This window comes from Kitasatospora sp. NPDC057015 (assembly GCF_042673745.1).
Lineage (GTDB): Bacteria > Actinomycetota > Actinomycetes > Streptomycetales > Streptomycetaceae > Kitasatospora.
On the sequence record NZ_JBHUSG010000014.1, the window covers coordinates 115,343 to 172,025 of the forward strand.

Annotated in this window: 52 protein-coding genes (2 of these 52 cut by a window edge); 21 read left to right on the forward strand and 31 right to left on the reverse strand. The window is 71.9% G+C overall.

What is annotated here, in order from left to right; all coding sequences use genetic code 11:
* Window positions 1–903, forward strand: partial view of a magnesium and cobalt transport protein CorA gene (locus ACFTWP_RS16515; RefSeq protein WP_380265239.1) — the 3' portion only. It extends 228 nt beyond the left edge of the window; the window shows 903 of its 1,131 coding nt (coding positions 229–1,131); its start codon lies beyond the left edge, outside the window; the stop codon is at window positions 901–903.
* A gap of 177 nt (window positions 904–1,080) precedes the next feature.
* Here the strand turns inward: ACFTWP_RS16515 and ACFTWP_RS16520 are convergent, their stop codons facing one another.
* Window positions 1,081–2,016 (reverse strand): DMT family transporter, encoded by a 936-nt coding sequence (locus ACFTWP_RS16520; RefSeq protein ID WP_380265240.1) that lies wholly within the window; start codon window positions 2,014–2,016, stop codon window positions 1,081–1,083.
* A 200-nt stretch (window positions 2,017–2,216) separates the two neighbouring features.
* On the opposite strand from ACFTWP_RS16520, the gene ACFTWP_RS16525 reads away from it, so the two are divergent.
* The 4 genes from ACFTWP_RS16525 to ACFTWP_RS16540 all read left to right on the forward strand — a co-directional run bounded on the left by ACFTWP_RS16525 (window position 2,217) and on the right by ACFTWP_RS16540 (window position 6,170).
* Window positions 2,217–2,777: a hypothetical protein gene (locus tag ACFTWP_RS16525; protein ID WP_380265241.1), complete on the forward strand. Its 561-nt coding sequence runs from the start codon at window positions 2,217–2,219 to the stop codon at window positions 2,775–2,777.
* Between the two features lie 249 nt (window positions 2,778–3,026).
* Window positions 3,027–4,334 (forward strand): magnesium transporter MgtE N-terminal domain-containing protein, encoded by a 1,308-nt coding sequence (locus tag ACFTWP_RS16530; protein WP_380265242.1) that lies wholly within the window; start codon window positions 3,027–3,029, stop codon window positions 4,332–4,334.
* 100 nt (window positions 4,335–4,434) lie between these two features.
* Window positions 4,435–4,953 (forward strand): DUF1003 domain-containing protein, encoded by a 519-nt coding sequence (locus ACFTWP_RS16535; RefSeq protein WP_380265297.1) that lies wholly within the window; start codon window positions 4,435–4,437, stop codon window positions 4,951–4,953.
* 56 nt (window positions 4,954–5,009) lie between these two features.
* Window positions 5,010–6,170 carry an Mrp/NBP35 family ATP-binding protein gene (locus ACFTWP_RS16540; RefSeq protein WP_380265243.1) on the forward strand — a complete coding sequence of 387 codons (1,161 nt, stop codon included), beginning with the start codon at window positions 5,010–5,012 and terminating at the stop codon, window positions 6,168–6,170.
* A gap of 73 nt (window positions 6,171–6,243) precedes the next feature.
* On the opposite strand, the gene ACFTWP_RS16545 is transcribed toward ACFTWP_RS16540, so the two are convergent.
* The 4 genes from ACFTWP_RS16545 to sigE form a co-directional block, all read right to left on the reverse strand.
* Window positions 6,244–6,945 carry a hypothetical protein gene (locus tag ACFTWP_RS16545; protein WP_380265244.1) on the reverse strand — a complete coding sequence of 234 codons (702 nt, stop codon included), beginning with the start codon at window positions 6,943–6,945 and terminating at the stop codon, window positions 6,244–6,246.
* A 190-nt stretch (window positions 6,946–7,135) separates the two neighbouring features.
* Window positions 7,136–7,576, reverse strand: coding sequence for a sec-independent translocase (locus ACFTWP_RS16550; protein WP_380265245.1), 441 nt, complete (start codon window positions 7,574–7,576; stop codon window positions 7,136–7,138).
* 145 nt (window positions 7,577–7,721) lie between these two features.
* Window positions 7,722–8,816, reverse strand: coding sequence for a zf-HC2 domain-containing protein (locus ACFTWP_RS16555; protein ID WP_380265246.1), 1,095 nt, complete (start codon window positions 8,814–8,816; stop codon window positions 7,722–7,724).
* Window positions 8,813–9,535: an RNA polymerase sigma factor SigE gene (gene sigE / locus ACFTWP_RS16560; protein WP_380265247.1), complete on the reverse strand. Its 723-nt coding sequence runs from the start codon at window positions 9,533–9,535 to the stop codon at window positions 8,813–8,815. The genes ACFTWP_RS16555 and sigE overlap by 4 nt, the downstream gene beginning before the upstream one ends.
* Window positions 9,536–9,915: 380 nt before the next feature.
* On the opposite strand from sigE, the gene ACFTWP_RS16565 reads away from it, so the two are divergent.
* The gene (locus ACFTWP_RS16565; RefSeq protein ID WP_380265248.1) at window positions 9,916–10,503 is read left to right on the forward strand and encodes an O-methyltransferase; all 588 of its coding nucleotides are present in this window, start codon (window positions 9,916–9,918) and stop codon (window positions 10,501–10,503) included.
* Between the two features lie 122 nt (window positions 10,504–10,625).
* Here the strand turns inward: ACFTWP_RS16565 and ACFTWP_RS16570 are convergent, their stop codons facing one another.
* The gene (locus ACFTWP_RS16570) at window positions 10,626–10,793 is read right to left on the reverse strand and encodes a DUF3117 domain-containing protein (RefSeq protein WP_014137929.1); all 168 of its coding nucleotides are present in this window, start codon (window positions 10,791–10,793) and stop codon (window positions 10,626–10,628) included.
* Between the two features lie 310 nt (window positions 10,794–11,103).
* Between ACFTWP_RS16570 and ACFTWP_RS16575 the strand changes: the two genes are divergently transcribed.
* On the forward strand, window positions 11,104–11,904 hold the full coding sequence (locus ACFTWP_RS16575; protein ID WP_380265249.1) for an enoyl-CoA hydratase-related protein: 801 nt from the start codon (window positions 11,104–11,106) through the stop codon (window positions 11,902–11,904).
* Window positions 11,905–12,030: 126 nt separating this feature from the next.
* Here the strand turns inward: ACFTWP_RS16575 and ACFTWP_RS16580 are convergent, their stop codons facing one another.
* Together ACFTWP_RS16580 and ACFTWP_RS16585 are read right to left on the reverse strand one after the other, a co-directional pair.
* A complete protein-coding gene (locus ACFTWP_RS16580; protein ID WP_380265250.1) occupies window positions 12,031–12,609 on the reverse strand; it encodes a DNA-3-methyladenine glycosylase I in 579 nt (192 codons plus the stop codon).
* Complete coding sequence (locus ACFTWP_RS16585) at window positions 12,606–13,052, reverse strand: DivIVA domain-containing protein (RefSeq protein ID WP_380265251.1); 447 nt, start codon at window positions 13,050–13,052, stop codon at window positions 12,606–12,608. Before ACFTWP_RS16585 ends, ACFTWP_RS16580 begins: the two co-directional genes overlap by 4 nt.
* Before the next feature lie 174 nt (window positions 13,053–13,226).
* Between ACFTWP_RS16585 and folP the strand changes: the two genes are divergently transcribed.
* Complete coding sequence (folP, locus tag ACFTWP_RS16590; protein WP_380265298.1) at window positions 13,227–14,039, forward strand: dihydropteroate synthase; 813 nt, start codon at window positions 13,227–13,229, stop codon at window positions 14,037–14,039.
* Between the two features lie 250 nt (window positions 14,040–14,289).
* Here folP and ACFTWP_RS16595 read toward each other — a convergent pair whose 3' ends face one another.
* Window positions 14,290–15,099 (reverse strand): TIGR00730 family Rossman fold protein, encoded by an 810-nt coding sequence (locus ACFTWP_RS16595; protein ID WP_380265252.1) that lies wholly within the window; start codon window positions 15,097–15,099, stop codon window positions 14,290–14,292.
* A 388-nt stretch (window positions 15,100–15,487) separates the two neighbouring features.
* Window positions 15,488–16,558: a succinyl-diaminopimelate desuccinylase gene (gene dapE / locus ACFTWP_RS16600; RefSeq protein ID WP_380265253.1), complete on the reverse strand. Its 1,071-nt coding sequence runs from the start codon at window positions 16,556–16,558 to the stop codon at window positions 15,488–15,490.
* A gap of 205 nt (window positions 16,559–16,763) precedes the next feature.
* Here dapE and ACFTWP_RS16605 point away from each other — a divergent pair, with 205 nt between their 5' ends.
* Window positions 16,764–17,726: a hypothetical protein gene (locus tag ACFTWP_RS16605; protein ID WP_380265254.1), complete on the forward strand. Its 963-nt coding sequence runs from the start codon at window positions 16,764–16,766 to the stop codon at window positions 17,724–17,726.
* Between the two features lie 353 nt (window positions 17,727–18,079).
* Entirely contained in the window at window positions 18,080–18,820 is a 741-nt protein-coding gene (locus tag ACFTWP_RS16610) for a hypothetical protein (protein ID WP_380265255.1), read from the forward strand.
* A gap of 82 nt (window positions 18,821–18,902) precedes the next feature.
* Here ACFTWP_RS16610 and dapC read toward each other — a convergent pair whose 3' ends face one another.
* Entirely contained in the window at window positions 18,903–20,000 is a 1,098-nt protein-coding gene (gene dapC, locus ACFTWP_RS16615; RefSeq protein WP_380265299.1) for a succinyldiaminopimelate transaminase, read from the reverse strand.
* Between the two features lie 80 nt (window positions 20,001–20,080).
* Window positions 20,081–20,407, reverse strand: a complete 327-nt coding sequence (fdxA, locus tag ACFTWP_RS16620; RefSeq protein WP_030061559.1) for a ferredoxin — start codon at window positions 20,405–20,407, stop codon at window positions 20,081–20,083.
* A 226-nt stretch (window positions 20,408–20,633) separates the two neighbouring features.
* On the opposite strand from fdxA, the gene ACFTWP_RS16625 reads away from it, so the two are divergent.
* Both ACFTWP_RS16625 and ACFTWP_RS16630 read left to right on the forward strand, forming a co-directional pair.
* Window positions 20,634–21,575 carry a GNAT family N-acetyltransferase gene (locus ACFTWP_RS16625; RefSeq protein ID WP_380265256.1) on the forward strand — a complete coding sequence of 314 codons (942 nt, stop codon included), beginning with the start codon at window positions 20,634–20,636 and terminating at the stop codon, window positions 21,573–21,575.
* A 38-nt stretch (window positions 21,576–21,613) separates the two neighbouring features.
* On the forward strand, window positions 21,614–22,492 hold the full coding sequence (locus tag ACFTWP_RS16630) for a transglutaminase family protein (RefSeq protein ID WP_380265257.1): 879 nt from the start codon (window positions 21,614–21,616) through the stop codon (window positions 22,490–22,492).
* Between the two features lie 351 nt (window positions 22,493–22,843).
* On the opposite strand, the gene ACFTWP_RS16635 is transcribed toward ACFTWP_RS16630, so the two are convergent.
* The 5 genes from ACFTWP_RS16635 to ACFTWP_RS16655 form a co-directional block, all read right to left on the reverse strand.
* On the reverse strand, window positions 22,844–23,476 hold the full coding sequence (locus ACFTWP_RS16635) for a response regulator (protein ID WP_380265258.1): 633 nt from the start codon (window positions 23,474–23,476) through the stop codon (window positions 22,844–22,846).
* A 44-nt stretch (window positions 23,477–23,520) separates the two neighbouring features.
* Complete coding sequence (locus ACFTWP_RS16640; protein WP_380265259.1) at window positions 23,521–24,768, reverse strand: sensor histidine kinase; 1,248 nt, start codon at window positions 24,766–24,768, stop codon at window positions 23,521–23,523.
* Window positions 24,769–24,776: 8 nt separating this feature from the next.
* Entirely contained in the window at window positions 24,777–25,499 is a 723-nt protein-coding gene (locus ACFTWP_RS16645; protein WP_380265260.1) for an ABC transporter permease, read from the reverse strand.
* A complete protein-coding gene (locus ACFTWP_RS16650) occupies window positions 25,496–26,509 on the reverse strand; it encodes an ABC transporter ATP-binding protein (protein WP_380265261.1) in 1,014 nt (337 codons plus the stop codon). The genes ACFTWP_RS16645 and ACFTWP_RS16650 overlap by 4 nt, the downstream gene beginning before the upstream one ends.
* A 191-nt stretch (window positions 26,510–26,700) precedes the next feature.
* Window positions 26,701–28,878 (reverse strand): alpha/beta fold hydrolase, encoded by a 2,178-nt coding sequence (locus ACFTWP_RS16655; protein ID WP_380265262.1) that lies wholly within the window; start codon window positions 28,876–28,878, stop codon window positions 26,701–26,703.
* A gap of 315 nt (window positions 28,879–29,193) precedes the next feature.
* On the opposite strand from ACFTWP_RS16655, the gene ACFTWP_RS16660 reads away from it, so the two are divergent.
* The 9 genes from ACFTWP_RS16660 (at window position 29,194) to ACFTWP_RS16700 (ending at window position 40,360) form a co-directional block, all read left to right on the forward strand.
* Complete coding sequence (locus tag ACFTWP_RS16660) at window positions 29,194–29,388, forward strand: DUF2304 family protein (protein ID WP_073926270.1); 195 nt, start codon at window positions 29,194–29,196, stop codon at window positions 29,386–29,388.
* A 60-nt stretch (window positions 29,389–29,448) separates the two neighbouring features.
* Window positions 29,449–30,384, forward strand: a complete 936-nt coding sequence (mshB, locus tag ACFTWP_RS16665) for an N-acetyl-1-D-myo-inositol-2-amino-2-deoxy-alpha-D-glucopyranoside deacetylase (protein WP_380265263.1) — start codon at window positions 29,449–29,451, stop codon at window positions 30,382–30,384.
* On the forward strand, window positions 30,381–30,845 hold the full coding sequence (locus ACFTWP_RS16670) for a DUF6113 family protein (protein WP_380265264.1): 465 nt from the start codon (window positions 30,381–30,383) through the stop codon (window positions 30,843–30,845). The genes mshB and ACFTWP_RS16670 overlap by 4 nt, the downstream gene beginning before the upstream one ends.
* A gap of 350 nt (window positions 30,846–31,195) precedes the next feature.
* Window positions 31,196–33,547 carry a peptidoglycan binding domain-containing protein gene (locus ACFTWP_RS16675; RefSeq protein WP_380265265.1) on the forward strand — a complete coding sequence of 784 codons (2,352 nt, stop codon included), beginning with the start codon at window positions 31,196–31,198 and terminating at the stop codon, window positions 33,545–33,547.
* Between the two features lie 506 nt (window positions 33,548–34,053).
* A complete protein-coding gene (locus ACFTWP_RS16680) occupies window positions 34,054–35,088 on the forward strand; it encodes an ABC transporter permease (protein ID WP_380265266.1) in 1,035 nt (344 codons plus the stop codon).
* Window positions 35,089–35,197: 109 nt separating this feature from the next.
* Window positions 35,198–36,964, forward strand: coding sequence for an ABC transporter substrate-binding protein (locus ACFTWP_RS16685; RefSeq protein ID WP_380265267.1), 1,767 nt, complete (start codon window positions 35,198–35,200; stop codon window positions 36,962–36,964).
* Window positions 36,965–37,139: 175 nt separating this feature from the next.
* Entirely contained in the window at window positions 37,140–38,120 is a 981-nt protein-coding gene (locus ACFTWP_RS16690) for an ABC transporter permease (RefSeq protein WP_380265268.1), read from the forward strand.
* A gap of 49 nt (window positions 38,121–38,169) precedes the next feature.
* A complete protein-coding gene (locus ACFTWP_RS16695; RefSeq protein WP_380265269.1) occupies window positions 38,170–39,237 on the forward strand; it encodes an ABC transporter ATP-binding protein in 1,068 nt (355 codons plus the stop codon).
* Window positions 39,238–39,256: 19 nt separating this feature from the next.
* Window positions 39,257–40,360: an ABC transporter ATP-binding protein gene (locus tag ACFTWP_RS16700; protein WP_380265270.1), complete on the forward strand. Its 1,104-nt coding sequence runs from the start codon at window positions 39,257–39,259 to the stop codon at window positions 40,358–40,360.
* 157 nt (window positions 40,361–40,517) lie between these two features.
* Here the strand turns inward: ACFTWP_RS16700 and ACFTWP_RS16705 are convergent, their stop codons facing one another.
* The 14 genes from ACFTWP_RS16705 to ACFTWP_RS16770 form a co-directional block, all read right to left on the reverse strand.
* Complete coding sequence (locus ACFTWP_RS16705) at window positions 40,518–41,537, reverse strand: ABC transporter ATP-binding protein (protein ID WP_380265271.1); 1,020 nt, start codon at window positions 41,535–41,537, stop codon at window positions 40,518–40,520.
* A complete protein-coding gene (locus ACFTWP_RS16710; RefSeq protein WP_380265272.1) occupies window positions 41,530–42,645 on the reverse strand; it encodes an ABC transporter ATP-binding protein in 1,116 nt (371 codons plus the stop codon). The genes ACFTWP_RS16705 and ACFTWP_RS16710 overlap by 8 nt, the downstream gene beginning before the upstream one ends.
* 15 nt (window positions 42,646–42,660) lie before the next feature.
* Window positions 42,661–43,740: an ABC transporter permease gene (locus ACFTWP_RS16715; protein ID WP_380265273.1), complete on the reverse strand. Its 1,080-nt coding sequence runs from the start codon at window positions 43,738–43,740 to the stop codon at window positions 42,661–42,663.
* Window positions 43,733–44,677 (reverse strand): ABC transporter permease, encoded by a 945-nt coding sequence (locus ACFTWP_RS16720; protein WP_380265274.1) that lies wholly within the window; start codon window positions 44,675–44,677, stop codon window positions 43,733–43,735. The genes ACFTWP_RS16715 and ACFTWP_RS16720 overlap by 8 nt, the downstream gene beginning before the upstream one ends.
* Before the next feature lie 92 nt (window positions 44,678–44,769).
* Window positions 44,770–46,416, reverse strand: a complete 1,647-nt coding sequence (locus ACFTWP_RS16725; protein ID WP_380265275.1) for an ABC transporter substrate-binding protein — start codon at window positions 46,414–46,416, stop codon at window positions 44,770–44,772.
* 419 nt (window positions 46,417–46,835) lie between these two features.
* Window positions 46,836–48,161: an ABC transporter ATP-binding protein gene (locus ACFTWP_RS16730; protein WP_380265276.1), complete on the reverse strand. Its 1,326-nt coding sequence runs from the start codon at window positions 48,159–48,161 to the stop codon at window positions 46,836–46,838.
* Complete coding sequence (locus ACFTWP_RS16735; RefSeq protein WP_380265278.1) at window positions 48,145–49,203, reverse strand: ABC transporter ATP-binding protein; 1,059 nt, start codon at window positions 49,201–49,203, stop codon at window positions 48,145–48,147. The genes ACFTWP_RS16730 and ACFTWP_RS16735 overlap by 17 nt, the downstream gene beginning before the upstream one ends.
* 14 nt (window positions 49,204–49,217) lie before the next feature.
* Window positions 49,218–50,216, reverse strand: a complete 999-nt coding sequence (locus tag ACFTWP_RS16740; RefSeq protein ID WP_380265279.1) for an ABC transporter permease — start codon at window positions 50,214–50,216, stop codon at window positions 49,218–49,220.
* On the reverse strand, window positions 50,209–51,135 hold the full coding sequence (locus tag ACFTWP_RS16745) for an ABC transporter permease (RefSeq protein WP_380265280.1): 927 nt from the start codon (window positions 51,133–51,135) through the stop codon (window positions 50,209–50,211). Before ACFTWP_RS16745 ends, ACFTWP_RS16740 begins: the two co-directional genes overlap by 8 nt.
* Window positions 51,136–51,272: 137 nt before the next feature.
* A complete protein-coding gene (locus ACFTWP_RS16750) occupies window positions 51,273–52,895 on the reverse strand; it encodes an ABC transporter substrate-binding protein (RefSeq protein WP_380265281.1) in 1,623 nt (540 codons plus the stop codon).
* Window positions 52,896–53,097: 202 nt separating this feature from the next.
* Complete coding sequence (locus ACFTWP_RS16755) at window positions 53,098–54,114, reverse strand: ABC transporter ATP-binding protein (protein ID WP_380265282.1); 1,017 nt, start codon at window positions 54,112–54,114, stop codon at window positions 53,098–53,100.
* On the reverse strand, window positions 54,107–55,162 hold the full coding sequence (locus tag ACFTWP_RS16760; protein ID WP_380265283.1) for an ABC transporter ATP-binding protein: 1,056 nt from the start codon (window positions 55,160–55,162) through the stop codon (window positions 54,107–54,109). The genes ACFTWP_RS16755 and ACFTWP_RS16760 overlap by 8 nt, the downstream gene beginning before the upstream one ends.
* 16 nt (window positions 55,163–55,178) lie before the next feature.
* Entirely contained in the window at window positions 55,179–56,117 is a 939-nt protein-coding gene (locus tag ACFTWP_RS16765) for an ABC transporter permease (RefSeq protein WP_380265284.1), read from the reverse strand.
* A protein-coding gene (locus ACFTWP_RS16770; RefSeq protein WP_380265285.1) for an ABC transporter permease crosses the window boundary here: on the reverse strand, window positions 56,110–56,683 show its 3' portion. Its footprint extends 353 nt past the window's final position; only the last 574 of its 927 coding nucleotides appear in the window; its start codon lies beyond the right edge, outside the window — the gene reads right to left on this strand; the stop codon is at window positions 56,110–56,112. Before ACFTWP_RS16770 ends, ACFTWP_RS16765 begins: the two co-directional genes overlap by 8 nt.

Here is a 56,683-nt window from a genome sequence, read left to right on the forward strand (position 1 = left end):
CTGCACGAGCCGACCGAGGCCGAGTTCGAGGGCATCGCGCAGCGCTTCGGCCTGCACCCGCTGGCGGTCGAGGACGCGGTGCACGCGCACCAGCGCCCCAAGGTCGAGCGCTACGACGACGTGCTGTTCGCCGTCTTCAAGACCATCCGCTACGTCGAGCACGACCAGCTCACCCCGACCAGCGAGGTGGTCGAGACCGGTGAGCTGATGGTCTTCGCCGGCCAGGACTTCGTCATCACCGTCCGGCACGGCGGGCACAGCTCGCTCCAGGAGCTGCGCCGGCGGATGGAGCAGGACGTCGACAGCGCGGACGGCACCGCGCTGCTCGCCAAGGGCCCCTCCGCCGTGCTGCACGCGATCGCCGACCACGTGGTGGACAACTACCTGGAGGTCGCCGGCCGGCTCCAGGCCGACGTCGACGAGATCGAGTTCGACGTCTTCGCCAACAAGGGCGGCAAGGGCACCGACGCCGGCCGGGTCTACCAGCTCAAGCGCGAGGTGCTGGAGTTCAAGCGCGCGGTGACGCCGCTGCTGCGGCCGATGCAGCAGCTGTCCGAGCCGCTCCAGCGGCTGGTCGACCCGGACATCCAGAAGTACTTCCGGGACGTCGCCGACCACCTGGCCCGGGTCACCGAGCAGGTGCACGGCTTCGACGAACTGCTGAACTCGCTCCTCCAGGCCAACCTGGCGCAGGTCTCGGTCGCGCAGAACGAGGACATGCGCAAGATCACCGCCTGGGCGGCCATCTTCGCCGTGCCCACCATGATCACCGGCGTGTACGGCATGAACTTCGACTACATGCCCGAGCTGCACCACAAGTACGGCTATCCCCTGGTGCTGCTCGGTGTCGCGACCATCTGCGTCGGGATGTACCGGGGTTTCCGCCGCAACGGCTGGCTCTAGGGCCGGACCGCACCACCGCCCGCCGCCCGTCCCGGCCCTGGCCGCGCTCCCCGTCCGGCGCTCCCCCGCCCGGTGCTCCGCCGCTCCCCGCTCACCCGCCCGCTCCCCGCGGTGTCCTCGACCGCGGGGCGGGACCAGCGGGGGCGGATCCGGGCGCGGCAGGTACCCCGGCCACCGTCAGCGGCGGCCGCCCCGGGCCACCAGGACGAGGCCCAGCAGGATCAGCGCCACCGCCGGGTAGGCGGCCACCGGCGGCCACTGGCCCAGCCACAGCGCCGCGATCAGGGCCGCGCCCGGCGTCTCCAGCAGGATCGCCGTGGAGGTGACGGAGGGTCCGAGCGTGCTCACCACCCGGTTGCTCAACGAGTGGCCGAGCAGCTGCGCGCTCACCATCAGCGCCACGATCTGCCACCACACCCCGCCGGACCAGCCGGACAGCGGCGTCCCCGCCGCCAGGCAGATCGCCAGCAGCACGACGGACGTGGTGGCGTAGCAGACCAGCGTGTACGCCGTCGTGCTGACGCTCTTGCGGACCTCCGCCCCCAGCAGCACGTACCCGGCCGCCGCCAGCCCCGCGCCGAGCGCCAGCGCGTCGCCGAGCACCGCGCGCGGCGAGAGGGACAGGTCGACGCCGGTGAGCACCAGGACGCCGGCGAAGGCCACGCACATGCCCGCCCACACCAGGCGCGGCGCACGGACCCCGAACATCCGCATCAGCAGGATCGTCCAGAGCGGTGTGGTGGTGACCAGCGCGGTCGCCGAGGCGACCGAGGTCATCCGCAGGCTCGGCATCCAGAGCGCGAAGTGAACGGCCAGCAGGGCCCCGGCCGCCATCGCCAGCAGCAGCGCCCGCCGGCCGATGCCGCGCAGCTCGGCCCGGTGGCGCAGCAGCGCGTAGGGGCCGAGCACGCCGACCGACATCACGTTGCGCCACAACGCGATCGCCAGGGCCGGCGCGGCGGTGGCACTGATCAGCGGCGCGGAGAGCGAGATGCCGCCGATGGACACCGCGAGCAGCAGCAGGTCGGTCTTGGGGAGGGCGTGCTGCGCGGGCCCGCCGCCGGTGGTGACGGGAACGGCGGTGTCGGCGGTGTCGGACCGGACGGCGGGCACGGCTCTCCTCTGCTGGTCTGGGCCGGTCAGGGCCGGTGCGGCGGGTCGGACGGGCCCCCGGGCGGCCTCGAACGGCGTGGTGTCGTCACGGGCGGCGGGAGCGGGTGACCGTCACTACGGTAAGGCCCCTTCCGGCCGGACAGAACTGTCGTCCTGACCGCTGAGACGAGCCGCGGGCGCCAGGCCGTACGCTGTCCGCCATGGACCGCACGCCTGCCGCCGCCGCGACCGCCGACGACTTCCTCGACCAGGCCCTCCTGGAGGAGGCCGCGAAGAAGTCCGGGCTGCTCTGGGTCCGGGCGGACGGCGGGCAGCAGAGCCGGGCGCTCTGGCACGCCTGGCACGACGGTGCGGTGGTCGTGGTCGGCGACGGCGGCGAGCAGCCGCTGCACGGGCTCACGGCCGGAACCACCGCCGAGGTGACCGTCCGCAGCAAGGACAAGTGGGGCCGGCTCACCGGCTGGTCCGCCCGCGTCAGCGAGCTCGCCCCCGGCAGCGAGGGCTGGCTCGGCGCGGTCGAGGAGCTCAAGGGCAAGCGGCTGAACGCCCCCGACACCGACACCATCGCGGACCGCTGGGCCCGCGAGTGCCGGGTGCTGCGGCTGGAGCCGGCCGGGGCCGAGGGGCACCGGCTCACCGAGCAGCCCGGCTCGATGCCGGAGGGCTCGCTGGCGGCGGTGCCGATGCCGTCGGCCGCCACCACCCGGCTGCCGATCCCGTCCGGTCTGCCCAAGCTGCTGTTCAGGCGCCGGAGCCGCTGACCGCCGGTCAGCCCGCCCCCGCCGCCCGCCGGGGTGGCACGCCGTCACCCGGCGCCGGCCGGTCGCGGGCTCCGGCCCGCCGCGCGGCCGCCGTACCGACCCCCCGCGACGGCGCTCCCACCGTGCCTGCCCGGCCACCGGCGCCCACGCCCGGCCGTGGCTCGGCGGGCTGCGCCCTGCCCGCCCGGGTAGCCTGGGCCGCGAGCGTCAGGGTGGGCGCCGCACGGGCAGCAAGGGAGTCGAGGAGCCATGGCAGGGGCAGGCAGCCGGGTCTTCATCTCCCACCTGTCGGGCGTCGCGGTCTTCGACCCCAACGGCGACCAGGTGGGCAGGGTCCGGGACGTGGTGGTCTCGCTGCGGATCGGCGGGCGCCCGCCCCGGGTGCTCGGGCTGGTCGTCGAGGTGGTCGGCCGGCGCCGGATCTTCCTGCCGATGACCCGGGTGACCAGCCTCGAATCCGGCCAGGTGCTCACCACCGGCGTGATCAACATGCGGCGCTTCGAGCAGCGCTCCTCCGAGACCCTCGTCCTCGCGGAACTGCTGGACCGCCGCGTGGTCCGCACCCGGACCGAGGAGGAGGTCACCGTCCTGGACGTCGCGATGGTGCAGACCCGGGTCCGCGAGTGGGAGATCAGCAAGGTCTTCGTCCAGGTCGGCAGGCCGAGCCGGCTGCGCAAGGCCAAGGGCGAGACGCTCACCCTGGACTGGCACGACGTCACCGGCTTCTCGCTCGCCGAGGAGGACCAGGGCGCGGCCAACCTGCTGGCCACCTTCGACCAGCTGCGCCCGGCCGACCTCGCCAACGTCATGCACCACCTGTCGGCCAAGCGCCGCGCCGAGGTGGCCGCCGCCCTCGACGACGAGCGCCTGGCGGACGTCCTGGAGGAGCTGCCCGAGGACGACCAGGTCGAGATCATCGGCAAGCTGAAGGACGAGCGCGCCGCCGACGTCCTGGAGGCGATGGACCCCGACGACGCCGCCGACCTGCTCTCCGAACTGCCCGGCGAGGAGGCCGAGCGGCTGCTCCAGCTGATGGAGCCGGACGAGGCCGCCCCCGTGCGCCGCCTGCTGACGTACGAGGAGAACACCGCCGGCGGTCTGATGACCACCGAGCCGATCGTGCTGGAGCCGGACGCCACGGTGGCCGAGGCGCTCGCACTGGTGCGGATCGCCGACAACAAGCCGGCCCTGGCCGCGCAGGTCTTCGTCTGCCGCGCGCCGAGCGAGACGCCCACCGGCAAGTACCTCGGCACCGTGCACTTCCAGCGGCTGCTGCGCGAGCCGCCCTACACCCTGGTCGGACTGCTGGTGGACGACGACCTGGACCCGCTGCCGCCCGACACCCCGCTCGCGCTGATCACCAGCTACCTGGCGACGTACAACATGGTCGCGGCGCCCGTGGTGGACGAGTCGGACCACCTGCTGGGCGCGGTGACGGTCGACGACGTGCTGGACCACCTGCTGCCGGAGGACTGGCGCGACGCCGCCCTGCACGGGATCGACACCGACGCACCCCGCGAGGACCTGGCACCCGAGGAGGCGACCGGTGGACGCTGACCGCAAGGGCCGGCGCGACGACGCGCCGCACCGACGCCTGCAGGGCGAGCTCCGGCACCTGCGCCAGCTGCGCGAGAAGCGGGCCCGCGAGGGCAGCCGGATGCAGCGCACGGAGAGCACGAGCAGCAGCACCGCCCGGGTCCGGCTCGACCAGCCGCGTGCCCGCCCGGCCCTGTTCAACCTGCCGACCTACGACCCGGAGGCGTTCGGCAAGCTCTCCGAACGCATCGCGCGCTTCCTGGGCACCGGGCGGTTCATCGTCTGGATGACGGTCGTGGTCGTGGTCTGGGTGGGCTGGAACACCCTGCTGCCCGACACCGTGCGCTTCGACAACTACCCGTTCATCTTCCTCACCCTGATGCTCTCGCTGCAGGCCTCCTACGCCGCGCCGCTGATCCTGCTGGCCCAGAACCGCCAGGACGACCGCGACCGCGTCAACATGGAGCAGGACCGCGCCCGCAGCGACCGCAACATCGCCGACACCGAGTACCTGACCCGCGAGGTGGCCGCCCTGCGCCAGGGCCTCGGCGAGGTCGCCACCAGGGACTTCATCCGCTCCGAGCTGCAGTCCCTGCTCAAGGAGATCGACGAGCGCCGGGAGCCCTCCGAGCTGCTGTGACCCGCGGCACGCTACTGGCCGGTCGGGGGGCCTGCGGCGCGCCGTACCATCAAGACATGGCCAACGAGACAGAGGTTGCGGTCGGCGTCACGGAGGAGTCCGTACGCGAGGCGCTGGCGACCGTCAACGACCCGGAGATCAACCGTCCGATCACCGAGATCGGCATGGTGAAATCGGTCGGGATCGCCGCGGACGGCGCCGTACGCGTCGCGGTCTACCTGACCGTCTCCGGCTGCCCGATGCGCGACACGATCACCAACCGGGTGACCGAGGCGGTCGCCAAGGTGCCCGGCGTCACCTCCGTCGAGGTGGAGCTCGACGTGATGAGCGACGAGCAGCGCAAGGAGCTCTCCACCCTGCTGCGCGGGGGCGCCCCGGAGCGGGAGATCCCGTTCGCCAAGCCGGGCACCCTGACCCGGGTGTACGCGGTCGCCTCCGGCAAGGGCGGCGTCGGCAAGTCCTCCGTGACGGTCAACCTGGCGGCCGCGATGGCCGCCGACGGGCTGAAGGTCGCGGTGGTGGACGCCGACATCTACGGCCACAGCGTGCCCCGGATGCTGGGCGTCGAGGGCCGGCCGACCCAGGTCCAGGACATGATCATGCCGCCGTCCTCGCACGGCGTGAAGGTCATCTCGATCGGCATGTTCACCCCGGGCAACGCCCCGGTGGTCTGGCGCGGGCCGATGCTGCACCGCGCGCTGCAGCAGTTCCTGGCCGACGTGTACTGGGGCGACCTCGACGTCCTGCTGCTGGACCTGCCGCCGGGCACCGGCGACATCGCCATCTCGGTGGCCCAGCTGGTGCCGAACGCCGAGATCCTGATCGTCACCACCCCGCAGATGGCCGCCGCCGAGGTCGCCGAGCGGGCCGGCACCATCGCGCTGCAGACCCACCAGAAGATCGTCGGCGTGATCGAGAACATGTCCGGCATGCCCTGCCCGCACTGCGACGAGATGATCGACGTGTTCGGCACCGGCGGCGGCCAGACCGTCGCCGACGCGCTGACCCGCTCGGTCGGCGCGACCGTCCCGGTGCTCGGCTCGATCCCGATCGACGTCCGCCTGCGCGAGGGCGGCGACGACGGCACCCCGGTCGTCCTCGCGGCCCCCGACTCCCCGGCCGGCGCCGCCCTGCGCGCCGTCGCCGGCAAGCTGGGCGGCCGCCAGCGCGGCCTGTCGGGGCTCTCCCTGGGGCTCACGCCCAAGAACAAGTTCTGATCACGCCGGAGGGCGGGGCCGCGCGGCCGCCCCGCCCTTCCGCGTGTCCGCGGGCCGGGCGGCCCGGCCCGGGCTACGGGCGGGTGTAGGCCGCCAGGTCGGGGACGGTCGAGAAGCCGACCCCGTACGCGCTGACGCCCCGGCCGTAGGCGCCCAGCAGGACGCCGGGGGCCTCGCCGGCCAGCACCCAGCCGTACTCGGACTCGCGGTAGCGGAAGGGCTGCGGCAGGCCGTTCACCGGGAGGCTGAGGGCCGACCAGCCGGGGCCCTCCAGGTCGTCGGCGAGGTCCCAGGCCAGCACCGTCTGCTGGTCCATCCAGTCCTGGCGCAGCGCGCGGTCCAGCTGACCGGGCCAGGTGGCCGCGAGCAGGCCGGAGCCGGCCAGCCAGGCGGCGGAGGAGGCCGAGGTGGCCTCCAGGGTGCCGGTGTTGTCCGCGGAGCGCCGCACGTCCCGGCGGGCCACGGTGACCACCACCGCGAAGCGCCGCACGTCCCGCGCCTCGTACTGCTTGGCGGGCTCCTCGCCGTGCCCGAGCGTGCCGTAGTCGACCCCGGCCCCGGCCCCCTGGCCGGTCCGCGCGCCGGAGCCGGCCTGCATCAGCCAGCGGCGGCCGGTCCAGCCCTCGTCCAGCCCGTACCAGGGGAAGTCCGCCGACTGGTACGCCAGCAGCGGGTCCACCGGGCGGGCCCGGCCGCCGGGCACGGCGCCGGTGGCCGGTCCGGCCTCCGGTCCACCGGCCGTGGCCGTTCCCACCGCATGACTCGTCGCGTCCATCCCCGGTCCTCCTCCACGCCTGCTCCCTGCCGTGGCGCGCTCCGATCGCGGCGCTCCTCGGCGTGCCCGCCCCGGCCGTGCGGCCCGGAAGCGGCCGGCGGACGTGACGGAGACAATCAGCACAATAGCGGCGCACATGCCGACGCCCCGCTCAGCCGAGTGGCCGGGCGGGGCGTTGGCGCGTCGTGGATCAGGTGGCGTCCGGGTCGAACGGGGGGCGCTCGCCGGTGACGAGCGGCGCGCCGGCGCCGGCGACCGCCTCGGCGGTCGCGGTCTTCTCCATGCTCACCGAGCCCGATCGGCCGCTCACCGAAGGCGACGGCTTGTCGTCCAGGACCGACTTGATGTCGAGGCTGTCGCGGATCTCCTTCAGCCCCAGCGGATCCTCGTTGCCGCCCATGAGCTGCTTGCGGACGAAGGTCTTGGGGTGGAGGTCCTCGAACTCGAAGTCCTGGAACTCCGGGCCGAGCTCGCTGCGGATGTCCTCCTTCGCGCTGTCGGCGAAGGAACGGATCTTCCGGATGAAGCCCATGGTGTCCTGGATCAGCTTGGGCAGCTTGTCGGGCCCGAAGATCACGATGGCCATGATCACCAACGTGAGGAGTTCAAGTGTGCCTATGTCTGTGAACACGCAAGCTCCCACACTCTCCGGTCAGCGGTGCCTACAGCGTAATGGCCACGAGCCGGTCCGGGGGCCCCGGCGTGATGAAGCCGTGGTGAAGACCCACCGATCGCCGCAGGTCGGATCGAAGGCCGACCGGTCGCCGCGGGTCGGGTCAGCGCGCCTGGCCCGCCCCGCCGCCGTTGGGACCGCCGCCGTTCGGACCGCCGCCCTGGAGGCCGCCGCCGTACGGGCTGCCGCCGGTCGGGAGGCGGCCGGCGTCACCGGGCGCCGCCGCGGTGCGGGTCGCCGCCACCGGCAGCGCGGGGAAGTCCACCGGGACCTGCCCGCTCATCGGCACGGGGGCGCCGCCGGCCGGGCCGCGGACCGGGGTGACCGCGGTGCCGTGCCGCTCGTCGCCGGTCGCCGGGGCCAGGCCGCCGACCGACCCGAGGGTGACCGCGGCCACCGAGAAGGCGCCCGCGGCGGCGGCCGCGAAGACGAACCGGCGGGCACGCGGCTGCACCGGGCGTGCGGAGGCCGCGTCGGACTGGGTGGGCACCCCGGCCCCGGTGGCCGCCAGCGCGCCGTCCGGGCCCGTCTGGGGGCCGCGCCGGCCCATCAGGGGGCGGAGCACCGAGCCCCGGCCGAAGGCCCGCGGGTCCACGCCGGGCAGCGGGGCGTCCGCGCCGAGCGCGCCTGCGCCGAACGAGGCACCCGCGCCGCGCCCGAAGGAGCCGCCGGTGAGCCGGCTGCCGCCGAGCGTGCCGGTGACGGCCGCCAGGCCGCCGGGGCCGCCCGGGCCGTCGCCGGTGTGGTCCTGGTCGTCGTGGCGGCCCTGCCCGGCGTCGTCCGGCTGTTCGTCGAGGGCGCCGACCGCGAGCAGCCGGGCCATCAGGGTGGAGGAGGGCGCGGGCGTACCGGTGTGGGTCAGCAGGTGTTTGACCGCGCGGCCGGCGTCGGCCTCGGCCAGGCACTGCGGGCAGGTCGCCAGGTGGGCCTGGACGCGGTCGCGGGAGTCGTGGCCGAGCTCACCGTCCACGAAGGCGGAGAGCCGCTCGCCGAGATGGTGCTCCTCCGCGGCGGGCTCGGAGCCGCCGCGGACCGCGACCGGGACGAGCCCGCTCTCGGCGGCGCCGGACACCTGGGGCGCCGGCGCCGGCTCGGGGTCGGCCGTGGAGCGCCGCCCCAGCTGGGCCCACCCCCCGCCGCGGCGGGGCTGCGCCCTGCCGGAGGACTCCTGCGGACCGGACCGGCCGACACCGCTCACGACCGCCCCCGTCCACGCCGGTCGGTAGCGCCGCCCGCGTCACCGCCGCCCGCGCCGACCGCCACCGGCTCCTCGGAACCGCCACGGCGCTCACGGCCGGGGGCCGCGCCGGGCGCGCGGTGCTTGAGCGCGGCGCGCAGGTGCGAGCGGCCGCGGTGGATCCGGCTGCGCACGGTGCCGAGCTTCACCCCGAGCGTCGCCGCGATCTCCTCGTAGGAGAGCCCCTCGATGTCGCACAGCACGACGGCGGCGCGGAACTCGGGGGCGAGGGTGTCGAGCGCCTGCTGGACGTCGGCGTCGAAGTGGGTGTCGCTGAAGTGCTGGGCCGGGCTCGGCTCACGGCTGGGCAGGCGCTCGGCGGCGTCGTCGCCCAGGGCGTCGAAGCGGATCCGCTGGCGTCGGCGCACCATGTCCAGGAAGAGGTTGGTGGTGATCCGGTGGAGCCAGCCCTCGAAGGTGCCCGGCGTGTAGGTGGAGAGCGAGCGGAACACCCGGACGAAGACCTCCTGGGTGAGGTCCTCGGCGTCGTGCTGGTTTCCCGTCAGACGGTAGGCGAGGCGGTAGACGCGGGCGCTGTGCGCCTCGACGATCTCCTCCCAGGAGGGCGGAGTCCAGGCCTGCGCGTCGGGGCCCTCGGCGAAGGTCGCCAGAGCAACGGGGGCCTCGGCGATGCCGTCGGCCGGCTTGTCCAGGGGAGAGTACGCAGCAGGCTGGTTCATCACGGGCTTCGGCGTACGGGCCGACGTGGTGCCGCGGTGGTGCCGCCGCACAGGGACGTCGCCCTCGGCCACACCTCCTCGGTCGGCTCTTCTGCCCAGCAGGGCCACCACCATATCCACCTCACCCGTCAGATCCGGATAAAAGTGCTCAACCCCTGGTCGAGCACCCCTGCCGTGCGCTATCGGCCGTCTGGTACGTACTCCCATCGCCCGTTCCCGACTTCACCAACGGCCCGCCGCCGGACGCGGTTCCCGGGCGGCCAGTAATCTGTGCCAGGAAATATCGACATCCGGTCGGCACAGGGCCGACACCCGGCGCTCCGAAAGAGGCAGCCATCACCGAGTTCGGGTCAGCGCACGCGGCCCTCGCGGACACCTACGTGGGTGAGGACGCCGTCCTGACCTACGCCAGGGCCCAGTCGGCGCGGACGGGCATCCGCGCGATAGGGCCGAGCGGCGGTGCGTGCCTGCGGCTGCTGGCCGCGGCGCTCGACGCCAAGGCGGTGGCCGAGATCGGCACCGGGACGGGCGTGTCCGGGGTGTACCTGCTGCGCGGGATGCGACCGGACGGGGTGCTGACCACCGTCGACTCCGAGCCGGTGCGCCAGCAGTTCGCGCGGGAGGCCTACCTGGCGGCCGGCTTCGCCGCCAACCGGGCCCGCTTCATCCCCGGGCGCGCCCTGGACGTGCTGCCACGGCTCGCCGACGGCCAGTACGACCTGGTCTTCTGCGACGGCGACCCCGCCGAATCGCAGTCCTACCTTGCAGAATCGTTGCGCCTGCTGCGCCCCGGCGGCATGGTCTGCTTCGAGGGCGTCTTCCAGGAGGGCCGGCTCGCCGAGCCCTCCCACCGGGACCAGCAGACCCACGCCGTGCGCGAGCTGGTCCGCGACGTCCGCGAGAGCGAGGACCTGCTGCCCGCCCTGCTGCCGGTCAGCGACGGGCTCCTCTGCGCGGTGAAGCGCTGACCTGAGCGCCGCACGCCCGCGCGCACGCCCCCGGCCCGCGGACGCCACGGAGCCCGGACCGACGGTGTGTCGGTCCGGGCTCCGTACACATCTCAAGGAGATGAGGGGAACACCCGCTGCGGTCAGCCGCAAGCCTTCTTCAGGGCCTCGCCCAGGGCGTCGGCCTCGTCCGGCGTGAGTTCCACCACCAGGCGTCCGCCGCCTTCCAGCGGAACGCGCATGATGATGCCCCGCCCCTCTTTGGTGACCTCGAGCGGGCCGTCACCCGTCCGCGGCTTCATGGCCGCCATGCTCGTTCCCCTTCCTGCAACCGCTCAGCTACGTACCGGCTGTCCGTCCACCGCCGGTATCGAACGCATTGATCGGAAGCCATTATCCCGCATGCGGCGGCCTGATGACCAACATCACTCCGAGCACAACCGCGGCCGGACCCGCCGATAGCGGGCGATTTCGTGCCAGAAGCCCCATCACGACAGTGATACCAAGACCTTCGGAAGGTGCGATACCTCACACTCCCCAGGCGGCCGTCCGCTCCGGCATCCTGACACGGACGACCCGTGTCACCACCCACCCGACCACAACCCGGGAGCCCTCACCCTCATGTCCGACTCCGTGCTGTACGAGCTCGACGGCGGCCTCGCCGTCGTCACCATCAACCGACCGGACGCGATGAACGCGCTGGACACCCCCACCAAGGTGGCCCTGCGCGACACCGTCGCCGCCGTCGCCGAGGACCCGGCCGTGCGGGCCGTGCTGCTCACCGGCGCCGGCGACAAGGCCTTCTGCGTCGGCCAGGACCTCAAGGAGCACCTGGGCCTGCTCAAGCGGGCCGAGCAGACCGGCGAGGGCGCCCTGCGCACGGTGGCCGAGCACTACAACCCGCTGGTCCGGGCGCTCGCCGGGATGCGCAAGCCGACCGTCGCGGCGGTCGGCGGAGTCGCGGCGGGCGCGGGCGCGTCGCTGGCCTTCGCCTGCGACTTCAGGATCGTGGCCGACACGGCCGGATTCAACACCTCGTTCGCGGGCGTGGCGCTGACCAGCGACTCGGGCGCGTCGTGGACGCTGCCCCGGCTGGTCGGACACGCCCGGGCGACCGAACTGCTGATGCTGCCCCGGACGGTCAGGGCCGCCGAGGCCCTGGAGCTGGGGCTCGCCACCAAGGTGGTGCCGGCCGCCGAACTCCGGGCCACCGCGCTGGCGTTCGCCCAGCAGCTGGCAGCGGGGCCGACCGTCGCCTACGGCGCCATCAAGGAGTCGCTGGCGTACGGCGCCTCGCACTCGCTGAGCGAACTCCTCGACAAGGAGGACGAGCTGCAGACCCTGGCCGGCGCCAGCGCCGACCACCGGATCGCCGTCGACGCGTTCATCGCCAAGGAGACCCCGGTCTACCTGGGCCGCTGAGCCCGCGGGCGCCCGGCGGCCTCCGGGCGGGCGGCCGGGCGCGCCCGCGCGCGGTGACGCCGAACGGCGTGCCCGCGGACGGACGCTGCGGGCGGCCGCGAACGGGGGCCGCGCCGCGGTCCGCCGCTACCGCGCCCCGGTGCGGACGTGACAGTCCGCCAGGTGGTCGTCCACCAGGCCGCAGGCCTGCATCAGCGCGTACGCCGTGGTCGGGCCGACGAAGCGGAAACCCTGCTTCTTCAGCTCCTTCGCCAGCGCCGTCGACTCCGGGGTCACGGCCGGCACCTCGGCCGTCATACGGGGGGCCGGCCGGTCCGGATCGCCGGCGAAGCGCCAGATCAGCGCGTCCAGCCCGCCGTCCAGGTCGCGGGCCACCCGGGCGTTGGCGATCGAGGCCTCGATCTTGGCCCGGTTGCGGATGATCCCGGTGTCCTGGAGGAGCAGCTCGACGTCGGCCGGCCCGAACTCGGCCACCTTCGCGATCTCGAAGCCCGCGAAGGCCGCCCGGAACCCCTCCCGCCGGCGCAGGATGGTGATCCACGAGAGCCCCGACTGGAACGCCTCCAGGCAGACCCGCTCGAAGAGCGCGTCGTCGCCGTGGACCGGACGCCCCCACTCGGTGTCGTGGTACTCCCGGTAGTCGTCCGCCGACTCGCCCCAGGGGCAGCGCAGCAGCCCGTCCGGGCCCGCCAGCGTGCCGCTCAACGATCCGCCAGCGGCTCGTCCGACGCCGCGCCGCCCGCGGAGGCCTTCTCCGGGGCCTTCTCCAGGGAGGTGGCCGGGGCCACCACCTTGGCGAACTCCTCCAGGCCCGGCAGCGGCTCGGCGCCGGGCTCGGCGTCCGGGCCGGCCTCGACCGCGCCCCGCACGGCGGCCGCCGCCTCCAGCTCCGCGATCCGCGAATCCCGATAGGCGAGCTCGGCGCCGAGGCGGTCGAGCACGTCGTCCACCTCGTCCATCCGGTAGCCGCGCACGGCCATCGGAAGCCGGATCTCGTCCACGTCATGACGGCTCAGCGGCCGGTCCTGCGGGAGCCGCGCGGAAAGCCTGTCCTGCACGGCCTCGGGCAGCGAACCGCCTCCGCCCAGCGCCACCAGCGCGGCGCCGCCGACGACCACGGCCATCGCCACCACGATCACCCAGAACACGAGCGGTCCTCCAGACGTCCGATCGGCCCCGCCAAGCGTGCCGACCCCTACAAAGTGCGAGCATGGTCCCCGAGTAGGCCGGGGGCCATCATCGCACCCGCAGCAGCTGTGGAGGAGACATCGGTGGCACTGCGCCTGGGACCGCGTGAATTCGGCGACGACGAGCTGGTGATCATGGCCATCGTCAACCGCACCCCGGACTCCTTCTTCGACCGGGGCGCCACCTTCGCGGACGAGGCCGCCTTCGCCGCCGCCGACCGCGCGGTCGCCGAGGGCGCGGCCATCCTGGACATCGGCGGGGTCAAGGCCGGCCCCGGCGAGGAGGTCACCGTCGAGGAGGAACTGCGCCGCACCGTGCCCTTCGTGGCCGAGCTCCGCAAGCGCCACCCCGACGCCGTGATCAGCGTCGACACCTGGCGCCACGAGGTCGGCGAAGCCGTCTGCGAGGTCGGCGCGGACCTGCTGAACGACGCCTGGGGCGGAGTCGACCCCGCACTCGCCGAAGTCGCCGCCCGCTTCGACGTCGGGCTGGTCTGCACCCACGCGGGCGGCGCCGAACCCCGCACCCGGCCGCACCGCGTCGGGTACGAGGACGTGATGGCCGACATCCTCAAGGTCACCGTCGGGCTCGCCGAACGGGCGGCCGCCCTCGGCGTACGCCGGGACGCGCTGATCATCGACCCCGGCCACGACTTCGGCAAGAACACCCGGCACTCCCTGGAGGCCACCCGGCGCCTGCCCGAGATGACCGCCACCGGCTTCCCCGTGCTGGTCTCGCTCTCCAACAAGGACTTCGTCGGCGAGACCCTCGACCGGCCCGTGGACGAGCGCCTGCTGGGCACCCTCGCCACCACCGCCGTCTCCGCCTGGCTCGGCGCCCGGATCTACCGCGCCCACCAGGTCGCGGAGACCCGGCAGGTGCTGGACATGGTCGCCTCGATCCGGGGGAGCCGGCCCCCGGCGGTCGCCCGGCGGGGGCTCGCCTAGTTCAGGCTCCCTCGCCTCCCGCAGGTCACAGCACTGAGGGGTTGCCCGTACACGGGGTGGTGCTCCCGCAGGTCACGGCAATGAGGGGTTGCCCGTACACGGGCCGGTGCTCCCGCAGGTCGGGGAACGGCGGGGTGGCCCGTACACGCGGCCGGCCTGCGGGAGGGGTGGCCCGTGTACGGGGCCGCCCTCCCGTAGGCCGTGACCGCGCGGAGCGAAGTGCTGCCGGGTGCCGGCGCGTCCCCTCGGGTCAGATGTCGAGGTCGGGGCGGCGGGTCTCGGCGAGGATCTTCATGACCTCGTCGATGTCGTCAGTGATGTGGAACAGCTCCAGGTCCTTCGGGGAGGCCTTGCCCTCCGCGACCAGGGTGTTCTTGAGCCACTCGAAGAGTCCGCCCCAGTAGGCGCTGCCGAACAGGACCACCGGGAACCGGGTGACCTTCTTCGTCTGCACCAGGGTCAGCGCCTCGAAGAGCTCGTCCAGGGTGCCGAGGCCGCCCGGCAGCACCACGAATCCCTGGGCGTACTTCACGAACATCGTCTTGCGGACGAAGAAGTAGCGGAAGTTCAGCCCGAGGTCGACGAACTCGTTGAGCCCCTGCTCGAAGGGCAGCTCGATGCCGAGGCCCACGCTCAGGCCGCCGGCCTCGGACGCGCCCCGGTTGGCGGCCTCCATCGCACCCGGGCCGCCGCCGGTGATGACGGCGTAGCCGGCCTCGGCCAGGGCCCGGCCGATGGCCACGCCGGCCGCGTACTCGGGCGAGTCGACGGGTGTCCGGGCCGAGCCGAACACGCTGATCGCGGCGGGGAGTTCGGCCAGTGCGCCGAAGCCCTCGACGAACTCGGAGGTGATCCGCCAGACCCGCCAGGGGTCGGTGTGCAGCCAGTCGGTGGGGCCGGTGGTGTCCAGCAGCCGCTGGTCGGTCGTGCTGGTGCCGACCTGGTCCCGGCGCACCAGCACCGGGCCCTTCTGCTTCTCCGGCCAGGCCTTCTTCCGCCCGGGCGCGCCCACCTGCTCCGGGCCGTGCCCGTAGTGCTTCTCGTCTCCTGTGCCTGTCATGACGAAACCCTACGCCCGTCACCCCCGGTTTCGGGGGAACGGCGGAGGGTCGGTACGGAGACCGGCAGATGGCCCCCGGGCGGCCGCGGGGAGTCCGGACGGACACCCTCCGGATCCACCCGCCCGCCCAGGGGCCCCGACCCCCGCAACCTCCCTCCCCGCGTACGGGCAAACCCCGCAGAGCCCTGACCCACGGAAGGCCACGGCCCGCGAGCGAGCCGAAGGGGCGCGCCGGTGCCGTAATGGGGGTACCCCCGGCCGGAGGCTGGGGGAGAGAGAGCGAGGAAGCGACCGACGAAGGAGCGCTGGGGGTACCCCCGGCCGGAGGCTGGGGGAGAGCGACGACCGTCGGCGCCGGGTGAAGCGCCCCGGAGGCGAGGGAGCCTGATTAAGCGAGCCAGTCCCGCAGCCGCGTCTCGACCTCCGCGATGGCGCTGAGCGAGCAGTGCTCCTCCCGCTTGTGCGCGAGGTTGGGGTCGCCGGGGCCGTAGTTGACGGCGGGCACGCCGAGGGCGCTGAAGCGGGCGACGTCGGTCCAGCCGAACTTGGCCCGGGCGGTGCCGCCGGTGGCGGCCAGGAAGGCCTGGGCCGCGGGCTGGCCGAGGCCGGGCAGCGCGGCGGGGGCGGAGTCGGTGACGGTCACGTCGAAGCCGGCGAAGACCTCCCGTACGTGCGCCTCGGCGGCGGCCTCGTCGCGGTCCGGCGCGTAGCGGAAGTTGACGGTCACCACGCACTCGTCGGGGATCACGTTGCCGGCCACTCCGCCGTCGATGCGGACGGCGTTGAGGCCTTCGCGGTACTCCAGGCCGTCGATGTCCACCCGGCGCGGCCGGTACGCGGCGAGCCGGCCGAGCACCTCGGCGGCGTGGTGGATGGCGTTGTCGCCGAGCCAGCTGCGGGCGGCGTGGGCGCGGACGCCGGTGAGCCGGACCTGCACCCGCAGGGTGCCCTGGCAGCCGCCCTCGACCACGGCGCCGCTGGGCTCCATGAGCACGGCGAAGTCGGCGACCAACCAGTCGGGGTGCTCGGCGGCGAGGTGTCCCAGGCCGTTGCGGGAGGCCTCGATCTCCTCGCAGTCGTAGAACACGAAGGTGAGGTCCCGGTTCGGTTCGGGCAGGGTGGCGGCGAGCCGCAGCTGGACGGCGACGCCGGACTTCATGTCGGAGGTGCCGCAGCCGTAGAGGAGGTCGCCCTCGACGTGGCTCGGCAGGTTGTCGGCGATCGGCACGGTGTCCAGGTGGCCGGCCAGCAGGACCCGCTCGGCCCGTCCGAGGTTCGTCCGGGCGACGACGTTGTTGCCGTGCCGGTCGACGGTCAGGTGCGGGAGGTCCCGCAGGGCGGCCTCGACGGCGTCGGCGAGCGCCTGCTCGTCACCGCTGACGGAGGGGAAGTCGACGAGCTGCGCGGTCAGCGCGCCGCCGTCGAGGGTGAGGTCCAGGGGCTGGTTCGGGCTGCTCATGGTCCACAAGCCTATCCGCGGCCCCTCACCTGGGAGGCTGGCGCCCCGCGCGGGCCCGGCGGCGGCGCAACCGGGTGCGCCGCACACCCGTCCGAGTGGGTACGGTGTCCGGGCGGACCGGCGGGCGAGAGGGGTGGCGGTGGCCAGGAACACGGATGACGGGCGGAGCGGTGGCAGGGCTGCCCGCCGTCGGGGCAGGGCGCTGGTGAAGGTGCTGATCGCGCTGGTGGTGCTCGGCGCGATCGCGGCCGGGGCGCTGTACTGGCTGGACCGCAACAAGGTCGTCGCCGAGGGCTGCACGGTGAAGACCCCGGCCGGCGAGGGGACGCTGGAGATCCCGCAGGCCGCCAACGCCGCCACGATCACCGCCGTGGCGCACGCGCGGGGGCTGCCCGACCGGGCGGTGACGATCGCGCTGGCGACCGCGATGCAGGAGTCGAAGATCCACAACCTGGCGGGCGGCGACCGGGACTCGGTGGGCCTGTTCCAGCAGCGGCCCTCCCAGGGCTGGGGGACGGCGGAGCAGATCGGCGACCCGGTCTACGCCACCAACAAGTTCCTGGACGGCCTGGTGAAGGTGCCCGGCTACACCCGGCTGCCGCTGACCGACGCGGCCCAGCAGGTGCAGAAGAGCGGCTACCCGCAGGCGTACGCCAAGCACGAGACCAAGGCGACGCTGCTGGCCTCGGCCCTGACCGGCCGGGAGGCCGCCTCGGTGAACTGCGTGGTGCACGAGTTCGCCGAGCCGCCGACCCCGACGGCCACGGCCGCCACGCCCGCCACCGCCGCGGACGCCGCCTCCCCGACGGCGACGGCCGCCGCCGACCGGACCCAGGTGCTGACCGACCGGGTGCGCCGGGAGTTCGGGCGGACGGTCACCGCGGCCGGCGGGTACTCCTCCAGCATCAAGGGCGCCGAGAACGCGGTGGCGCTGACCCCGGAGCCGTCCGCGAGCACCGAGTCGGGCCCGGACGCGGCCCGCCAGGACGGCTGGGCGGTGGCCCACTGGGCGGTGACGCACGCCCAGCAGCTGGGCATCCGGACCGTCGCGTACGACGGGAGGATCTGGCGGATGGCCAAGTCGGCGGACGGCTGGAAGCCGCAGGCCTCGGGCACCTCGACGAGCCTGGTGCTGGTCTCGCTGGCGGCGAACTCCGCGAAGGGCTGACCGGGCCGGGGAGGGCCCGGGCGGGGTGTGCGCCGGGTTGACGCACTGGTGACCGAGCCACCGCCGTCCGGGTGATTCCGGTCAACACCGCAGGTGGGGCGCCACCCCTGCGCGGGCGCCTGGCGGACGGCGGCGGACCGGACGGGCCGATGGCCGGTCGGCCTTGCGCGACATGGGAAGTAACGGTTCTTCACCGACCCCCCGCGCGGGGCCGGTGTCCCGAATGCCGGAATAAAGATGATGTGATCTTTAGTGGGCCTTTGCCCGGTCGGACCGAAACCTTCTCGCTCCTCACGCGGTAATCAGCACGTCCGCCCGGCGGACGGGATTCACCCACACCTCTTAGGAGCACCATGTCTCTCCCCCTCAAGCGCCGGATCGCCCAGGCCGCGCTGCTCGTCGCGGCTGGCGCAACGCCTCTGGTCGCCGCAGGGTCCGCATCCGCCGCCGCCGACCTGGTTCCGAGGACCGACCTGGGCGCACCGCTGACGCAGCTGGCCTCGCCGGACGCGGGCTCCACCCTCCAGCACACCACCCACGAGCTCGGCAACGCCGCCGGCGCCACCGGTGCCGCCACCGTCGCCGCGGGCGTGCCGGCCACCGCCGACGCGACCGGCAACATCGTCGCCGACACCCTCCCCGAGGCCAACGAGAAGACCGGCTCGCTGACCGCTCCCGTCGACAAGACCGCCGCGACCACCGGCGCGCTGTCCGGGGTCGCCGGCCAGGTCGCCCCCGCGCTGGCCAACAAGCTCGGCCACGCCGCCACCGGCCGCAGCGCCGAGGCCCCGGTCGGCGGCCTGTCCCAGACCACCGCGGTGACCGACAACCTGCCCGGCGCCGGCGGCCTCGCCAAGTCCGTCCCCGGCGCGGACACCCTCACCGGTGCACTGCCCACCAGCTCGCTGCCCACCAGCGGCATCACCAAGGCGCTGCCCGGCGCCGACCTGCTCGGGCTCGGCGAGCACGGCGGGGCCAACCGCCTCGGCGGCGTGCCGGACCTCGGCAACGCCTCCCCGCTCGGGAGCCTCACCGGCGCGCTCGGCCCGATCAGCGGCCTGCTCGGCGGCATCGGCGGCGGCGGCCTCGGCTGACCCGTCACCGGCTGACAACGCGGCGCGGGGGCCGGGAGCGAATCGCTCCCGGCCCCCGCGCCGTGTGCCCGGACCCGTCGGATCAGCCGCGCAGCCGCTCCACGGCCGCGGCCACCCGCTCGTCGGTCGCGGTGAACGCGACCCGGACGAACCGGTCACCCGCCGGCCCGTAGAAGTCCCCGGGCGCCACCAGGATGCCCAGCTCGGCCAGTTCGGCCACCGTCTCCCAGCAGGGCCGGTCCTGGGTCGCCCAGAGGTACAGGCTCGCCTCGGAGTGCTCGATCCGGAACCCGTACGCCTCCAGCGCGCCGCGCAGGGCCGCCCGCCGAGCCGCGTACCGCCCGCGCTGCTCCGCCACGTGCGCGTCGTCCGCCAGTGCGGCCACGGTGGCGGCCTGGACCGGCGCCGGCACGATCATGCCGCCGTGCTTGCGGATCTCCAGCAGCTCCCGCACCACCTCCGGGTCGCCCGCCACGAAGGAGGCCCGGTAGCCGGCCAGGTTGGACCGCTTGGAGAGCGAGTGGACGGCGAGCAGACCCTCGTGCCCGTCCCCGCAGACCTCCGGGTGCAGGACGGAGACCGGCTCGGCCTCCCAGCCCAGCTCCAGGTAGCACTCGTCGCTGACCAGCAGCACCCCGTGCTGCCGCGCCCAGGCCACGGCGGTGCGCAGCTCGTCCGCGCCCAGCACCCGGCCGGTCGGGTTGGACGGCGAGTTCAGCCAGAGCAGCCGGACCCGGGCCGGGTCCAGCTCGTCCACCGAGTCGTACTCCACCGGCTCCGCGCCGCACAGCCGCGCGCCGACCTCGTAGGTCGGGTAGGCCAGTCGCGGATAGGCGACCTGGTCACCCGGCCCGAGCCCGAGCTGGGTCGGCAGCCAGGCCACCAGCTCCTTGGAGCCGACGGTCGGCAGCACGGCCTGCGGGCCGATCTCGGCGCCGACCCGGCGGCGCAGCCAGCCGGCGATCGACTCGCGGAGTTCGAGCGGGCCCCAGACCGTCGGATACCCGGGCGTGTCGGAGGAGGCGGCCAGCGCCTTCTGGATCACCTCGGGGACCGGATCCACCGGGGTGCCGACCGAGAAGTCGCAGAGGCCGCCGGGGTGGGCCAGGGCCGTCCTCTTGTACGGGTCCAGCCGGTCCCAGGGGAACTCCGGCAGGAGGTCCGACAGCTTGTTCCTGATGAACGGGCGGCGCGCCGCCCCGGAGTGACCCGGGAGCGACGCGCTCGTGTCGTTACTGCTCACAGCTCAGCTGCCACCGATCAGTGGTCGGCGTTCTGCGGCGGCAGAGCGGCGATGAACGGGTGGTCGCGCTCGATCAGGCCGAGCTTCGAAGCACCACCGGGCGACCCGAGGTCGTCGAAGAACTCGACGTTCGCCTTGTAGTAGTCCTTCCACTCCTCCGGAGTGTCGTCCTCGTAGAAAATCGCCTCGACCGGGCACACCGGCTCGCAGGCGCCGCAGTCGACACACTCATCCGGGTGGATGTAGAGGGACCGCTCGCCCTCGTAGATGCAGTCAACCGGGCACTCTTCGATGCACGCCTTGTCCTTGACGTCGACACAAGGCTGCGCGATGACGTAGGTCACGCTGTCGTTCCTCCTCGGAAGGGCTGGCCGCCCCAAACTGTATTGCTCGCGTGCGCGGGTGAGCGCGTGTCGTCGATGCCCGCCCCTAGTATCGCGGGTCAGGGACCGCAAATGCACAGGAGGTGCCCAGATGGCGGGTGGAGGGGTGGCCGGAAACCGGCCCGAGGTCCGGATAGACCGCTCTGACGTGGGACGACGCGTCTCGGCGCGGCGCGTTTCGGAGTTCGTGGACGACAGGCCGGTGTTCCGCGATGTGATCGGCGTGCTCACATCCTGGGACGATGCCGGGCTCACCGTCGAGCCCCGCGGCGGCGCGCCGCTGACCTTCCCGGAGAACGCGCTGGTGGCGGGCAAGACCGTGCCGCCCTTCCCCGCGCGCCGGGTGCCGCTGCCCGCCACCGGCCCCGTCGACCTGCAGCGGATCGCCGCGCGCGGCTGGCCCGCCGTCGAGCAGCAGCCGCTCGGCGAGTGGACCCTGCGCGCCTCGGCCGGCTTCACCCGCCGCGCCAACTCCGTCCAGGCCCTCGGCGACCCCGGCCTGCCGCTGCCCCGAGCCCTGGACACCGTCCGGCAGTGGTACGCCGAGCGCGGGCTGCCCGCCTGGTTCGAGGTCACCGCACCCGGCTCCCCCGACGACCTCACCGCGGAACTCGACCGGCTCGGCGCCGCCTACTCCCCCACCCTGGTCCGCACCGCGCCGCTCGCCGCCCTCGCCCGCCCCGGCCGCGGGCCGGCCGGCGCACCCGGCACGGAGGCCTGGCGCCGGGTACGGCTCTCGCGCACCGCCGGCCCGGACTGGATGTCGCTCTACCGCCGCGTCACCGCCGACCCCGCCGTCGAGGCGGCCGCCCGGCAGGTCGTCCACGGCGGCCCCTCCGTCTGGTTCGCCACCGTGCCCGGCCCCGGCACGACCCCGCTGGCCATCGGCCGCTGCGTCATCGACGGCGACTGGGCCTGCTTCGGCGCCGTCGAGGTCGCCCCGCACGCCCGCCGGGCCGGGCTGGCCACCGCGCTGATGGCCGTCCTGGCCGGCCGCGCCGCCGAGGAGGGCGCCACCGGCGGCTACCTGCAGGTCGAAGCCGAGAACACCGGTGCGATCACGCTCTATGACGGACTCGGCTTCACGACCAGTCACACTTACCACTACGCCCGCCTCCCCCAGCGGTAACGTCAGCAGCCTTCACCACGAAAGCCGTCGCAGCCACCGTGACCGAGCAGAGCAGAACACGCTTCCGCACCACCGCCCGGGCCGAGCACCCCGACCCGGTGCTGCTCTGCGTGCTCGCAGCCGCCGAACACACCCTGGGAGCCGACCCGTTCGCACGGGAGGCGGGCGAACCCCCCACCCTGGACGCCCTGCTCGCCGCCTGCCAGGCCGCGATCGAACGGCACGCGAACGCCGTCCGCCAGGCAGTCGCCGACCGCGCACCGGGCACCCCGGAGGAGACGGCGGCCCTGCTCGCCGCCGTGCTCGGCGGACGGGAACGGTTCCACGGACGGCAGTCCGACTACCGCCGGCTGGAGTCCTCGCTGCTGCCCGAGGTGCTCCGGCGCCGCCGCGGGCTCCCCATCATGCTGTCCCTGGTGTGGAGCGCGGTCGCCGCCCGGGCCGGCCTCACCGTCCACGGCGTCGCCCTGCCCGGCCACTTCATCGTCGCCGTCGGCGGCCCCGGCGGCGGCGAGGACTTCGTCCTGGCCGACCCGTTCCACGGCGGCCGACTGCTCGACCTCGACGACGCCGCCCGGCTCGCCCACCGCGCCGGACACGCCTTCTCCCCCGAACTCCTCACGCCCGCCCAGCCGCTGGACATCGTCCTGCGCGTCCTCGGCAACATCCGCAACTGGGCCGCCGACCGCCCCGAGCACGCCCGCACCCAGCTCTGGGCCACCGAACTCTCCCTGCTGCTCCCCCGCCACCCGGCCCAACTCCGCCTGGAACGCGCCGAACTGCTCGTCCGCACCGGCGACTTCCTGGCCGGCGCCGCCGAGATGGACTCCTACGCGCGGATCCTGGACGCCTTCGACCCGGACACCGCGGCCCGGGTCCGCCAGGACGCCCGGGCGGCGCGGCATAGGTTGAATTAGGCTCGGCTCGCCTCCGGGGCGCTTTGATCCGGTGCCGACGGTCGTCGCTTCGTCGGTCTCCCCCAGCCTTCGGCCGGGAGGTGCCCCCACCGCTCCCTCCCGCGCTCCTTCCTTTCGGCACCGGCGCGCCCCTTCGGCTCGCTCGCGGGTGGTGGGCTCCCGGAAGTCACGGCACGGAGGGGGTACCCGTACGCGGGGTGGGCTCCCGCGGGTCAGGGAACGGCGGGGTGGCACGTACGCGGGATGGTGCTCCCGCAGGTCAGGGAACGGCGGGGTGGCACGTACGCGGGGTGGGGCTCCCGCGGGTCAGGGGAGGGCGGGTCGGGGTGGCGGGGGCGCGGGTGTGCCGGGTCAGAGCCAGCCCTTCTCGCGGGCGATGCGGACGGCTTCGGCGCGGTTGCGGGCGTCGGTCTTCTGGATCGCCATCGAGAGGTAGTTGCGGACGGTGCCCTCGGACAGGTGGAGCCGCTGGGCGATCTCGGCGTTCACCGCGCCGTCCGCGGCGGCGGCCAGGACGTCGCGTTCGCGGGCGGTGAGCGGGTTCGCGCCCTCGGCGAGGGCGGCGGCGGCCAGGGCGGGGTCGATCACCCGCTCGCCGCGCAGCACCCGGCGGATCGCCTCGGCGAGTTCGGCGGCGGGCGCGTCCTTGACCAGGAAGGCGTCGGCGCCGGCCTCCATCGCGCGGCGCAGGTAGCCGGGCCGGCCGAAGGTGGTCGCGATCACGATCTTCGTCTGCGGGCGCCGCGCCCGCAGCAGCGCCGCCGCCTCGATGCCGGTCATCCCGGGCATCTCGATGTCCAGTACGGCGACCTGCACCTCGTGGGCGACCGCCGCGTCCACCACCTCGTCCCCGCGCGCGACCTGCGCGACGACGTCGATGTCCCCCTCCAGTCCGAGGAGTGCGGCCAGGGCCTCCCGGACCATCCCCTGGTCCTCGGCGAGGAGCACGCGCACGGACGGCCCACCGGTCTGATTCTCAGTCATGCGACGACGATAGAGGGCGGGAGATCGACTTCGCCCACCGCCGGTCAGGCCGGCGGCGCGGGCTCGGCCACCGTCCGCAGCGGTACCAGGGCCCGCAGCCGGAACCCGCGTCCGCGGGGGCCGGCGCCGGTCTCCAGCCGTCCGCCGACCAGGGCCAGCCGCTCCTCCAGGCCGGACAGTCCGTTGCCCGGACCGGACTTGCCGGGGCCGGGCCCGTTGTCGATGACCTCCAGTACGGCGTAGTGGCCGGCGTCGCCCTCCCAGGTCCGGTCCGAGGTGACCCGGCACACGGTGGCGCCGGCGCCGTGCCGCACCACGTTGGTGACGGCCTCGCGCAACGCCCAGGCCAGGGCGCCGGACTCGTCGGCGCCGAGGCCCGGCCAGCCGTCCAGTACCGAGGCGTCGGCCTCCAGGGTGACCTGGACGGTCGCCAACGCCGTCCGGGCGGCGGCGAGTTCGACCGGCAGGGTGGGCCGGCGGAAGCCGCTGACCGCCTCCCGCACGTCCACCAGGGACTGCCGGGCCACGCTCTCGATGTCGGCGACCTGGGCCCGGGCCGCGTCCTGCTTGTCCTGGTCCATGAAGCGCCCGGCCAGCTCGGACTTGAGCGTGATCAGCGACAGCGAGTGCCCCAGCAGGTCGTGCAGGTCCCGGGCCAGGCGCAGCCGTTCCTCGGAGGCCGCCAGGTGCGCGACGGCGGCCCGGGCCTCGCGCAGTTCCTGCATGGTGGCGATCAGCCGTTGCAGGCCGGTCATGGCGAGGCCGCCGAGGAAGCACGGCAGGATGATCGCGGCCAGGGTGTCCGGTTCGGCGTGGACGAGCAGCGCGACGGCGAGCGCCAGCACGGTGGTGGCGACGACGCCGCGCAGCCCCAGCCGGGCCGGCAGGACGACGGCCACGCAGACCGAGGCGTAGGTGAACAGGGTCAGCCAGGCCTCGCCGAGCCCGAAGGAGGCGACCACCGCGAGGACGAGCATCACCACGACGAACGGGTACTTGCCGTGCCACCCGCCCGGCCGGGTCGAGCGGAGGGCCACCAGGGCGAGGTAGGCGGCGAGGAACACCGCGAGGCCGATCCAGCCGGCGACGGTGGCGGCGGTGCCGTGGTGACCGCCGGTCAGGTCCTTCACCGGGTAGAAGAGGTAGACCATCCAGAGCGACATCCAGGCCAGCTTGACCAGGAGTTGGCGGCGGTTCTGGACCGCGGCGCCCGGGATGTTGCCGTAGCCGGAGTACCCCCGGTCCGCCTCCCCGTGCTCGTCGGGGCGGCTGACCGGGGGTGTGGTGGACATGGCCGACATCATGCCTGCCTGGTGTCCTGCCGGTACAGGTAGGCCGCGGCCGCCACGAAGACGGCGAGGAAGGCGGCCAGGCCCGCGACCGCCGCGGTGTCCAGCGAGTGGCCCGGCTGGGTGAAGGAGGCCACCTGGTTGTACAGGTAGACCGGGTTGAACCGGGCGAAGGTGCGCAGCGACTCGCTCACCGGGAACCAGGTCCCGCCGAACAGCGCCATCAGCATGTAGACGATCATCACCAGCGGCTGCACCGCGTCGGGCTGCGCCGCGTACCCGAGGGCGACGCCCAGCGCCGCGAACACGAAGCTGCCCAGCCACAGGGCCAGTCCCAGCCCGAGCCACTGCGCGGCGCCCAGCCGTACGCCCTCCGCGGCGCCGATCGCGAAGACCACCGCGATGGCCGGCAGCGTGGTCACCGCGCAGGCGGCGATCTTGCCGACGGTGTACGCCCGCCCGGGCAGGGCCGTCAGCCGCAGCTGCCTGGTCCAGCCGCTCTTGCGCTCCAGCGAGATCCGCTGGGCGCTGCCGGTGAGCACGGCGCCGACCGCGCCGAAGGTGGCCATCGAGACCATGAAGTAGGCCTTCGCCGGGACGCCGCCGGCGACGGTCCCGCCGCTGTAGGCGTTGATGAAGAAGACGTACAGCAGCGCCGGGTAGAGCACCGTGAACATCAGGTACCGCTTGTTGCGCAGGGTGCGCAGGATCTCCAGCCGGATCAGGGTGGTCATCGCACGCTCTCCTTCGCTGCCGCGGCGCCCCCGGCGCCCTCGGTGTCGGTCGCGCTCTCCCCGGCCGGGGACTGCGCCAGGCCGGTGATGGTCAGGAAGGCCTGCTCCAGGCCCAGGCTGGTGACCTCCAGGCCGCGCGGGTACAGGCCCGCCCGGTAGAGGCCGGCGACGTCCGCGTCGGCGTCGGTGCTGCGGATCCGCACCGTCCGCACGCCGTCGACCCGGGCGGTCACGTCGAGGCCGACGACCCCGGGCAGGGTCCGCAGCGCCCGCTCGTCGAACGGGCCGTCGTCGGTGTGCAGGTCGAAGGTGATCCGGCGGGCGCCCGCGCGGGCCTTGATCTCGGCGGAGGTGCCGTCCGCGATCAGCCGCCCCCGGTGCAGGACGAGCACCCGGTCGGCGACCGAGTCCGCCTCCTCCAGGTAGTGGGTGGCGAACAGGACGGTCCGGCCGGCGTCCGCCTGGGCCCGCATGCTCGCCCAGAAGGCCTGCCGGACGGAGACGTCCATTCCGGTGGTCGGCTCGTCCAGCACGATCAGGTCGGCGGCGCCGGCCACCGCGAGCGCGAAGCGCACCCGCTGCTCCTGGCCGCCGGAGAGCTTGTCGACCCTGCGCTCGGCGATCTCGGTGATCCCGGCGTCGCGCAGGACCTCGTCCACGGCGCGTCCGCGCGGGTGGACGGCGCAGGCGAACGTCACCAGCTCGCGCACCTTGACGTCCGCCATCAGGCCGCCGCTCTGCAGCATCGCGCCGACCCGGCCGGCCCGTACGGCGGCCCGCGGCGGGCCGCCGAACAGCGAGACGCTGCCCTGGTCGGGCTCGCGCAGGCCGAGCAGCAGGTCGAGGCTGCTGGACTTGCCGGCCCCGTTCGGGCCGAGCAGGGCCACCGTCTCGCCGGGGCGCAGCACCAGGTCGAGCCCGTCCACCGCCCTGACCCGGCCGTAGCTCTTGCCGACCTGGCGGAAGGCGGCGACCTCACCGCCCCCGTCCGGTCCTGTCACGCTGCTCATCCCCGGTCCTCTCCTGGCGGGCCGCTGCTCGGCCCGACACCACAAGAGTCCCGTTCAGGGGGTGTGCGTCGGCAGTGTGCGCCGTCGTGTCCTCGGCATGACGGATGTCATGCCGAGGACGTGTCCGGTGCCCGCCGCGAGGCCCGGCCGGACGGAGTCCGCCGGACCGCGCGGCGCGCGGGGGAGGCGGGTCAGCCCGCCAGCGAGCGCCTGAGGAAGTCGACCTGGAGCAGCAGCAGGTTCTCCGCGACCTCCTCCTGCGGCGTCATGTGGGTGACCCCGGAGAGCGGCAGCACGGTGTGCGGGCGGCCGGCGGCGAGCAGCGCGGAGGAGAGCCGCAGGGTGTGCGCGGCCACCACGTTGTCGTCCGCCAGCCCGTGGATGATCATCAGCGGGCGCTCCAGGCCGGCCGCGAGGGGGAGCAGCGAGTTGGCCTCGTACACCTCCGGGCGCTCGTCCGGGTGGCCGAGGTAGCGCTCGGTGTAGTGGGTGTCGTAGAGCGCGAAGTCGGTGACGGGCGCACCGGCGACGGCCGCGTGGAAGACGTCCGGACGGCGCAGCACCGCGAGGGCGGCGAGGTAGCCGCCGTACGACCAGCCCCGGATCGCGACCCGGCCGAGGTCGAGCGGGAACTCCTCGGCCAGGGCCCGGAGGGCGTCCACCTGGTCGTCCAGGGTGGCGCCGGCGAAGTCGAAGGCGATCGACTTCTCCCAGGCCGGGCTGTGCCCGGGGGTGCCGCGGCCGTCGGCGACGACCACCGCGAAGCCCTGGTCGGCGAACCACTGGGAGTTGAGGTGCGGGTTGTGCGCCTGGACGACGCGCTGCCCGTGCGGGCCGCCGTACGGGTCCATCAGGACGGGCAGCAGGCCGTCCCGTTCGCGGTCGTAGCCGGTGGGCAGGAGGACCGCGGACGGGATGCGGCGCTCGCCGGCGAACCGGAACACCGGCCGGGCGGTGATCACCGGGGTCTCGGCGTACGACTCGATGACGGCGATCTCGTCCACCACGACGCCCTCGGGCAGGTCGCGACCGACCTGGACGACGGCGCCGGGGCGGCCGTGCTCGGAGGTCGAGCGGACGGTGATGCCGGCGGCGTGCACGGCGGTGCTGACGGAGGTGAAGGGTGCGCCGTTCGCCGACTCCCAGGAGAGCCGCTTGCCGTCCAGGGTGATCCTGCCGACGGCGATCCAGCCGGGCTCCGGGTCCGTCTCGGCGGCGCCGCCGGAGGCGTTGAAGAACACCTCGTCGTCGGTGATCGCGAGGACCGAACGCACGTGCAGGTCGGGCCCGGTGACGGCGTGGTCGCCGACGACCAGCGCCCGGGCGCCGCCCTCGTCGGTGATCCGGACGAGCCGGCCGTCCGGGGTCCAGGCCGGCACCCCGGGGAAGAGCTCCAGCCAGGCGTCGTCCTGCTCGGCGTGCAGCACCGTGGTGGCGCCGGTCTCGACGTCGACGCCGAGGATCTGCTGGCTGCGCTGGTCCCGGGCCTGGACCAGGATCAGCGGCGGCCCGCCGGCCGACCAGTGGACGCGCGCCAGGTAGGGGAAGGCCTCCTCGTCCCAGCGCACCTCGACCCGGGTGCCGTCCAGGCCGAGCACCCAGAGGCCCACCTCGGCGTTGTCGGTGCCGGCCGCCGGGTAGGCGATCTCGGCGGGCTCGCGGTCCGGGTTGGCCGGGTCGGCGATCCACCAGCGCCGCACGGGCGAGTCGTCGGCGCGCTCGACCAGCAGCCGGTCGCTCTGCGGCGACCACCAGTGGCCGCGGTCGCGGCTCATCTCCTCCTGGGCGATGAACTCGGCCTGACCCCAGGTCAGACCCGGGGCGTCGGGCTGTGCGAAGGCCCAGTCGGCGCTGCCGTCGGTGCGGGTCAGCCGCAGCTCGCCGGCGGCGGTGGCGTAGGCGACGAAGGCGCCGTCGGGCGAGGGGCGGGGGTCGAGCAGGGGCCCCTCGGCAGGCAGCTCGCGGGCGCTGCCGGTGGTGAGGTCGGTGACGAACAGCCGGCCGGAGAGGGCGAAGGCGGCGAGCCGGCCGGAGCCGTCGAGGGCGTAGCCGACGATGCCGGCCGAGCCCTCGCGGCTGCGTTCGCGGCGGGCCCGCTCGGCGGCGGAGAGGTCCTCCTCGCCGCCGCCGAGCAGGGCGACGGGGTCGGCGGCGATCCGCTCCTCGCCGGTGGCGGTGTCGAGGGTCCAGAGCAGGTTCGCCCGGTCGCCGCCCGTGGGGCCGCCGGCCGAGGGCCCGGGGCGGGAGCGCAGGAAGACGACCCTGGATCCGTCGGGTGCGACGGCGAAGGACCGGGGTGCTCCGACGGTGTAGCGCAGGGTCCGCGCGTACTGCCGGGGGAAGGTGTCCGCAGGGGTATCGGAGGTCATGGCACCAGACCCTACGACCTTCCGGCGCCGCCGCCCGGCTCATCGCGATCACTCGTTCGGAGCATCCCCGCGAAGATCGCCCGCGGGGGCCCGACACCCCCTCCCACCGGCCCTTGCGCCCCGCCGGCGCCCCGTACCCCGGGTGATGTCGGCTCACGGTACGTAATGCACACCTCACCCGTCGGGTATGACTGGTGCATCGAGTGATCGTCAGGCCCCGTCCCGGGCCCGGCCCGCCCGAACCGCTAGTCCCGCACGGTCCCGACCGCCACCCTCCCCCAGGCGTGGCGCACCCGAGAAGGGGTGTGAGCCGTCATGGCTTTGTCCATCTCCGCCGTCATGCTGATGCTGGTCATCGTGGTGGTGCTGATCCGCCGGTCCAATCTGAAGCTGGCGCACGCGATCATCTGTGCGCTGCTCGGCTTCTATCTGGCGTCCAGTTCCATCGCGCCCTCGATCAGCGAGGTGACCAGCAACCTCGCCGGGATGATCAACGGCCTGAAGCTCTAGGGGCGCCCCCGCGCCGCGCCCGGCCCGGTCACGGGCCGGGCGGTCGTTAGGCTGCTCCCCATGACCGCGAATCCCGGCCGCCGCCTGCTCCTGGTGCACGCCCACCCCGACGACGAGTCGATCGGCAACGGCGCGACGATGGCGCGCTACGCCGCCGAGGGCGCGCGGGTCACCCTGGTGACCTGCACCCTCGGCGAGGGTGGCGAGGTGATCCCGCCCGAGCTGGCCCGTCTGACGGCGGACCAGGAGGACGCGCTCGGCCCCCACCGGATCGGCGAGCTGGCCCACGCGATGCGTGCGGCCGGCGTCGCCGACCACCGCTTCCTCGGCGGCGCCGGGCGCTACCGCGACTCCGGGATGATGGGGGTGCCGGACAACGACGTGCCGGGCTGCTTCTGGCGCGCCGACGTCGACGAGGCTGCCGGGCACCTGGTGGCGGTGGTCCGCGAGGTCCGGCCGCAGGTGCTGGTCACGTACGACGAGAACGGCGGCTACGGGCACCCGGACCACATCCAGGCGCACCGGGTGGCGATGCGCGCGTACGAGCTGGCCGCCGACCCCGCGTTCCGCCCCGAACTCGGCCCGGCCTGGCGGATCGCCAAGGTGTACTGGAACCGGATGCCGCGCTCGGTGCTGGAGCGCGGCCTGGCCGAGACGGCGGCGAAGGCGCCCTTCCCCGGTGTCGCGCAGCCCTCGGACGTACCCGGCGTGGTGGACGACGAGCTCGTCACCACCGTGCTGGACGGTCGGGAGTACGCCGGCCGCAAGGCCGCCGCGATGGCCGCCCACGCCACCCAGATCACGGTGGCCGGGGAGTTCTTCGCGCTGAGCAACGACCTCGGCCAGCCGCTGATCGCGACCGAGTACTACCAGCTGGTGCGCGGTCAGGCGGGCCCCGGCCGGCCGGAGGACGACCTCTTCGCCGGGTTGGACACGGACACCGACGCCGCCGGACTCACCGCCACCGCCGCCCCCACCGAGGAGAACGCCCGATGACCGAGCGCGCCCCGGCACCCGCCGCCCCGCGCCCCTCGCTGCCGGCCCGGGTGCTCGGCACCCGCTCCGAGCGGCTGGCCGAGTCCCAGCCGTCGCGGGCCGGGCGGATCACCGCGTACGTGGTGCTGTTCGTCCTCGGGGCGCTGGTCTCGGTCTGCGGAAGCTTCGTGCAGACCTTGTGGACGCCCGTCGGCCTGCTGCTGTCGCTGGCCGCCACCGGCGCGGTGTTCTACGGCGGCCTGCGGGTGACCGGCACCAAGCTGGGCGCGGGCGCCGCGGTGGCCGGCTGGTTCCTGGCCCTGATGGTGCTGATGGTGCCGCGGCCCGAGGGCGACAACGTGCTCTGGCCGACCATCGCCTCGTACGCCTACCTGTTCGTGGGCTCCGTCCTCGGGGTGATCTGCGCCACCCTGCCGACCCGCTCCAGCGGCTTCCTGGGGGTGCCGGGGCCGCGTCGCTGAGGCCGGTGGGGGCCGCATCGTCGCAGGTTCGCGCACGATCCTCACGACGAGCAGTCAGGACCGCCCGACCGTAGTCTCATACCGGAGGAACCGGACGTATCAGGTTCTATCCGATCCGGTTCGCCACGCAGTTCTTCCCAGTATGGTGGTGCCGCAACAAGCCGCCCCGGCCCCGACCACTGCCGGACGGGGGCGGCGGGAGAGAATCAGCCAAGACGAAAGAAGCTGGTGTCGGAGGGGACGTCGTCCCGGTCCACCACCCGGCGGCACCTGCCGCCCGGTCGGACGGGCACCCCACAACCCGCGGTCGCGCCCCACGGCAACGACCGCGAACCCGGAGCAGAGCAGCATTGAGCAGCCGCGAATCTGACAACGCCAACCCGACGCCCCGGCGTACGGGCCCGGACGCCTACCCTTCGGGCACTCCGCCGTACGGCACCCCCGGCCTCCCGGGCGGCGCCGACCGGGCGGGCTCGAACCCGTCCGATCCGGCCGGATCCGCGCCCGCCGAGGAGAGTGCGGACGCCCCGAAGACCGAGACGACGCTGACCACCCGGGTCCGGATCAACATCCCCGGCTCGCGCCCGATCCCGCCGGTGGTGGTGCGCAGCGCCGTCAAGAACGAGGAGTCGCCGGCCCCCGGGCCCGCCAGGGCCGCCGAGGCCCCGGAGCAGTCCGGCCCGCGGCACCGCTCCGCCGCACCGTCCTCCCCCGTCCTCGGGGTGATGGACGGCGGCGCCAGGACGGCCACCCCGCCGAACCTCCCCCCGGAGTGGCAGACCGGCGAGCCGGCCGGCCAGTCCGACCCGGAGTCGACCGGCGAGTGGTTCCGGCCGCGTCAGAAGAAGGGCGCGGCCGATCCGGCTCCCGCCCCGGTGACCGCCGGCGCCCCCGCGCCGGCTCCCGGCCGCCCGACGGACACCCGCGGCGCCGCTCCCGGCCGCGCCGCCGAGCCGGCCCGTCCGGCCGGCAGCCGGCCGGAGGCCCCGCGCGCCGGCGCCCCGCGTCCCGAGCCGGGCCGCCGGGAGCAGGGCCGCCCGAGCGGTCCGCGACCCGTCCCCGGCCCGCCGCCGACCGGCGCGCCCGCCTCCCCGTTCGCGAGCACGGGTGCCTCCGACGGCGTGTACGACGAGGGCATGCCCGCCGATCCCTTCGCGACCGACCCGTACCCCGCGGACCAGTACCCCGTCGAGCCGTATCCCGCGGACCCGTTCGCCGCCGGCCAGGGCGCTCCCGAGGCCGACCGCTTCGGCCAGGGCGGCCCGCAGCAGGGCGGCCGTCGACCGCAGGGCGCTCCGCAGCAGGGCGGGCCCGCGCAGGAGGACACCGCGATCGGCGGGTTCGAGCCGATCCGGGACGACGCCTCGTCCGCCATACCCGGCCGGCCGCAGGCCGGCCCGCCCCGCTCCGGGCCCTACGCCCCGGCGCCGGGCGGCAGGGGCGCCGATCCGTATCCCCCCGGCGGGCCGGCCGCCGAGCAGGACCCGTTCGCCGCCACCGGCCGCTACCCCGCCGGCGCCGCCGACCCGTTCGCCCCGGCGGCGCCCGGGCAGCCGGCCTCCGCCGGCCGCCCCTTCGAGCCGAACCGCGCGTTCGACACCGGGCAGTCCTCCCCGCAGGCCTTCGCGTCGGCCGCACCGCCCGCGGGCGTCGCCGGCCGCCCGGCCGCGGCGGCCGGCGGCGAGAAGCCCGCCGTGAAGGCCGAGGAGAAGCCCGCCGACAAGCCCGAGCCCAAGGCCGCCCCGCCCAAGCGGCGCGGCAAGGGGTCCAAGCTCCTCGTGTACGGCATCGGCTTCCTGCTCTTCGCCGGCGCCGCCGCGTACGGCACCGGGCTCATGCTCGACCAGGCGGACGTGCCCAAGGGCACCGTGGTGCTCGGCGCCGACATCGGCGGCAGCAGCCGCGACCAGGCGATCCACCAGCTGGAGGACACCGTCGGCAAGGCCGGCCAGCTGCCGGTGAAGCTGAAGATCGGCGAGCAGGTCCTCGACCTCGACCCGACGGCCGCGGGGCTGAGCTTCGACACCACCGGCACGGTGGACGGCCTCACCCAGCACAGCTACAACCCGGTGGACGTGATCAGCTCGCTGAAGGGCGGCGAGAAGGCCGTCCCGCCGCTGGTCAAGGTGGACCGGGCCAAGCTCAAGGCGGCGCTGGACGCGCTCGCGGCGAGCTCCGGGCAGGGGCTCCAGGAGGGCTACGTCAAGTTCACCGAGGCCGGCGAGGTGGTCGTGGTGCCCGGTCAGGCCGGGCAGGCGGTGGACTCCGCCGCCGCGGTCGACCAGATCGAGCAGGCCTACCGGGACCGCGCGGCGGGGAAGGCCCAGACCCCGATCGTGCTGCCGGTCACGGCGGCCCAGCCGAAGGTCTCCCCGCAGGTCCTGCAGGCCGCCGCGGACAGCCTGGGCAAGGCCGTGCTGAACGGCAACGTGCACGTCCTGGCGGGTGTGAAGAAGTTCGACTTCGGCAAGGCGACGGCCGCCAAGGCGCTCACGCTCGCCCCGGACGCCTCCGGCAACATCGTGCCCAAGTGGGACTACGACCAGCTGAACGGCGCCCTCGGCGGCATCTTCGACAAGCTGAAGGCCCGCAAGGCCGGCGCGCTGGCGCCGATCACCGCCCAGGACGTCGCGGACGGGATCGCCTCGGTGTGGGACAAGACGGCCGACAAGGACCGCACGTTCAAGTTCACCACCACCTGACGTATCGTCATATCGACCTGGAGCCGGGGCCCCGATCGGGGTCCCGGCTCCACTCGTTCGCGCGACGGCGGCCACGGAGAGCCACCGGTTCGCTCACCGAGCGTCATGTCCGCGGCGAAAATCGCGTGCACTCACCGCCAATGGCGGGAATTCGCCAGGGGCGTCCGATAAACGGACGTGCAAGTACGTCACCATTTGCCCGTTTAGTCGCCCGAATTCACTCTTCCATCACTGATATTCAGCCACACCTGTGATGTTCGCAGAGCGCACTGATGCGCCCGCGTTACGGATGTGTGAACAGCTATTGTCCGTATTTGACCCTGTACGCCCGCCGCCCGGACACGCCGTCAAGTCCCCTTAGACAACGACCTGATGGATCTTGCAGGACGAAGTGGAAATGTCGGTTCCGTGAACTTCCGACCTCTTGACGTTCGATAAACGGCTTGCCAGAGTCCGTTGGACCAACTTCTTGCGGCCGCTACATCCCGGGCGGGAGCTCCACCACCATGACCAACCCCACTAAGGCGTCGGCCGAGACCGAGACCGAGATCCCCGTCTCGCCGGCCACCCCTGATGCCGCCGGCGCCGCGCCGGCGAAGGCGTTCCAGGGGCTCTCGCCCCGCACCATCGCCTGGCGTCGCTTCCGGCGCGACCGCACCGGTGTGATCTCCGCCCTCATCGTGCTCTTCTTCGTCCTGGTCGCACTGGCCGCACCGCTGATCTCCGCGATCTACGGCAAGGACCCGTACACGCTGTACGGCCAGGAGCGCAGCGGCCTGCTCAACGACTACGGCTTCCCGATCGCGCCCAACGGCGGCATGAGCGGGGAGTTCTGGTTCGGGCTGGAGCCCTCGCTCGGCCGTGACGTCTTCACCCAGCTGGTCTACGGCATCCGCACCTCGCTGCTGATCGCCCTCGCCGCGACGGTGCTGAGCACCGCGATCGGCGCGGCGATCGGCGTCGCGGCGGGCTACCTGGGCGGCAAGTTCGACTACCTGGTCGGCCGGACCATCGACGTGCTGATGTCGTTCCCGTCCACGCTGTTCTTCATCGCCTTCATGCCGGTGGTCTTCGCGGCCTTCTACCGCCCGGACGAGAGCATCCCGCCATGGGCCCGGGCCTTCGTCCTGATCGTCGTGCTGGTGGTCTTCGGCTGGGCGGGCCTGGCCCGACTGCTGCGCGGCTCCGTGCTCTCGCTGCGCGAGCGGGAGTTCGTCGAGGCCGCCAAGGTCACCGGCGCCTCCCCGATGCGGATCATCTTCAAGGAGATCATGCCGAACCTGGGGACCCCGATCCTCATCCAGGCGACGCTCTCCCTGCCCGCGCTCGTCACCGCCGAGGCCGCGCTCTCCTTCCTCGGCGTCGGCATCATCGAGCCGACTCCCGACTGGGGTCGGATGATCCAGCGCGGCACCGAGATCTACGGCGACGACATCACCTATCTGATCTTCCCCGGCGTCTCGATGGTGATCTTCGTGCTCGCCTTCAACCTGCTCGGGGACTCGGTCCGGGACGCTCTCGACCCGAAGACCAAGCGCTGACGCACCGTCGCCAAGGCGCCGTACACCCTCAATTGATCATTCTGCGCAGGCCCTGGCAGCCCGCCGTGCCTCCGTGCTCACCAGCCGGTTACCGAACAGGCAGGACGACATGATTTCTCGCAAGAACCTCCGGGCCGCGGCCGTGGTACTCGCCGCAGGCACCCTCACCCTCACGGCCTGCAGCAGCGGTGGCGGCGGCGGCTCGAAGAGCTCCGACTCCAAGGGCAAGCTCTCCGACCAGGCCCAGGTCAGCGTCGGCACCGCGGCCGACTCCCAGGGCCCGGCCAAGCCGGTCGAGGGCGCCAAGGCCGGCGGCACGGTCAAGGACATCGAGCGCGACGACTTCGAGCACCTCGACCCGGCGCAGGTGTACAGCAACACCGGCTCGAACTTCTCGCAGCTGATCACCCGCGGCCTCACCGGCTACAAGCAGGAGGGCAGCAAGGTCACCCTGGTCGGCGACCTGGCCACCGACGCGGGCACCCCCTCCGACGGCGGCAAGACCTGGACCTTCACCCTGAAGGACGGCGTCAAGTGGGAGAACGGCGAGGCCATCACCTCCGCCGACGTCAAGCACAGCATGGAGCGCACCTTCGCCCCGTTCATCACCCAGGGCGCGACCTACGTCCAGCAGTGGCTGACCGACCAGGACTACCGCAAGGCCTACGAGGGCCCCTACGGCGGCAAGCACCTGGACAACGTCATCGCGCAGGACCCGAAGACCATCGTCTTCAAGTTCGCGAAGCCGCACGCCGACTTCAACTACGCGCTGGCCATGACCACCTACGGTGTCGTCTCCGAGAAGGGTGACACCAAGGAGGAGTACGACAAGAAGCCGCTCTCCAGCGGCCCGTACAAGATCGTCGACCGGGTCACCGACAAGACCCTGACGCTGGAGCGCAACCCCAACTGGGACGCCAAGACGGACCCGATCCGCAACGCCTACCCGGACAAGTGGAACTTCGAGTTCGGCTTCCAGGCGATCCCGGCCACCGACAAGCTGCTCGCCGCCGACAAGGGCGAGGACCAGACGACCATGTCGTTCTACGCCAGCGTCGCCGGTGACCGCCTGCAGAAGGTCCTGGGCGACCCCAGCCTGAAGGACCGCCTGGTCAAGGGCAACAGCCCGTACGCCGACTACTACTGGATCAACAACAAGCGGATCACCAACCAGAAGGTCCGCGAGGCGCTCGTCCAGGCCTGGCCGCTCCAGCAGATCCGCCAGACCGAGGGCGGCCCGGACACCGGTGACTTCGAGCGCTCGCTGCTCAACCCGACCGTCGCGGGCTACCAGGAGACCGACGTCTGGGGCAAGATCGCCAAGCCCGAGGGCGACCCGGAGAAGTCGAAGGCCCTCCTCAAGGAGGCCGGCGCCGAGAACCAGAAGATCGTCTACGCGTACAACAACACGCCGAAGCAGCAGCAGGTCTCGGTCGTCATCGAGGCGGCGCTGAAGAAGGCCGGCTTCGACGTCGTCATGAAGCCGATCGACACCAAGACCTGGTACGACGAGATCGGCAAGGTCGACAAGGAGATCGACGTCTTCTGGGGCGGCTGGGGCGCCGACTGGCCGACCGGTGCCACCGTTCTGCCGGTGCTGTTCGACGGTCGCACGATCGCCGACGGCGCCAACAACTACTCGAACTTCAACGACCCCGAGGTCAACGCCGAGATCGACCGGATCATGGCCCTCTCCGACTCGGCCGAGCAGAACAAGGCCTGGGGCGCGCTGGACAAGAAGATCATGGAGAAGGCTCCGGCCATCCCCGGCATCATCAACAAGTTCTACATGCTGCACGGCACCAAGATCGGCGGCACGGAGTACGACCCGCTGGGCCAGATCATCAGCCCGAACAAGATCTTCGTGAAGCAGTAGTCCTCCCGCACCACCGGTAGTCCCAGGTGTCCGCCGCCCCGACCGGGCGGCGGACACCGCCGCCACCCGACCGGACCCGACCGGATGGCGCCCCGTACCCAGCCACCCCAGCTGCCGGCCGCCGACCGCCCCTGCTCAGCCCGGCTGTGACACCCGATCAGGAGATCCCGCTCCCATGTTCCGCTTCCTTGTGCGCCGGATGCTAGGTGCGGGCGCGATCCTATTGATCATCAGCGCCATCACCTTCTGCCTCTTCTACGCCGTACCGGCCGACCCGGCCCGGTCGTTCTGCGGCAAGATCTGCTCCCCGACGGATCTGGAGGTGATCCGGACCAACCTGGGCATGCACGAGGCACTCCCCCTGCAGTACTGGCACTGGTTCGTCGCCCTCTTCGTCGGCCGCACCTACCCCGCCTGGGGCGACTGCGCGGCCCCCTGCCTCGGGTACTCGTTCACCAACCACGAGCCCGTCCTGGCGACGATCCTGGACCGCTTCCCCACCACCATCTCGCTGACCCTCGGCTCGGCCGTGATCTTCCTGGTGCTGGGCGTCGGCGCGGGCATGCTGGCGGCGCACAAGCAGGGCAGCCTCCTCGACAAGTCGGCCAGCGCCATCTCGCTGACCTTCTCCTCGATGCAGATCTACTTCATCGGCACCCTGGCGATGTACTTCCTGGTCCGCCAGACGGGCATCCTCCCCGAGCCGCACGACGGCCACCTCACCGAGGACCCGGGGGCCTGGTTCAGCGGCCTGCTGCTGCCGTGGATCGTGCTCGCCCTGATCTTCACCGCGAACTACACCCGGATGACGCGCTCGTCCATGATCGAGCAGCTCTCCGAGGACCACGTCCGCACCGCACGCGCCAAGGGCATGCCCGGCCGGACGGTCTTCCTGCGGTACGCCTGGCGCGGCTCCCTCGGCCAGATCATCACCATCCTGGGGATCGACCTCGGCTCCCTGCTGGGCGGCGCGATCATCACCGAGACCACCTTCAACCTGCACGGCATCGGCCGGCTGTCCATCGACGCGGTGGTCGACAACGACCTGCCGATGCTGATGGCCGTGGTCGTGGTCGCCGCCGGGCTGATCGTCCTCTTCAACATCATCGTGGACGCCGCGTACGCCCTCATCGACCCCCGAATCCGACTGGCATGAGCACCGTGAACCCCGCCGCGCGCCGCACGACCGACCGAGGAGTACGCCCGTGACCACCCAGGCCCAGCCCCAGGCCTCGACCGACCGGAGCCAGTCCGGGCCGTTCCTGTCGGTCAACGACCTCCAGGTGCGGTTCAGGACCGAGGACGGCACCGTCAAGGCGGTCGACGGCCTCTCCTTCGACCTGGAGAAGGGCAGCACGCTCGGCATCGTCGGCGAGTCCGGCTCCGGCAAGTCGGTGACCAACCTGGCGATCCTCGGCCTGCACCACCGCAAGGCCACCGAGATCACCGGCTCCATCCGGCTCGACGGCGACGAGCTGGTCGGCCGCACCGACCGCGAGCTGGAGCACCTGCGCGGCAAGAAGATGGCCATGATCTTCCAGGATCCGCTGACCGCCCTCTCGCCGTACTACACGATCGGCCGCCAGATCGGCGAGACCTACCGCAAGCACACCGGCGCGAGCAAGAAGGAGGCCCGCGACCGGGCCGTCGAGATGCTCACCCGGGTCGGCATCCCGCAGCCCAACATGCGGGTGGACGACTACCCGCACCAGTTCTCCGGCGGCATGCGCCAGCGCGCGATGATCGCCATGTCGCTGGTCTGCGACCCCGACCTGCTGATCGCCGACGAGCCGACCACCGCCCTGGACGTCACCGTCCAGGCGCAGATCCTCGACCTGCTGAAGGACCTCCAGCAGGAGCTCGGCACCGCGATCATCATGATCACCCACGACCTCGGCGTGATCGCCCGCACCGCCCACGACGTGATGGTGATGTACGCCGGCCGGGCCGTCGAGCGCGGCACCGTCCGCGAGGTGCTGAAGGCCCCCCAGCACCCGTACACCTGGGGCCTGCTGTCCTCGATGCCCAGCCTCGGCGGCCCGCTGGACGTGCCGCTGCGCCCGGTGCGCGGCACCCCGCCCAGCCTGATCAACCTGCCCGCGGGCTGCCCCTTCAACCCGCGCTGCGACCATCGGGAGCAGGTCGTCGGCGGCGCGTGCGGCGTCGAGCGCCCGACGCTCTCGCCCGCCACCGGGCACGCCACGGCCTGCCACCTCCCCCTGGAGCGGCAGCAGGACATCTTCATCAACCAGATCCAGCCGCGGCTCGGCTGAACGGGACGGGCAAGAGACCATGAGCGACCAACTGACCCTCGGCAAGGCCGAAGGCTCCCCCGCCGCCCCGGCCGGCGAGCCGCTGCTGCAGATCAGCGGTCTGCAGAAGCACTTCCCCGTCAACGGCGGGTTCATCTTCAAGCGCCAGATCGGTGCGGTGCACGCGGTCGACGGCGTGGACCTGAGCGTGCACGCCAACGAGTCGGTCGGCCTGGTCGGCGAGTCCGGCTGCGGCAAGTCGACCACCGGCCGCCTGGTCACCCGGCTGCTGGAGCCGACCGGCGGCTCGATCCGGTACGCGGGCCGGGACATCACGCACGCCTCCCGCCGCGAGCTCGCGCCGATCCGGTCCGAGATCCAGATGATCTTCCAGGACCCGTACTCCTCGCTGAACCCGCGGCACACCGTCGGCTCCATCATCGGCGCGCCGATGGAGATCAACGGCATCAAGCCGGCCGGCGGGATCCAGCGCCGGGTGCAGGAGCTGCTGGAGACCGTCGGCCTCAACCCGGAGCACTTCAACCGGTTCCCGCACGAGTTCTCCGGCGGTCAGCGCCAGCGCATCGGCGTCGCCCGCGCCCTGTCGCTGAGCCCCAAGCTGATCGTCGCCGACGAGCCGGTCTCCGCGCTCGACGTCTCGATCCAGGCCCAGGTCGTCAACCTGCTGCAGCAGCTGCAGAAGGACCTCGGCATCGCCTTCCTGTTCATCGCGCACGACCTCTCGATCGTGCGGCACTTCTCGCAGCGCGTCGCCGTGATGTACCTGGGCAAGATCGTCGAGATCGCCGACCGCAAGTCGCTGTACGAGAGCCCCCGGCACCCGTACACCCACGCGCTGCTCTCGGCCGTCCCCGAGGCCGACCCGGACGACCACCGCGAGCGGATCCGGCTCACCGGCGACGTGCCCTCGCCGATCAACCCGCCGTCGGGCTGCCGCTTCCGCACCCGCTGCTGGAAGGCGCAGGACAAGTGCGCCAGCGAGGAGCCGCCGCTGGTGAAGCTCTCCGGCAGCCTGGACGGCCACCTGACGGCCTGCCACTTCCCGGAGGGCCCCACGACCCTGGAGCTGTCCGCCGAGCCCGCCACGGCCACCCTGCCGGAGCAGCGCGACCGCAGCCACTGACCCGCACCGCGACGGCCGGGGCCCGGGAGGACGCACCTCCCGGGCCCCGGTCGTCTCCGGCCGCGCCGAACCGTCGCACCCCCGGTTCGGCGCGGCCGGACGCGCTAGGGGCCGCGGCCCGCCTCCCCGGCGACCGCGGCCCCTCGCGCGTGGTGGATCAGCCGGCTCCGACCACGTCCCGCACCTCGGCGAAGTGGCAGGCGCTCTCGTGCGCCGCCGGGCCCTTCAGCAGCCCGGGCACCGCCAGCAGCGGCACCTCGGTCGAGCAGCGGTCCTCGGCCTTCCAGCAGCGGGTGCGGAACCGGCAGCCCGACGGCGGGTTGGCCGGCGAGGGCAGGTCACCGGTGAGCAGGATCCGCTCGCGGTTCTCCCGGCCGGTCGGGTCCGGCACCGGCACCGCGGAGAGCAGCGCCTGGGTGTAGGGGTGGGTCGGGAAGGAGTAGATCTGCTCCTCCGTCCCGATCTCGACCATCGTGCCGAGGTACATCACGCCGACGCGGTCGGAGATGTGCCGGACGATCGAGAGGTCGTGCGCGATGAACATGTACGACAGGTTGAACTCGGTCTGCAGTTGCTCCAGCAGGTTGATGACCTGCGCCTGGACGGAGACGTCCAGCGCCGAGACCGGCTCGTCGCAGATGATCACCTCGGGCTTGAGCGCCAGCCCGCGGGCGATGCCGATGCGCTGACGCTGACCGCCGGAGAACTGGTGCGGGTACCGGTTGATGTACTCCGGGTTCAGCCCCACCACGTCCAGCAGGTCCTGAACGGCCTTCCGGCGGTCGCCCTTCGGCGCCACCTCCGGGTGGATCTCGTATGGTTCGCCGATGATGTCGCCCACCGTCATCCGGGGGTTCAGCGAGGTGTACGGGTCCTGGAAGACCATCTGGATGTTGCGGCGCACCGCCTTCAGCCCGGCGCCGGAGAGCCGTGAGATCTCCTCGCCCTTGAAGCGCACCGAACCCGCGGTCGCCTGCTCCAGGTTCATCAGCACCTTGGCGAGGGTCGACTTGCCGCAGCCGGACTCGCCGACGATGCCCAGCGTCTCGCCGCGGTGGAGGTCGAAGGAGATGCCGTCGACCGCCTTCACGGCGCCGACCTGCTTCTTGAACAGGATGCCCTGGGTCAGCGGATAGTGCTTGACCAGGTCCCTGACCTCCAGGATGGGCTCAGCCATGGAGGGTCTCCTTCCAGAAGTGGCAGGCGCTGCGGCGGCCCGGAAGGTCCGCACCCTCCGCGTCCAGCACCGGTACCAGCAGCGGCAGTTCGGTGCGACACAGATCCGTCGCCCGCTCGCAGCGCGGGTTGAAGGCGCAGCCGGCCGGGACCTTGAGGAGGTTCGGGGGCAGGCCCTTGATCGCGTACAGGTCCTGGCCCTTCTGGTCCAGGCGCGGGATCGAGCGCAGCAGGCCCTTGGTGTACGGGTGGGCCGGGTTGGCGTAGAGCTCGTGGACGGGGGCGGTCTCGACGATCCGGCCGGCGTACATGACGGCGATCTTGTCGGCGACGTCGGCGACCACGCCGAGGTCGTGGGTGATCAGGATCAGGCCCATGTTGAACTCGGCCTGCAGCTCGGCGAGGAGGTCCATCACCTGGGCCTGGACGGTGACGTCCAGGGCGGTGGTGGGCTCGTCCGCGATGATCAGGTCCGGCTCCAGGGACAGGGCCATCGCGATCATGATGCGCTGGCGCATGCCGCCGGAGAACTGGTGCGGGTAGTCGCCCACCCGCTGCTTCGCGGCGGGGATGCGGACGCGGTCCATCAGCTCGATGGCCTTGGCCTTCGCCTCCTTGCGGGAGGCGCCCTGGTGGACCTGGAACATCTCGCCCAGCTGGTAGCCGACGCTGAGCACCGGGTTCAGCGAGGACAGCGCGTCCTGGAAGATCATCGCGATCCTCCGGCCGCGGATGGCCCGCCGCTCCTTGGCGCTCATCCTGAGCATGTCCTCGCCGCGGAAGCGGATCTCGCCGGCCGTGATCCGGCCCGGCGGCATGTCCAGGATGCCCATGATCGCCTGCGCGGTCACCGACTTGCCCGACCCGGACTCCCCCAGCACGGCGAGCGTCTCGCCGGCGGAGACCGAGTAGCTGACGCCGTTGACGGCCTTGGCGATGCCGTCCCGGGTCACGAACTCCACGTGCAGGTCGTCGACCTCCAGCAGCGGCGTGCCGGTGGACGGGTCCTCCCGGCCGGCGACCACCTCCAGCAGGTCGGCCTCCGGGGCGATCCTCTTCGACGGCGTCGACAGCCTGGACGGCTTCGATTCGTTCGGCACTGCGGTCATAGCCCGCGGCCCTCCTCAGCGCAGCTTCGGGTCGAGGGCGTCGCGCACCGCGTCGCCGAGCATGATGAACGCCAGCACCGTGATGCTCAGCACCACGGCGGGGAAGAGCAGCACGTGCGGGGCGCTCAGGAACCGCGCCTGCGCGTCGCTGATCATCAGACCCCAGGAGATCGCCGGGGACTGGATGCCGATCCCCAGGTACGACAGCGCGGCCTCGGCGCCGATGTACACCCCGAGGTTGATCGTGGAGACCACGATGACGGGGGCCACCGCGTTCGGCAGGATGTGCCGGCTGAGGATGCGTCCGGTACCGGCGCCGAGGGCCTTGGCGGCGACGACGTAGTCGTTGTGCTTGTTGGACAGCACGGCCGAGCGCATCAGCCGGTAGATCTGCGGCCAGCCGAGCACGGCCATCACCATCGAGACGGTGAAGGCGTTGCCCTTCTGGAAGTTCGCCATGATCAGCATGCCGCCGAGCAGCAGCGGGATGGCGAAGAAGATCTCGGTGACCCGGGACAGCACGCTGTCCCAGACGCCGCCGACCCAGCCGGCCAGCAGCCCCAGGGAGCCGCCCACCAGGACGACCAGGGTCGTGGTGAGCATGCCGACGACGATGGAGTTCCGGGCGCCCCACACCGTCCGGGTGTAGATGTCGCAGCCCTGCACGTCGAAGCCGAACCAGTGGGTCGCGTCGGGGCGCTTCAGCGAGTCGGCGAGCTGGCAGAAGCCGGCCGACTTCGGGTCCGCGTCGGTGAACAGCTGCGGCACGATCGCCAGCGCCACCATGAACGCGACCAGGATGCCGCCGATCAGGAACAGCGGGTTGCGGCGCAGGTCGTACCAGGCGTCGGTCCAGAGGCTGGCGACGCGCTCGGCGGGGGCCTTCCCCGCGCCCTTGCGGCCGGGCTTCGCCGCGTCCTCCTCGGGCGCGGGGGCCACGGTCGGGGTCGCTGCCGGAGCGGCCTCCGGGGCCGGGGCGGGCGCCTCGGCGGGGGCCGCCGGCGGTTCGCCGGAGGCCTGTCCGGGCAGGGTCACCCGGTCGGCGGTCTCCGCGGAGGCACCGACCAGGCCGTCGCTCTTCGTCGGCTCACTCATAGCGGATCCTCGGGTCAAGTACGGCGTACAGCAGGTCGACCACCAGGTTGGCGAACAGGTAGACCAGCACCAGGGCGCTCACGATGCCGACCACGATGGTCCGTTCCCGCAGGTAGACGGACTGGAAGAGCTGGTGGCCGACCCCGGGGATGTTGAAGATGCCCTCGGTGATCACCGCCCCGCCCATCAGCGCGCCCAGGTCCATGCCCAGGAAGGTGACGATCGGGATCAGCGCGTTGCGCAGCCCGTGCCGGACGACCACCCGCAGCGGGCTGAGCCCCTTGGCCACCGCGGTCCGCACGTAGTCGGCCCGCATGACCTCGATCAGGCTGGTGCGGGTGAGCCGGGCGACGTACGCCAGCGAGGTCGAGGCCAGGACGTAGGCGGGCATCAGGTAGGACCGGAACCCGGCCTCCTCGTTGAAGGAGACAGGGAAGAAGTCGAAGCCGTAGTCGGTCTTGAGTTTGACGCCCAGCACCAGCTGCAGCACGAAGCCGATGACGAAGACCGGGATGGAGATGACCATCAGCGTGGAGATCAGCACCACGTTGTCGATGAACCGGCCGCGCCGCAGGGCCGCGACCACACCGGCCGTGACACCGACCGCGATCTCGATTCCCAGCGCGGTCAGCGCGAGGTTGATGGTGTACGGGAACGCCGCGGACATCACGTCGATCACCTGGTTGCCGCGGTAGTCCTCGCCGAAGTCGCCGGTGAAGAGGTGCGACAGGTAGTACCAGTACTGCACGAAGAACGGGTCGTTGAGGTGGTAGCGCTGCTGGAGCACCGCCACCACCGTCGGATCGGCGCGCTTCTCACCGGCCAGTGCCGTAATGGGATCGCCAGGCAGCAGGAAGACCAGTGCGTAGATCAGGAACGTCGCGCCAAGGATCACAGGTATGGCCTGGATGATCCGGCGGACCACATAGCGGCCCACGGGGCCTCCTCGTGGCTCGGGGCACACCCGCGAAGGGTGGCGCGGGGGTCACCCGCGCCACCCGTCGGGGCCGGCCGTCAGCTGGAAGTCGGTCAGGCCAGTTCGACGTTGGCCAGGTCCATCTGACCCTGGGCGTTGACCTTCACGTTCTTGACCGTCTTGGTGTACGCCGCGGAGGACATGTACGTGTAGATCGGGATGTAGGGGACGTCCTTGATCAGGACGTCGTCGGCCTGCTGGTACAGCTTCAGGCTCTCCTCGTCCGTCTTGGCACTGTCGGCCTTGGCGAGCAGGGCCTCGAACTCCTCGTTGACGTAACCGCCGTAGTTGGAGCCGTTCTCGATCGCGATCTTGGAGAAGATCGGCCGCAGGTAGTTCTCCGCCGACGGGTAGTCCATCGACCAGGCCATCCGGAAGGCGCCGCTGTACTGCTTGGCGCCCAGCGCGCTGAGGATCGCGCCGAACTTCTCGAAGGGCTTGTAGGTGACCTCGACGCCGAGGTTGGCCTTCAGCTCGTTGCCGACCGCCTCGATCCACTCCTTGTGGCCGCCGTCGGCGTTGTAGCCGATCTCCATCGTGTTGCCCGGCAGGCCGCCGGCCTGGGTGAAGAGCGCCTTCGCCTTCGCCGGGTCGTACTTGGCGATGTCGCCGAGCGCGCCCTTGCGGTAGCCGGGGATGATCGGGCTGATGAAGTCGTCGGCCGGCTTGCGGGTGCCGCTGAAGATGGTCTTGGTGATCGACTCGCGGTCGATGGCCATCGAGATCGCCTTGCGGATGTCCGGGTTGGCGAACGCCGGGTTGGTGGCGATCGGGAAGCCGATGTAGCCGACCCCGGACTCCGGCTTGTACAGGTACCGGTCACCGAACTCGCCGGCCACGGTGGCCATCGCGGAGATCGGCAGCTTGTCGGTGATCTGGATGGTGTCCGCGCGGAGGTCGTTGTACGCCGTCTCCAGCTTCTCGTAGACCTTGAAGGTCACGGAGTCCAGCTTCGCCTTCCCGTCGGCCTCCGGGAAGTTGTCGTAGCGCTTCACCTTGATCTGCTTGTTGTGCTCCCACTTCCCGTCCATCTGGAAGGGGCCGTTGCCGATCGGGGCGTCGTCGAAGGACTTCGGGTCGGTGAAGAACGCGGCCGGCAGCGGGAAGAACGCGTTGTAGCCCAGCATGGTCTTGAACTGGGAGAACGGCGCCTTGAGGGTGACGGTGAACGTCTTGTCGTCCACCACCTTCAGGCCCTTGAGCTCCTTGACGGTGGGCTTCTTGTCCTTGCCCGGGGCGAGTTCCTCGGAGCCGAGGATCTTGTCGAAGAAGGGCAGCGCCTCCTGGGCGTTGTCCTGGTTCGCCCCGAAGTTCCAGGCGTCCACGAACGACTTCGCGGTAACCTTCTCGCCGTTGTGGAAGGTGTAGCCGTCCTTCAGCTTGACCGTCCAGGTCGTGGCGTCCGGGGACTCGATCGACTCGGCGACCCGGAGCTTCGGCGCGTTGGTGTCGTTGTCGTACTCGATGAGGCCGGCGAACAGCGCTCCCACGACCTCCGAGCCCTCGGACTCGGCCGTGTTCTGCGGGACCAAACCGTGCTGGGGCTCACCCAGTTGGACGCTGATGGAGCCGCCCTTCTTGCCCGACCCACCACTCGCCTTGTCCGTCGCGGTCTTGCCGCCACCGGTACTGCAGGCGGTGATCGCAAGGGCGGTGCATGCCGCCAGGGCGGTCCAGCGCATCGTCTTGGTGAGCCTCATTCAACTGCTCCTCGATTTAGGGGCTTACGAACGAAACGGCAGCCCACGCCACTCGGTGTGCCGGGCATGGGGGGTCAACATCAGTGCCCGACCACCGAGTTGATGGCGTGACCACTGACACGCGCAGAGCAACTATCGATCACCGGGACCCTCCTGCGGAATCGCCCTTACATCTCTTTTCAGTTACATGCCCCGACCAATCCATGACAATGCTCACCAAATTCCGCCATATCATGCACGGAACAATTTCTTCCACCTTCCGAATAGCGGACGATGGGCACCGGAATTCGACATATTAGGCGGCGTAATATCCAAAAAGCCCCTCGGGCTCCGGACCGGCATTCGGGAGTTCTCCCAGGACAGACGGCAGGGCGCGCCCTCCGGTGGAGGACGCGCCCTGCCGTCTGCCTTCGCCGGTGTCAGTCCGGCGGTGTCAAGTCGTTTTCCCCGCCCTCGGGGCCGCGTGTGGAGCCCCCGGCCCCGGGGCCCGCGGCCTGGGGGCCCGCGGCCTCGGGGCCCGCGCCGCCCTCGGGCCTCCCCACCTGGGGGCCTGTGCCGCTCTCGGCCTCGCGCTCGGCCGCGCTGCGCTCAACCTCGCGCTCCGCCGCGCTGCGTTCAATGTCGCGCTCCGCCGCACTGCGCTCAATGTCGCGCTCCGCCGCGCTGCGTTCATTGTCGCGCTCCGCCGCGAAGTGACAAGCCGACTCGTGCTTCGAGAGCCCCGTGAGCCAGGACGGCGCCGCCAGCAGCGGCACCTCCGTGGCACAGCGCTCCTGCGCCTTCCAGCAGCGGGTGCGGAAGCGGCAGCCCGACGGCGGGTTGGCCGGCGAGGGCACGTCGCCGGTGAGCACGATCCGGTCCCTGGCCTCCCGCGCGACCGGGTCCGGCACCGGCACGGCGGAGAGCAGCGCCTGGGTGTACGGGTGCGTGGCGTGGTCGTAGATCTCCAGGTCGGTGCCGATCTCGACCATCTTGCCGAGGTACATCACGCCGACCCGGTCGGAGATGTGCCGGACGATGGAGAGGTCGTGCGCGATGAACATGTACGACAGGTTGAACTCGGTCTGCAGCTGCTCCAGCAGGTTGATGACCTGCGCCTGGACGGAGACGTCCAGCGCCGAGACCGGCTCGTCGCAGATGATCACCTCGGGCTTCAGCGCCAGCCCGCGGGCGATGCCGATGCGCTGACGCTGACCGCCCGAGAACTGGTGCGGGTACCGGTTGATGTACTCCGGGTTCAGCCCCACCACGTCCAGCAGGTCCCGCACCGCCTTGGCACGGCTGCCCTTGGGCGCCACCTCCGGGTGGATCTCGTACGGCTCGCCGATGATGTCGCCCACCGTCATCCGGGGGTTCAGCGAGGTGTACGGGTCCTGGAAGACCATCTGGATGTTCCGGCGCACCGCCTTGAGGCCGGCGCCGGAGAGGTGGGAGATCTCCTCGCCCTTGAAGCGCACCGAACCCGCGCTCGCCGGCTCCAGGTTCATCAGCACCTTCGCCAATGTGGACTTCCCGCAGCCCGACTCGCCGACGATGCCCAGCGTCTCGCCCTGGACCAGGTCGAAGGTGATGCCGTCGACCGCCTTGACCGCGCCGACCTGCTTCTTGAACAGGATGCCCTTGGTGAGCGGGAAGTGCTTGACCAGGTCCCGGACTTCGAGGATCGGCTCGCCGCGTCGGACGGGCTTGTCGAACGCGATCTCCTCCGGCGCAGCGCCGCCCAGCGCGCTAGCTCCGTGTGCCATGGAGGGTCTCCTTCCAGAAGAAGCAGGCGCTGCCCCGGCCGGGCTGCTCGGTGCCGTCGTCCGCGGTGACCTGGAACAGCTCCGGCACCTCGCTGCGGCAGATGTCCTGGGCCCTCGGGCAGCGCGGGTTGAACGCGCAGCCCGGCGGGATCCGCAGCAGGTTCGGCGGCAGGCCCTTGATCGCGTAGAGCTCCTGGCCCTTCTGGTCCAGGCGCGGGATCGAGTCCAGCAGGCCCCTGGTGTAGGGGTGCGCGGGGCTGGCGTAGAGCTCGTGGACGGGGGCGGTCTCGACGATCCGGCCCGCGTACATGACGGCGATCTTGTCGGCGACGTCGGCGACCACGCCGAGGTCGTGGGTGATCAGGATCAGGCCCATGTGGTACTCGGCCTGCAGCTCGGCGAGGAGGTCCATCACCTGGGCCTGGACGGTGACGTCCAGGGCGGTGGTGGGCTCGTCCGCGATGATCAGGTCCGGCTCCAGGGCCAGCGCCATCGCGATCATGATGCGCTGGCGCATGCCGCCCGAGAACTGGTGCGGGTAGTCGCCCACCCGCTCCTTCGCGGCGGGGATGCGCACCCGGTCCATCAGGTCGATGGCCTTCGCCTTCGCCTCCTTGCGGGAGGCGCCGGTGTGGGCGCGGAACATCTCGCCGAGCTGGAACCCGACGGTCAGCACCGGGTTCAGCGAGGACAGCGCGTCCTGGAAGATCATCGCGATCTTCTGGCCGCGGATCCTGCGCCGCTCCTCCTTGCCCATGGCCAGCATGTCCTGGCCCCGGTAGCGGATCTCGCCCTTGGGGATCCGGGCCGGCGGCATGTCCAGGATGCCCATGATCGCCTGCGCGGTCACCGACTTGCCCGAACCGGACTCCCCCAGCACGGCGAGCGTCTCGCCGGCGCTGACGCTGTAGTTGACCCCGTTGACGGCGCGGGCGACGCCCTCCCGGGTCACGAACTCCACGTGCAGGTCCCGGACGTCGAGCAGCGGCCCGTCGTAGGGGGCCTGCCGGGCGCTCTTGGTGGTGTCGACGGCAGTGGTCACGATCGTCCCCTCGCTCAGCGCAGCTTCGGGTCGAGGGCGTCGCGCACCGCGTCGCCCAGCATGATGAAGGCCAGCACGGTGATCGACAGCGCGGCCGCCGGGAAGAACATCACGTACGGGGCGGTGCGGATCACCTTCTGCGCCGAGGAGATGTCGATGCCCCAGGAGATGGTGGGCTCCTGCAGGCCGATGCCGAGGAAGCTCAGCGTCGCCTCGACCGCGATGTAGCCGCCGAGCGCGATGGTCGCGACCACGATCACCGGGGCGATCGCGTTCGGCAGGATGTGCCGGACCATCAACCGGCCGGTGCCGGCGCCGAGCGCCCTGCCCGCCATCACGTAGTCGGCCTGTTTGACCGTCAGCACCGCGCCGCGCATCACCCTGGCGATCTGGGTCCAGCCCAGGACCGCCAGCGCGATGACCACGCTCCACACCGTCCGGGCGGAGAAGGCGCCCAGCAGCACGAGCGCGCCGAGCAGCAGCGGGATGCCGAAGAAGATGTCGGTGATCCGGGAGATCACCGCGTCGACGGCGCCCCCGAAGTAGCCGGCGAGCATGCCCGTCAGTCCGCCGAGGAGGGTGACCAGGGCGGTGACGCAGATGCCGACCGTGATCGACGCGCGCGCCCCGTAGATCACCCGGGCGTAGATGCTCCGGCCCTGGCCGTCGTAGCCGAACCAGCCCGCGCCGAAGAAGTCGGTCCAGTCCGGCCGCTTGAGGTAGTCGTTGACCAGGTCGGAGGCCCGCGGGTTGGTGTCGGTGAACGCCCAGGGGAAGATGGCCATGACCACCAGCAGCAGGATCAGCAGCACCGAGATGATGAAGATCGGCCGGGTCCGCAGGTCCCGCCAGGCGTGGCCCCAGAGGCTGCGGGCCTCCTCCCGCTTGACCGGGTCCGGCTCGATCAGCGTGTCCTCTTCGACCACCCGGCCCTGCTCGCCCGCGTAGTCGAGGTGGTCGACACCCGGCTTCGGGTGGGGCTCGAACCCGCTCTCGTCGTGCATGTCAGGCATAACGGATCCTCGGGTCCAGGACCGCGTACAGCAGGTCGACGAGCAGGCTGGCCACCAGGTAGACGATCACCAGGACGGTCACGATGCCGACGACCGTCGGCCCCTCCTTCTGGTTGATCGCCCGGTACAGGACGTTGCCGATGCCCTGCACGTTGAAGATGCCCTCGGTGACGATCGCGCCGCCCATCAGGGCGCCCAGGTCCGTGCCGAGGAAGGTGACCACCGGGATCAGCGAGTTGCGCAGCAGGTGACGGGTGATGATGGTGCGCCGCGGCAGGCCCTTGGCGGTGGCCGTGCGGATGTAGTCGGCCCGGAGGTTCTCGCCGATGGACGTCCGGGTGAGCCTGGCGACGAACGCCAGTGACAACGAGCCGAGGACGATGGCGGGCAGGATGAGTTGGGAGAGGTCCGTGGAGTCCTGGACGGTCGGGGTGACCCAGCCCAGGTTGGTCGCGAAGATGGTCTGCGCGATGTACGCCAGCACGAACACCGGGATCGAGATGACCACCAGGGTGAGGACCAGCACCACGGTGTCGACGACGCTCCCGCGGCGCAGTCCCGAGAGCACGCCCAGCGTCAGGCCGACGACCAGCTCGAAGACGAAGGCCATCAGTGCCAGGCGGATGGTCACGGGGAACGCGTCCGCCATGATCTCGGAGACCGGGCGGCCGGTGAAGCTCGTCCCGAAGTCGCCCTGGAACAGGTTGCCCATGTAGTGCAGGTACTGCTTCCAGATCGGCTGGTCCAGGTAGTACTTCTGCCTGAGGTTCGCCACCTGGGCCGGGTCGGCGGCCTTGTCGCCGAAGAGCGCCACGATCGGGTCGCCCGGCAGGGAGTAGACCATCAGGAAGATCAGCAGAGTCGAGCCGAAGAACACCGGGATCATCTGCAGTACTCGCCTGAGTACGTAGCTGCCCATCGCGCCTCCTTCCTAGAGGACTGAGTGCCCGGGCCCCGCCCTCCGTGCGGGGAGGACGGGGCCGGCGGGGGTGGGGCCCCTCCTGCCCGGCGGGCCGCTCCCCCCGGGCGGGGCCGGGGCGGGGCCCGTCGGGAGGATCAGCCCTTGACCTCGACCTGGGTCCAGGCCGGGTTGCCGAAGGAGTCGAACTCGACGTTCTGGACGTTGGTGGAGTAGCCCGAGTTCGTCCGGTAGTACCAGAGCGGGATGGCCGGCATGTCCTGCTGGAGCACCGCCTCGGCCTGCTGGTAGCCGGTGGCCGAGGCCTGGATGCTGTCCGCCTGGTCGGCCTGGGTGGACAGCTTGTCGAACTCGGGGCTGCTGTAGCCGAAGTCGTTGGAGGCGGCGCCGGTGCGGTAGACGTCGGCCAGGAAGTTGGCGTTCAGCGGGTAGTCCTGCACCCAGCCGGTGCGGAACGCGCCGGTGACGGTGTGGCCGGTGATCGCCGCGCGGGCGGTCTTGAAGTCGACCTTCGGGTCGCCGACGCAGTCCACCCCGGTGTTCTGGCGGATGGAGTTGCAGACCGCGTCGACCCACTCCTTGTGGCCGCCGTCCGCGTTGTACGTGATCGTCAGCCTGTTCCCGGGGACGCCGCCGCCCTCGGTGATCAGCTGCTTCGCCTTGGTCGGGTCGAAGTTGCAGAAGTCCCCGCAGTTGCCCTGCTTGTAGCCCTCGACGCCCTCGGCGACCCAGGCGGACGCGGGGGCGCGCGAGCCCTGCAGCACCGTCTTGGTGATGGTGGCCCGGTCGATGGCCATCGAGATCCCCTGACGGACCTTCGCCTTCTCCGGGCCGGCCCAGTCGGGCTGGTACAGCGGGAAGCCGATGTTCTGGATGGCGCCCTGCGGGGAGTCGATCGCGCGGTCGCCGAGGTCGTTCTTGTAGGTCGCCAGCGCGGACGGCGGCACCTGGTCCATCACGTCCAGGTTGTTGGACTGCAGGTCCGCGTACGCCGCCTCGGCGGTGGTGTACATCTTGAAGACGATGCCGCCGTTCTTCGGCTTGTCCACACCCTGGTAGTTCGGGTAGCTCTTCGTCACGACCTGCGAGTTGTGGGCCCAGCTGACGAACTGGTAGGGCCCGTTGCCGACCGGGTTCTGGCCGAAGCCGGCCGGGTCGTTGTAGAAGCTGTCGGGCAGCGGCGAGAAGGCGATGTAGCCGAGCTTGTACTCGAAGTACGACACCTTGGCGGCCAGCTTGATGGTGAAGTGGGTGTCGTCGGTGACGGTCAGCCCGGACATCGTCGTGGCGGTCGGCGCGCCGCTCTCCGGGTGGACGTCCTTGTAGCCCTGGATGTCGGAGAACCACGAGCTGCTCAGCTGGTTGTTGCTGGTCGTCGCGGCCCAGTTCCAGGCGTTCACGAAGTTGCTCGACTTGACCGGCGTGCCGTCGTGGAAGGTCCAGCCGGACTTCAGCGTCACGTTGAAGGTCTGCGCGTCACTGGTGTCGATCGAGTCGGCCACCTGCATCCGCAGTGACGCGTTGCTCGGGTCGTAGTCGACCAGGCCCTTGAAGAGGTTCTGGATGATGCGACCGCCGCCCACCTCGTTCGCGTTCGCCGGCTGCAGCGGGTTCTGCGGCTCACTGCTCTGGTAGCTGAAGGTCTTGCTGGCATCCGACGAGCTGCTGCCGCCTCCCCCGCTGCTGCCACACCCGCTGGCCACCAGGGCCACCGAAGTCGCAGCGGCGAGGACCCATCGAACGCGGGTGGCTTCGGGCATGGAGGTCCCTCCTCAGGGTGTCTAGTCGCATCACACCCCATGAGAAGCGCGCCGTTTCGGCGGCGCGACCCGGATACCGCCGGATGGGTGCAGCCCCGCCACCGTCGGGTGGAGCCGCGCCCGGCGGACGGTCCCGACCCCGGCCCCGAACGCGCGAAGGACCCGCAGCACGGGGCTGCGGGTCCTTCGGGAGCGGGTCGGGTCAGGCGGCGACGGGCGCCACGACCTCGGCGAAGTGGCAGGCGGAGTCGTGCGCCGCCGGGCCCTTCAGCAGCTCGGGCACCGCCAGCAGCGGCACCTCGGTCGAGCAGCGGTCCTCGGCCTTCCAGCAGCGGGTGCGGAAGCGGCAGCCCGACGGCGGGTTGGCCGGCGAGGGGATGTCGCCGGAGAGGATGATCCGCTCGCGGTTCTCCCGGCCGGTCGGGTCCGGCACCGGCACGGCGGAGAGCAGGGCCTGGGTGTAGGGGTGCGTGGCGTGGTCGTAGATCTGCTCGTCGGTGCCGATCTCGACCATCTTGCCGAGGTACATCACGCCGACGCGGTCGGAGATGTGCCGGACGATGGAGAGGTCGTGCGCGATGAACATGTACGACAAGTTGAACTCGGTCTGGAGCTGCTCCAGCAGGTTGATGACCTGCGCCTGGACGGAGACGTCCAGCGCCGAGACCGGCTCGTCGCAGATGATCACCTCGGGCTTGAGCGCCAGGCCGCGGGCGATGCCGATGCGCTGACGCTGGCCGCCGGAGAACTGGTGCGGGTACCGGTTGATGTACTCCGGGTTGAGCCCGACCACGTCCAGCAGGTCCTGAACGGCCTTGCGGCGGTCGCCCTTGGGCGCCACCTCCGGGTGGATCTCGTACGGCTCGCCGATGATGTCGCCCACCGTCATCCGGGGGTTGAGCGAGGTGTACGGGTCCTGGAAGACCATCTGGATGTTGCGGCGGACGGCCTTGAGCGCCTGGCCCGACAGCCGGGAGATGTCCTCGCCCTTGAACAGGACCTGACCGGAGGTGGCCTGCTCCAGGTTCATCAGGACCTTGGCCAGGGTCGACTTGCCGCAGCCGGACTCGCCGACGATGCCCAGCGTCTCGCCCTGCTTCAGGTCGAAGCTGATGCCGTCGACCGCCTTGACCGCGCCGACCTGCTTCTTGAAGAGGATGCCCTGGGACAGCGGGTAGTGCTTGACCAGGTCCTTGACCTCCAGGATGGGCTCAGCCATGGAGGGTCTCCTTCCAGAGGTGGCAGGCGCTCGCGCGACCGGCGATCTCGGCGTCGTTCTTGTCCATCACCTGGTGCAGCGCCGGGATCTCGGTGCGGCACAGGTCGGTGGCCACGTCGCAGCGCGGGTTGAAGGCGCAGCCGGCCGGGACCTTGAGGAGGTTCGGGGGCAGGCCCTTGATCGCGTAGAGCTCCTGGCCCTTCTGGTCCAGGCGCGGGATCGAGCGCAGCAGACCCTTGGTGTACGGGTGCGCCGGGTTGGCGTACAGCTCGTGCACCGGGGCGGTCTCGACGATCCGGCCCGCGTACATGACCGCGATCTTGTCCGCGACGTCGGCGACCACGCCGAGGTCGTGGGTGATCAGGATCAGGCCCATGTTGAACTCGGCCTGCAGCTCGGCGAGGAGGTCCATCACCTGGGCCTGGACGGTGACGTCCAGCGCGGTGGTGGGCTCGTCCGCGATGATCAGGTCCGGCTCCAGGGCCAGCGCCATCGCGATCATGATGCGCTGGCGCATGCCGCCGGAGAACTGGTGCGGGTAGTCGCCCACCCGCTGCTTCGCGGCGGGGATGCGCACCCGGTCCATCAGCTCGATGGCCTTCGCCTTCGCCTCCTTGCGGGAGGCGCCCTGGTGCACCCGGAACATCTCGCCCAGCTGGTAGCCGACGCTCAGCACCGGGTTCAGCGAGGACAGCGCGTCCTGGAAGATCATCGCGATCTTCCGACCGCGCAGCCGGCGGCGCTCCTCGTTGCTCATCTTGAGCATGTCCTGGCCGCGGAAGAGGATCTCACCGGAGGTGATGCGGCCCGGCGGCATGTCCAGGATGCCCATGATGGTCTGCGCCGTGACGGACTTGCCGGAGCCCGACTCGCCCAGGACGGCGAGGGTCTCGCCGGCCGCGACGGAGTAGTTGACGCCGTTGACGGCCTTGGCGATGCCGTCCCGGGTCACGAACTCGACGTGCAGGTCCTTGACCTCCAGCAGCGGGGTGCCGGGGGTGAGGCGCCCGCTCGCGGGGGCGGCCTTCGGGTCTATGACGGTGGTCATGATGCGTCCGCCTCTCTCAGCGCAGCTTCGGGTCGAGGGCGTCGCGCACCGCGTCGCCGAGCATGATGAAGGCCAGAACGGTCAGGCTCAGCATGCCGGCGGGGAAGAAGAGCGCGAACGGGGCGGTGCGGATGACCTTCTGGGCCGAGTTGATGTCGATGCCCCAGGAGATGGTCGGGTCCTGCAGACCGATGCCGAGGAAGCTCAGCGTCGCCTCGGTGGCGATGTAGCCGCCGAGTGCGATGGTCGCGACCACGATCACCGGGGCGATCGCGTTCGGCAGGATGTGCTTGACCAGGATCCGCGAGGTGCCGGCGCCGAGGGCCTTGGCGGCCGTCACGTAGTCGGCCTGCTTGACCGTGATGACCGAACCGCGCATCACGCGGGTCATCTGGGTCCAGCCGAGGGCGACCAGGGCGAAGACGACGCTCCAGATCGTGCGCGAGGTGAAGGCGTTCAGGATCACCAGGGCGCCGAGCAGCAGCGGGATGCCGAAGAAGATGTCGGTGACCCGGGAGATGATCACGTCGGCCCAGCCGCCGAAGTAGCCGGCCAGCATGCCGGTGATGCCGCCGAGGACGGTCACGCCGGTGGTCACGCAGATGCCGACCACCACCGAGGCGCGGGCGCCGTAGATCACCCGGGCGTAGATGGACCGGCCCTGGCCGTCGTAGCCGAACCAGTCCGCCTGGAAGAAGTGGCTGTAGTTCGGCTTCGTCAGGAAGTGCGCGCGCAGGTCGCCGGCGCGCGGGTCCACCGAGGTGAACAGGCCCGGCGCGATGGCGATCAGGATCAGCAGCAGGATCAGCAGGGCCGAGATCACGAAGATCGGCTTGCGGCGCAGGTCGTGCCAGGCGTCCGAGCCGAGGCTGCGGGCCTTCTCGGGCTTGGGCTCCGCCGGGCCGCCCGCGCGCTGCGCGGGGATGTCGGCGGTCTTCTGGATCAGGTCAGGCATAACGGATCCTCGGGTCCAGGACCGCGTAGAGCAGGTCGACGAGCAGGCTGGCGGCCAGGTACACGAGCACCAGGACGACGACGAAGCCGGAGACCGTGCCGCCCTCCTTGAGGTTGATCGCGTGGTAGAGCGCGTTGCCGACGCCCTTGACGTTGAAGATGCCCTCGGTGACGATCGCGCCGCCCATCAGGGCGCCCAGGTCGGTGCCCAGGAAGGTGACGACCGGGATCAGCGAGTTGCGCAGCAGGTGGGTCCCGATCACCTTGCGCCTGGGCAGGCCCTTGGCTACCGCCGTACGCATGTAGTCGGACCGGACGTTCTCCACGATGGAGGTACGGGTCAGCCGCGCGACGTAGGCCAGCGACAGCGAGCCGAGCACGAACGCGGGCAGCAGCAGCTGGCCCAGGTTCATGGAGTCCTGGACGGTCGGGGTGACCCAGCCCAGGTTGGTCGCGAACACCGTCTGGAAGACGAAGCCGAGCACCGGCACCGGGATCGAGATCAGCAGCAGGGTCAGGACCAGGGTGCCCTTGTCGAAGGCCTTGCCCCGGCGCAGGCCGGAGAAG

Coding starts and splice junctions, on each gene's coding strand:
- ACFTWP_RS16525 (WP_380265241.1), top strand. CDS start 2,217: ATGGACCGCACGCCTGCCGCCGCCGCGACCGCCGACGACTTCCTCGAC.
- ACFTWP_RS16530 (WP_380265242.1), top strand. CDS start 3,027: ATGGCAGGGGCAGGCAGCCGGGTCTTCATCTCCCACCTGTCGGGCGTC.
- ACFTWP_RS16535 (WP_380265297.1), top strand. CDS start 4,435: ATGCAGCGCACGGAGAGCACGAGCAGCAGCACCGCCCGGGTCCGGCTC.
- ACFTWP_RS16540 (WP_380265243.1), top strand. CDS start 5,010: ATGGCCAACGAGACAGAGGTTGCGGTCGGCGTCACGGAGGAGTCCGTA.
- ACFTWP_RS16545 (WP_380265244.1), bottom strand. CDS start 6,945: ATGGACGCGACGAGTCATGCGGTGGGAACGGCCACGGCCGGTGGACCG.
- sigE (WP_380265247.1), bottom strand. CDS start 9,535: ATGAACCAGCCTGCTGCGTACTCTCCCCTGGACAAGCCGGCCGACGGC.
- ACFTWP_RS16570 (WP_014137929.1), bottom strand. CDS start 10,793: ATGGCGGCCATGAAGCCGCGGACGGGTGACGGCCCGCTCGAGGTCACC.
- ACFTWP_RS16575 (WP_380265249.1), top strand. CDS start 11,104: ATGTCCGACTCCGTGCTGTACGAGCTCGACGGCGGCCTCGCCGTCGTC.
- folP (WP_380265298.1), top strand. CDS start 13,227: ATGGCCATCGTCAACCGCACCCCGGACTCCTTCTTCGACCGGGGCGCC.
- ACFTWP_RS16595 (WP_380265252.1), bottom strand. CDS start 15,099: ATGACAGGCACAGGAGACGAGAAGCACTACGGGCACGGCCCGGAGCAG.
- dapE (WP_380265253.1), bottom strand. CDS start 16,558: ATGAGCAGCCCGAACCAGCCCCTGGACCTCACCCTCGACGGCGGCGCG.
- ACFTWP_RS16610 (WP_380265255.1), top strand. CDS start 18,080: ATGTCTCTCCCCCTCAAGCGCCGGATCGCCCAGGCCGCGCTGCTCGTC.
- ACFTWP_RS16635 (WP_380265258.1), bottom strand. CDS start 23,476: ATGACTGAGAATCAGACCGGTGGGCCGTCCGTGCGCGTGCTCCTCGCC.
- ACFTWP_RS16640 (WP_380265259.1), bottom strand. CDS start 24,768: ATGTCCACCACACCCCCGGTCAGCCGCCCCGACGAGCACGGGGAGGCG.
- ACFTWP_RS16645 (WP_380265260.1), bottom strand. CDS start 25,499: ATGACCACCCTGATCCGGCTGGAGATCCTGCGCACCCTGCGCAACAAG.
- ACFTWP_RS16650 (WP_380265261.1), bottom strand. CDS start 26,509: ATGAGCAGCGTGACAGGACCGGACGGGGGCGGTGAGGTCGCCGCCTTC.
- ACFTWP_RS16655 (WP_380265262.1), bottom strand. CDS start 28,878: ATGACCTCCGATACCCCTGCGGACACCTTCCCCCGGCAGTACGCGCGG.
- ACFTWP_RS16660 (WP_073926270.1), top strand. CDS start 29,194: ATGGCTTTGTCCATCTCCGCCGTCATGCTGATGCTGGTCATCGTGGTG.
- mshB (WP_380265263.1), top strand. CDS start 29,449: ATGACCGCGAATCCCGGCCGCCGCCTGCTCCTGGTGCACGCCCACCCC.
- ACFTWP_RS16670 (WP_380265264.1), top strand. CDS start 30,381: ATGACCGAGCGCGCCCCGGCACCCGCCGCCCCGCGCCCCTCGCTGCCG.
- ACFTWP_RS16680 (WP_380265266.1), top strand. CDS start 34,054: ATGACCAACCCCACTAAGGCGTCGGCCGAGACCGAGACCGAGATCCCC.
- ACFTWP_RS16685 (WP_380265267.1), top strand. CDS start 35,198: ATGATTTCTCGCAAGAACCTCCGGGCCGCGGCCGTGGTACTCGCCGCA.
- ACFTWP_RS16690 (WP_380265268.1), top strand. CDS start 37,140: ATGTTCCGCTTCCTTGTGCGCCGGATGCTAGGTGCGGGCGCGATCCTA.
- ACFTWP_RS16700 (WP_380265270.1), top strand. CDS start 39,257: ATGAGCGACCAACTGACCCTCGGCAAGGCCGAAGGCTCCCCCGCCGCC.
- ACFTWP_RS16705 (WP_380265271.1), bottom strand. CDS start 41,537: ATGGCTGAGCCCATCCTGGAGGTCAGGGACCTGGTCAAGCACTATCCG.
- ACFTWP_RS16710 (WP_380265272.1), bottom strand. CDS start 42,645: ATGACCGCAGTGCCGAACGAATCGAAGCCGTCCAGGCTGTCGACGCCG.
- ACFTWP_RS16715 (WP_380265273.1), bottom strand. CDS start 43,740: ATGAGTGAGCCGACGAAGAGCGACGGCCTGGTCGGTGCCTCCGCGGAG.
- ACFTWP_RS16725 (WP_380265275.1), bottom strand. CDS start 46,416: ATGAGGCTCACCAAGACGATGCGCTGGACCGCCCTGGCGGCATGCACC.
- ACFTWP_RS16730 (WP_380265276.1), bottom strand. CDS start 48,161: ATGGCACACGGAGCTAGCGCGCTGGGCGGCGCTGCGCCGGAGGAGATC.
- ACFTWP_RS16740 (WP_380265279.1), bottom strand. CDS start 50,216: ATGCCTGACATGCACGACGAGAGCGGGTTCGAGCCCCACCCGAAGCCG.
- ACFTWP_RS16745 (WP_380265280.1), bottom strand. CDS start 51,135: ATGGGCAGCTACGTACTCAGGCGAGTACTGCAGATGATCCCGGTGTTC.
- ACFTWP_RS16750 (WP_380265281.1), bottom strand. CDS start 52,895: ATGCCCGAAGCCACCCGCGTTCGATGGGTCCTCGCCGCTGCGACTTCG.
- ACFTWP_RS16755 (WP_380265282.1), bottom strand. CDS start 54,114: ATGGCTGAGCCCATCCTGGAGGTCAAGGACCTGGTCAAGCACTACCCG.
- ACFTWP_RS16760 (WP_380265283.1), bottom strand. CDS start 55,162: ATGACCACCGTCATAGACCCGAAGGCCGCCCCCGCGAGCGGGCGCCTC.
- ACFTWP_RS16765 (WP_380265284.1), bottom strand. CDS start 56,117: ATGCCTGACCTGATCCAGAAGACCGCCGACATCCCCGCGCAGCGCGCG.